Origin of the sequence: Corynebacterium sp. HMSC076G08 (genome assembly GCF_001811515.1) — a bacterium.
Classification (GTDB): Bacteria; Actinomycetota; Actinomycetes; order Mycobacteriales; family Mycobacteriaceae; genus Corynebacterium; species Corynebacterium hiratae.
In genome coordinates, this window is record NZ_KV805083.1 from 1 (window position 1) to 56,270 (window position 56,270).

Here is a 56,270-nt window from a genome sequence, read left to right on the forward strand (position 1 = left end):
ACGACACTGCTACCAAATAGCCGGTCGCAACAATACATGTCGTTCACGGTAAATAAGCGCTAAAAAATTGAATTATTTGAACTCTATTTACCGTGGGCGTAGTAACCCAAGGCTTAAGCCTTAACCCGTCGACTCGTTCCAAAAGAAAAGGCTGGTCAGAGTTTTCTGACCAGCCTAAATTTTGTCGGACTAACAGGATTTGAACCTGCGACCCCTACACCCCCAGTGTAGTGCGCTACCAAACTGCGCCATAGTCCGCCGCCGCACCATTAGGTGCAACTGCTACAGATTACACCAGCGGTATTCGCTTCGACAAATCCCAGTTCAACCTTTGTTTTAGCGGCAGCTAAAACTCTCCGGCGGAATAGACCCACTGCCCGTTTTGGCGGTGGAAAGAGGAGCGCTCTCGCTGCGAGCCCTTCGCGGCCCCCTTGTAAAAGGCTTCGAATTCAACGATGCCGGTCTGGTCCAAGGGGCCGCCGGCGACGGTGTCGATAATGTCGAGGCGGTAGAAGCGGATGCCGGTTTCGGCGAGGTCGAGACGTTCCGGGCGGGTTTCGGGGTCCCAGGTGCGCAGCAAATAATCCTCGTCGCCGGTGACGAAAGCGCTGAAACGCGAGCGCATCAGGGTCTCCGCTGAGGGGGCGGGTGTGCCGGCATGGTAGCGCGAGCAGCACTCGCCGAAGCTTAGGCCGGTACCGCAGGGACAGCGGGCGGCAGGGTCAAGTGGGTTAAGAACAACCATGGGCGGCTTATTCTGCAGTGGTTGCCACGGTGGTGGCGATGTCCACAGCGAGGAGGGAATCGATGGTGGTGGAAGCGGCGGCGTCGGCAAGCGCGCGTTGTTGATCGGCGCTCAGAAAGCCAGGAAGCGTCACCGTACGTGTGAAACGAGATTCGGATTCTTGGTTAACCCTGACAGATACCGCTTCGAGCACCTTCGCGTCGATTTTCTGCGCCTTGCCTGCTTCTTTGATGGCCTGAGTGCTTGCCGTAGCCACTGCGGACATAAGAAGGCCTTCCGCGGTGAAACCTTGGCCTTTGCCGCCGTTCTTTTTCGTGCGGTCAGCGCTCACCGATCGGTCATTGTGGCGCACGACGACGCCCATCCTGGTTCCAACTGCCGGAATTGCAAGCGCGGAGTCCTCAGCAACTGGGGTGGGAATGTTCTCCGGAACAATAAACTGCTCCGCCCAAGCCCCGATGAGGTCGGCGGCACGGGCTGCCGCGCCCTGCTTAGTCACCAGGTGATCGGCCTTATCCAAGGCGACGAGGGACTTGGGATAGCGCGTGGTCCGGAAAATATTTTGTGCGTTATCAATGCCCACCGTTTGATCAATGGGGGAGTGCAGCACCATGAGGGGCTTGCGCAGGCGCGGAAGATAGTCCTCCGGGTTGGTCTCAGCGAGGTCTTCGAGGAAGAGGCGCGAAATGGTCAGCGCCCGGCCGCCAAGGGTGACCTCGACTTCACCGTTGGCGTCGACCTCGCCGATCTTGTCGGCGTAGTGCAGCACGGAGTGTGCAGGATCGAAGGGGGCGCCGATGGTGGCCACAGCCTTGAGGGAGCGAATGTTGTTGGCCGCGGCCAGAGCGGCAGCCCCGCCCAGTGAATGGCCCATGAGTAGCTGTGGTGCGGAATAGTTGTGTGCTAGCCAGTCGGCAGCAGCCTGGATATCGGCAACATTCTGGCTAAAGCAGGTGTCCGCGAAATTTCCTTCGGATTGGCCTAGGCCAGGAAAGTCAAAGCGTAGGGTAGCGATGCCAAAGTTAGTCAGCTGCTTGCTCACACGAGCGGCGCCGGGGGTATGGCGCGAACCGGCAAAGCAGTGCGCGAAGATGGCGAAGGCTTGCGGAGGGGAGTCAGGGAAGTCGATGGTTCCGGCCATCGCGGTACCGGTGCTGGAGGGGAGCGACACGTTCACGGATTGCATGTCCGTAAGGATATAAGGGCGAACGCACGCTTGCGAACCGGGGTTGACTAGAGTCGATAGAAGACCTGTATGACGCACAAGGATGGAGGAGTGCTCATGGGCGCATTCGATTGGTTCTGGAAGGCAATGGGCGCGCAGTCCGAACGCAACAACAAGAAGTCGAAAGCCGTTGTGACGGCCGCAGATTCCGCGGTGGAGGATATCGCGAACCTGTCGGATGCTGACGTTGCCGCCACTGCGCGCGCTTGCGTGAAAGACGGGGGAATTGCAGATAAGTCTCGTTTCCTCGCGGCATTGGCCGTGGCGAGCGAACGCAAGCTTGGCATGCGCCCGTTTACTGTCCAGTCCCAAGCCGTTCTCCGCTTGCTTGAGGGTGATGTCATCCAGATGGCCACCGGTGAGGGAAAGACACTGGTGGGTGCCATGGCCGCGACTGGTTTCGCGCTCACCGGCAAGCGCGTGCACTTGGTGACGGTTAATAATTATCTAGCGGCGCGTGACGCCGAATGGATGCGCCCACTCGTGGAGTTCTTTGGACTCACGGTGGCTTCCGTGACGGAGAAAATGGGGCCGGAAGAGCGACGCGGGGCTTACCTTTCCGACATCATTTATGCGCCGGTTAATGAGCTCGGTTTCGATGTGCTGCGAGATAACCAGATCACCTCCCGGGAGCAGACGGTGCAGGCGCGCGCGGAGGTGGCGTTGGTGGATGAGGCCGACTCGGTGCTTGTCGACGAGGCCCTCGTCCCCCTCGTCCTCGCCGGAAATCGGCCCGGCGAGGAGTCCACGGGCCACATCACCAACGTGGTCTCCCGCTTGCGCGAGGAGCAGGACTATGTCATCGCGGAGGACGGCCGCACGGTGGCGCTCACCGATGATGGTGCGGCGCGAGTCGAGCGGGAGTTGGGCATTGACTCGCTGTATTCGGAGGAGAATATCGGCTCCGTACTGGTGAAGGTCAACTTGGCGCTACACGCGAAGGCGCTGCTCATCCGTGACATTCACTACATCATCACGGACGGAAAGCTGCAGCTTATCGACGCCTCCCGCGGCCGCGTGGCCGAGCTACAACGCTGGCCGGATGGACTCCAAGCAGCGGTGGAGGCCAAAGAAGGCCTGGAGGTATCAGAAGGTGGGCGCATCCTCGACACCATTACGCTGCAGGAGCTCATGCGTCGCTATCCCTTGGTCTGTGGCATGACGGGCACCGCGGTGGAGGCCACCGACCAGTTGCGACAGTTTTATGACCTGCACGTCTCGGTCATCGACCGCAACAAGGAACTGCAGCGCTTCGATGAAGCAGACCGCATCTACGCGTCTGTGGACGAAAAATCGCGCGCCATCGTCAACGAGATCGTTGCGATCAACAGCACGGGTCAGCCGGTCCTCGTTGGTACCCACGATGTCGCGGAGTCCGAGGACCTCGCTGCAGCTTTGCGTGAGCGCGGCATTACTGTCAACGTCCTCAACGCTAAAAACGATGAGGATGAGGCGCGCATCGTCGCGGAGGCAGGCGACGTGGGGCGCGTGACGGTGTCCACACAGATGGCGGGCCGCGGCACCGATATCAAGCTGGGCGGCGCGGACGAAGCTGACCGCGACGCGGTCGTCGAGAAGGGCGGTTTGGCAGTACTTGGCACCTCGCGGCACCGTTCCTCGCGATTGGATAATCAGTTGCGTGGCCGTGCTGGCCGCCAGGGAGATCCGGGAATGTCGCTCTTCTTCGTTTCCTTGGAGGACGACGTGGTCCAGCAGGGTGGGGAAGATGAGTCCCTGTCGGCTCGGCCAAATGTCGATGGCCTCATTGAATCCAAGCGAGTCCGAGACTTCATCGCACACTGTCAGCGGGTGACGGAAGGCCAGTTACTGGAAATTCACGCGCAGACGTGGAAGTACAACCAGCTGCTGGCGGATCAGCGCATCATTATCGATGAGCGCCGCGCCAAGCTGCTCGACACTGATCAAGCCTGGCAGGAGCTTGCTGAGCGAGCGCCCGAACGCGCCGCCGAGCTTAGCGACGTCCCCATGGAAGCCCGTGAGCGCGCTGCGCGCGAGATCATGCTCTACCACCTCGACTTAGCGTGGGCCGACCACTTGGAGCTGATGGATGACGTGCGTGAATCCATTCACTTGCGTGCCATTGCCCGTGAGACCCCCATCGATGAATACCACCGCATCGCGGTACGCGAATTCAAGGATTTGGCGCAGCGCGCGGTTGATGACGCCGTCGATACTTTTAAGACCGTGCTTATTGATGCCGATGGTGCGCACCTAGAGGATCATGGACTGTCCCGCCCGAGTGCCACCTGGACTTATATGGTTTCCGATAATCCATTGTCTGGCGGCGGAAATTCCGTGCTCAAAGGCATAGGAAACATTTTCCGTTAATGTATTTGTGGAGAGGCGACTCGCGCGCGCAGCGGAGTCGCTAATATGGAATGAGTCAACATCGATCCGACCCTTCGGAGGTAAAAATGAGCGAGAATACCGGAACGCCGGAACCGCAGGCAGAGACTACTTCTGTCTTCCGCGCTGATCTTCTTAAGGAGATGGAAAACGGCACCGCGGCGGGCTCCGACGCCTCCGTTGCTGGTGCTGAGAACCTGGCTGAAGGCCAGGCCCTGCTCGTCGTGAAGCGCGGCCCGAATGCTGGCGCGCGCTTCTTGCTTGATCAGCCGACCACCACCGCCGGCCGCCACCCGGAAGCGGACATCTTCCTCGATGACGTCACCGTCTCCCGCCGCCACGCAGAATTCCGCGCCAAGGATGGCCAGTTCGAGGTCGTGGACGTCGGATCGCTCAATGGCACCTACGTCAATCGCGAGCCGCGCAATGCGCAGGTACTGGAAGTAGGCGACGAAATCCAGATTGGTAAGTTCCGCCTCGTCTTCATCGCCCCTAAATAGGGCAGTACCCGTCAGCAAGGACGAAGCGGGGGTACGAGGGGAGCAGCCGGTCTTGCTTCCTCACTGTGCCTGCCCTTTGTCAAAGTGAATCCGCGTAGAAAGCAGTAGTAGTCCCATCGTGAGCGCTCAGAAGTCCACCGCAGCTGCAGCAACAGCATCTTCGGCGGCCAAGAAGACCAAGCAAAAGCCCATGTCTATTGGCGTAACGCTGAAGCACGTGCAGAAGCAGTTCCCGGACGTGACGGTGTCGAAGATTCGCTTTTTGGAATCTGAGGGTCTGATTACTCCGGAACGCACCGCGAAGGGCTACCGCCGCTACTACCAGAAGGATCTTGACCGTCTGCGCTACATTCTGACCGCGCAGCGCGATCACTACACGCCGCTCAAGGTTATTCGTGAGCAGCTGGAGGCGATGGATTCGGGGCAAGTAACCGCCATTGTCTCCTCCCAGGCTGAGGCACTGATCAGTGCCGAGCAGCTGCGAGCACCAGTGGTGACCAGGCTTACCGACGCCGACGTGGCCGACCAAGCCGGGACCACGCAAGAAAACATTGCGGAGCTGGTCTCGGTGGGGCTCATTAAGCCGGATCCGGCGGGATTCTTTGACACGGATGACGTGTCTATCGTGTCGGCGGCTGTCGCCTTAGAGTCCTTCGGCTTTGAGGCACGGCAATTGAAGTCGCTGCGCAATGCCGCCCGCCGGCAGGCAGACATGATTTCGCAGGTGGCTTCACCGGTGGCGCATTCGAAATCTGATACGGCCCCGCAGCAGGCAGAAGAGCTCTCGCAGCAGATGGCGGCGCTTGTTCTGTCCCTTCATGGAACGCTGGTCAAGACTGAGCTGCGGGACGAGTTCCGCCCGTAGCGGAATAGAGGGCTGCTCTGTCAATCGCCACGCGTGAGGAAAGTGTGGAAAAGTGGGTGCCATGACTGCAGAAGTATTGAAATTTTTAGGAATCCACCCCGTCGGCCCCGAGAATAACTTGTGCGCCCTCTTTTACTGGGAAGAGGCAGACCGGCACGTACCTGTGTGGGTCTCGCCTATTGATGGAGCCCGCGTTCTCCAGGTGCTGGAGCGCCATTACAACGCGCGGCCTAGTACCTATGAACTCCTGATTGCCTTCGCCGACCAGCTTGATGGGATCGAGCATATTTGTGTCTCCGAGTACCACAAGGGCGCTTTCATGGTCGACGTGGTCGACGGAACAGGTGAGGAGCACGACGCCCGCATCTGTGACGCCCTCGTCCTAGCAGATCACTACGGGGTGCCCATCCGGTTTGAGAAGGAGGTGCTCGAGGAGGTCGCTGTTTACATTAGCGATGAAGACCTTAAGGAGTACTACGGTCTCGAGCGCGAGGCTAAGTCCCCAGAGGCCTTCCCGGAGAAGAGGTCGCGCGATTTTCAAGAGATGGCGGCCCGGCAGAAAGCCCAGGAAGACGATGACTTTGAGCAGCTGATGCGTGATTCCGGCATTTCCGAAGAAGATTTGCTTGGGGGCGACTCGCCGGAAGATGAAGACTAAGGCCCGCGCATCCAGCTGAGCTTCGTACGTAGAAGGGTAGCGGTCGGCTCGGCATACTTGCCAGCACAACAGACTAAACACAGCGGCACCGTTTCTGGGTGCCGCTTTTCTTGTCATCAGCGATTTTTTTAATGACACGCGTGTGACTAATGATGACAAAGTGACCAAAGAAGTCTAAAGTTCTACTAGAGGTTCACGAAGGGCGACCCTTGACGTGGTCGCTGACGTGGCCTTTAATAGAAAAATAGAACTCCCCTCAAACATCACTGGAGTAATTACGTGAGCAGTAAAAACAACCGCACCGAGTCCCGCGCCCTGCCGCTCGATGACGCCGCAACGAACGGCTACGTCCAGGAATCCCTCTTCGACGTCGGACCGGACGAGGAGTTGGGCTACCGCGTGCCCATCGCGTGTCAGGTAGCCGGCATTACCTACCGTCAGCTGGATTACTGGGCACGCACCGACCTGGTCAAGCCCTCTATCCGCACCGCGCGTGGTTCTGGCTCCCAGCGTCTGTACTCTTTTAAGGACGTATTGGTGCTCAAGATTGTCAAGCGCCTTCTGGACACCGGTATTTCTCTGCAGAACATCCGCCTCGCCGTGGAATCCCTGCGGGATCGCGGCGTTAATGACTTGGCGGAGCTCACGCTTGTCTCCGACGGCACCACGGTCTATGAGTGCCGGTCCAACGATGAAGTCATCGACCTCCTCGCCGGAGGCCAAGGCGTATTCGGTATCGCCGTACCTGGCATCCTTAAGGAGCTCTCCGGCACCATCACGTCCTTCCCGGCCGAGCGCGTCGTGGAGGAAGAAGAGACTGACATCGTTATTGGCCTCGACGAGCTCGCTGCTCGCCGTAAGCGCAGGAGCTCTTAAACTCGCGCCACTCGCCGCCGCGTCTTTCCTGCACTGCTGCTCACGTCAGTGCCCTGGGGGAAAGATGCGGCGGCTTTCTGCGCTTTGGGAGCGCACGCCGCGGACTCGCTTTGCACGAGAGCCCGCGTCTAGCGTGCGCCGACTGCGGCCGAGATGGCCGTTGCATTGTCTTGGGCATCGGATGGATCTGCGACCGTGCTGTAGGAATCAGCCAGCTTTTCGAGTTCAGCATCCTTCTCGCCGTTACCCACGTGCACCACGCTCAAGCTCACTCCTTCGCCGCGGGCATTCTTTACGGCTTCGGCGAAGGCAGCATCATCCATATCTTGCTGCGTGCCGGTGGTTACGAGCAGAACGCGTGTGTCCTTGCCGCTTTCAGCCACCTGGTCGGTTGCGTTATCCAGTGCGGCTACCACAGCACTGCGGGTTTGCGGAATGCCACCCGTGCCAAACATACCTACGGCATAGGCAACGTTATCGGCATCCCCATACGACACGTTTTGGCGGTAACCCACGGTTGCCGAGGCGGAAAGAGGAGAGGAGTAGTTCCAAAGGCCCACCTGGCTTCCCTCCCTGCCGGCTGCCGACGCCGCCTCAGCCACACCCTGGCTTACCGCATCGAAATATGGCGTGAGGTTCTCGGACGTATCCAAGAGGAACAAAGTATTCGGCGCAACCTGTGCCTCTGCGGCCTTTTCCTCCGAGCTGGGGGCGGCCGACGTCGATTCGGTGTCCTTCGCCGTTTCCGACGACGCAGGCGCGGCCGAGGTTGTCGCCTCTGCAGTAGAGGTCTCCTCCGTCTTAGCTGTAGTTGATTCTGCCGCCACCGTTTCACCGGAATCGGAATCGTTTCCGCGGAAGAGGAAGAACCCTCCGATAACCAGCGCCAGCACCGCTAAAACGGCCACGATGATGACCCACGGTGCAAATGCGTAGTTATTCTTTCCATCCGAGTGCCGGGCCATCTCTTTCCTTCCGCGCTGGTTTCGCGGGGCGGCACAGCGCGCCCCGACGGGTCACATCAATGGTTCCTCATTGTAGCGGGCAGTGCGGCGCGAATTTGGGAGACAAGCCGCGCGCGGAGGGGCTCGGCGGCGTCGGCAAGCTCGCGTTGGCGACGCACGTACTCGGACTTTCCTTCCGCCGTTTCGATGGGGACGACCCCAAAGCCCCACTCTCGGCAATCGTAGGGTGACGCTTCCATATCAAGTGTGCGTGCTGCCACGGCTAGCCGGAAGGTGTCGAGGAACAACTCACCCGGCACCAATGGCCCCAATTTCCACGCCCATTTATACAAATCCATAGTCGCATGGACGCAGCCAGCCTGGTCGTTCTCCGGTTGCCCCTCGCGAGTCAGCACCGTGAGGTTGAGCGGGCGCGCGGGCTCAGTGAAGAAGCGGAAGGCATCGTAATGCGTGCACTTGATGCGGTGCCTATCGACGACCTCATTCGTCCCTTCCGCCCCTAACCGCAGCGGCAAGTCATGGCGAGGAGAATCGGTGTGGTAGACCATGGCCCATTCGTGCAGGCCAAAGCAATCGAATTGGGTGGGGTTATGCGTGGTCTTTTCTAGCAGATTCAGGATGTAACGAACGGTGCTACCGCGGCGTGCGAGGAAGGCCTCAGTGTCCACCGTGACGCCCTCATCAGTGCGGTGGTAGTAGTTCCACTGAGCATGTGGGACCTCGCCGGCCAGAGTCACACCGACGCCTGGGTGCCAACGCCGCAGGTGTGACGGGCGGACGGGGTAGTACTCGAAAAGGAAGTCGTAGACAGGGTGATACGAGCCCGGGTGGCGGTAGCGGGTGAGATACTCGTTGGCCGCCTCCTCGTGCATGGTCATCCGGGTTTGCCAGGTTTTAGGCTGGAGAATCATCTCTGACCTGCGTTGCCCCGTCGGCGGCGCTGGTTACGGCTACCCGATCGCCGCCGCGAAGGCTGCCGTTCGGACTGACTCTGTGGCTTCTTCTTTGATGGTTGCTGGTGTGGTGGGCCGAGCGGCTCGCCCTTGGGCTTGCGAGCTCCCGTCATCTGGGCAAGCTCGGGACTGCTGGCTGGGTTGGCGCGGTCACTGATGTCGAGGTCGGTGTGCGCAACCCCGGCCTTCGCGATGAGCTTTGCCACCTCATCGCGTTGCTCGTCGGTGACGAGCGTGACTACGGTGCCGGAGTCGCCTCCGCGTGCAGTACGGCCCGAGCGGTGCAGATAGGCCTTGTGTTCAGCTGGCGGATCGACGTGGACGACAAGGGAGACGTCGGCGATGTCGATACCGCGGGCAGCGATATCGGTGGCGACGAGTACCGGAACGCTGCCGTCTGCGAAGCCCTCGATGGCCTTGGTACGTGAGCCCTGGCCCTTATCGCCGTGCAAGGGCAGCGCGTTGATTCCGACGCGGCGCAGCTTTTTGGCCTGCCTGTCGACGCCATGCTTGGTTCGCATAAACATGATGGTCTTGCCCTTGCGTGCGCCGAGGCGAAGAACGACGTCATTGCGGGCCTCGCGGGTGCCGATGAAAATAAGGTGGTGTTCCATCGTATCGACGGCTGCCTCGACGGGGGCGGTGGAGTGGGTGACGGGATCGTGCATGAACTGGTTGACCAGCTTGTTGACTTCGCCGTCGAGGGTGGCGGAGAAGAGCAAACGTTGACCATCGACCGGCGTGAGCTTGAGCAGCTTGCGTACCTGGGGGAGGAAGCCCATGTCCGCCATCTGGTCCGCCTCGTCGAGGGCGGTGATAGTGACGTGGTCGAAGAAGAGCTTGCCCTGGTCGATGAGGTCCTGGGCGCGTCCCGGTGTGGCAACGAGCAGGTCAACCGGGCGGGCAAGCGAGCGAATGTGGTTGTTGATGTTGACACCCCCGACGACTGCCAGTACCCGCAGTCCCAATGCTGCCGCGGGTTCTTCTAAGCGCTGCTGGATCTGGGTTGCCAGCTCGCGCGTCGGTGCTAGGACCAGCCCGCGCGGGTGGGCCGGACGCGACACCCCGGACTCCGCCAATCGGGCCAGCATAGGGAGACCAAACGTAAAGGTCTTTCCCGAGCCTGTGGGGCCACGGCCGAGGACATCCTTGCCGGCGAGGGCGTCGGGAATAGCGGCTTCTTGGATAGGGAAGGGGGTCGTGATGCCCTGTTTGTCTAAGATACGAACAACATCGCGGGGGAGGCCGAGTTCGGCGAAAGTAGTCATCGGGTAAAAAGTCTAGTGCTCCGGCCTGCCAGACCGAAAAGCATTACAGCTACCGGTGGGGATTAGGCCTCGCATCCTGCATTTTTAGGGTTTGTGTGACGTGGTTCTCTGTTAAATTGAGCGACATGACGAATCCATTCGACAACTCTCAATCTCAGTCTCCTCCCCGCGGGTTTGGCCAGAACCCGCACCACGTCCAACCTGGGCACAACCAAGCGCCTCCCGGTTTTAATGGGCAAGGCCAAGGGATGCCGCAACCGCCACAGAAGAAGCCCGGTTCGAAGAAAGTGTTGTGGATTGTTCTAGCAATAATCCTCGGTCTTATTCTGGTTACAGGGCTCGCTCTTGTGGCGGCGTTTTCTGCTTTTAAGGACTTTGCCGCTGGATTGGAAGATGGGCCAGGAGAGGTCGCTGCCTCTGATGCCGGCTATTGGGAGCGCACGATTGACGTCGATGATGTTGACGCTATCCGAGAGTCCGAGGTGCCAGCGTCTGTTCCTACACCTCTGGCTGAGCTGACGTCCGAGTGTTACGAAGATACGTCCTATTTCGGTGAGTCAGCAGATCAGGGCTACGACGCGCAGTGGGTCCCGACGATTTCCTGCCTCTATGGGGCCGACGGTGAGTTTGTGGCTCAGTACACCGAGAATCAGGAAGCCATTCGCGACGCGGAGCGCGTGGGGCTGCAGGAATCCGTTGTGGATTACACATCCGCTCGCGGTTCCCAGATCGCAATTTTCGGACAGGATGAGGAATTCGTCATGGTGGAAGTGCTCGAGGGTCGTAACGCGGTCATCGAGTACGTGATGGGTGGTTACGACCCGGACGAGGTGGTGACCAATTACGGCGACCTTGCCAGCTATCTGGTACAAGCGGGGATCCTCGACGAGACGCCGGGGCCACCGCCGGTCGACGCCTAGTTATACGCCTATGCTTGACGATGTCCCCGTCCCACACTCACCATGAATCGCCGCTGTGCCCAATGGCCGGCCGTCGTTGTGCGGGATCGCCGATATCCCCGTCAGCATGTCTTGTCTGACGGGTTCTTCTATCGGGAGCACCTTTGTCGCAGGTTACCGGCGCTTTTTGTGTTTGGTGGCCGAGTGTTAGCTGCTGTCGGGTGGTGGGTCCGGTGGCTGGGCTGGCGCTGTGGCTGCTTTTTCGGCGTTGAGTCTGGCGACTGCTTCTTGGTATTCCGGCATCGCGGTAATCGGTGCACCCCACGGTGGGATGAAGCTAACCCCGGTATTGAGTCGGTACATGTAGCCACGCCCGGTGGGCCTTGAAGGGTCGTCGTCGTTGATGCCGTTGTGGTAGGCGCACAGGAAGGTGAGGTTTTTAATGTTGGTGTAGCCACCCGCCTGCCACGGCACTAAATGATGGACTTGGCAGTAGTCAGCTGGCTTATTACAGCCGGGTCTGGAGCAGGTGTGGAATTCCGCATGGAGGGTAAGGCGTTGGTTGAGGTTTGCTCCACGCGATAGCCGCCAGGTGTTGATGGGTCCTTCAACAGGGTGGACGATGGTGGCGTAGCCGATTTCGGCAAACTTGTGGGTTAAGAATTCAGCGCCGGTCATGCGCGCACCGTTGGTGAGGTTGAGCTCTATTTCATCACCCTCGCCGTTGATGATCTGGTCCAGCTCATTCAACGTGACGATGACTTGGGTGCGCACGGCAGGCTTGGTGCCGGTGGCTTGGGTGAAGAAGACGTCGTTGGCGGCTTGAAGCAGGTCGGTGTTGTTGGTGGATTCTAGGACTGCGCGCATGTTGGCAATCGTGGTGGCATCGTCAGTAATGGAGAGCGTGTTAGGGCCCTTCGGATCTGTAGGTGATGCGCACGCCTGGTTTGGCGGTTCTTTTGCGTGTGAGTTCTTTCAGCCGCGCGGTGGCAACGGTGGGGATGTGGTGTGCGGGTGTGGCGGCGAGTTTGGCGCGGAGGTTCCACGCATCCAGGGTTTTCTTGACTTTTGAAACGTAGGTTTCAATCAGTGTGAGGGTGCCCAGGCTGTGGCGTTGTTTGAGTGCTGCTTGGCGGGCTTTGCGTTGTTTGCCTGTAAAGCGGGTGGGGCCGAAGTACACCTGGTGCAGGCCAGCAAGCTCGGCAGCATCAAAGGCATCCGCGCCGAGCGCGCGGAGCTCATCGGGTGTGCCAGGTATGTTTTCCACCAGCGCAATCCCCGAGTTGCGAAGGCGGAGGTAGGTTTCGATATCCCCCATGGGCACGAAGATTAAACCAGCACCCGCAACCCTGCAACCGGAGGAACAAAACTCCTGGTTAGCGGGGTAGTGGGGCTGGTACGAGAAAAGCCCCTCAGGTGAGGGGCTTGGCAACTACATCTCGGTGAGTGAGCGGTCACCCGACCATTCGATGTGGAAGGTGCCCTCGCGGTCCACGCGCTTGAAGGTGTGGGCGCCGAAGAAATCGCGCTGGCCCTGAATCAAGGCCGCAGGGAGGCGCTCGGCGCGCAGGCTGTCGTAGTAGGACAAAGAAGAAGCAAACACGGGTACCGGCAGCCCCAGCTGGGTGGCAGCCACAACGACGCGACGCCACGGGTCAATCAGGTTTTCCAGCTCACCCTTGAAGTACGGGTCCAGAATGAGGGCCGGAAGGTCGGCGTTATTGTCATAAGCCTCACGGATACGGTCGAGGAACTTCGCGCGAATGATGCAGCCGCCACGCCAGATGGTGGCCAAGTCGCGCGGGTCGACGTTCCAGCCGAACTCGTCCGAACCAGCCTTGATCTCATCAAAGCCCTGAGAATAGGCAATGAGCTTTGCGGCATAGAGCGCACGGCGAACGTCCTCGACGAACTCCGCCTTGTTCACGTTGAGCTCGGTGATCGTACCGGAGGGCAGCTGCCCCTCTTGGGCGGCGGCGCGCTGCGCGGTGGCCGAGGAGAGCGCACGCGCGAACACGGATTCCGCAATGCCGGTGATGGGGACGCCAAGCTCGAGGCCGTTAATGGCAGTCCAGCGGCCGGTGCCCTTCTGGCCGGCGGCGTCCACGATGACGTCGACAAGCGGGGCACCAGTGTCAGGATCGGTTTGCGCCAGCACCTCGGCGGTGATCTCAATGAGGTAGGAGTCCAGGTCGCCGGCATTCCACTCGCGGAAGACCTCAGCGATTTCAGCCGGTTCCATGCCCGCGCCATAGCGAAGGAGCTGGTAGGCCTCGCCGATGACCTGCATGTCGGCGTACTCAATGCCGTTGTGCACCATCTTCACGAAGTGCCCCGCACCATCCGGGCCGATGTGAGTGACACACGGCGTGCCGTCCACCTCAGCAGCGATGGACTCCAGGATCGGCCCCAGAGTTTCCCAGGACTCGGCCGGACCGCCAGGCATGATGGATGGGCCGTTGAGCGCGCCCTCCTCGCCACCGGAGATACCCGCGCCGACGAAGTGACGGCCCTTAGCTGCGACCTCCTTCTCGCGGCGAATGGTGTCCGTGAACAAGGCATTGCCACCGTCGATGATGATGTCGCCCTCATCCATGGCCTCGGTGAGCTGGTTAATGACGGCGTCGGTAGCCGCGCCCGCCTGCACCATGATGATTGCCTTACGCGGGCGCTCCAGGGAGGCCACGAAGTCCTCAACGGTCTCGGAAGGGATGAAGGCTCCTTCATCGCCATGCTCGCTGATGAGCGCGCGCGTCTTCTCCGGGCTGCGGTTGTAGACCGCGACGGTATTTCCGTTGCGGGCAAAGTTGCGCGCGAGGTTGGAGCCCATGACGGCCAGGCCCACAACACCAATCTGAGCGAGATCTGTCTTTTCAGCAGTTTGAGTCATGTCAACCATCCTACGTCACCGAAATCCACTAACCTGGTGTGGCATGAAACACTCTGAAATCTTCGAAAAGCTCGTCGCAGTATCCCAAACACGGCCGCTTAACGCCGAGGAACTGCAGCTCATTAATTCTCACCCGCAGGGCCTAGCCGGGCTCATCGGTTTGCGTTTCACGCGCATTTCCGCTGATGAGATTCGCTCCGAGGTTGACGTTGTTCCGGATCACCACCAGCCCTGGGGCGTGGCGAATGGAGGGCTTTTCTGCACGATTACGGAGTCCACCGCATCTGTGGGCAGCCTGATCCTTGCGGGCAAGCCGGTTGTGGGCGTGAACAACAACACAGATTTCCTCAAGCCCGTTGCCGAAGGCACCGTCACGGCTGTCGCTACGCCGCTGTACAAGGGCCGCCGCACGCAGCTGTGGGAAGTGAAAATCAGCCAGGGCGATGTACTCCTCGCTGCTTCCACGTTGCGCACCATGGTGGTGCAATAATCCCTACAACCAGTTGTTGCGCCGGAACCACCACCACATTCCGGCCACCACCAAGATCATGAGGCCAATTGCCCCGTAATAGCCCCATGCGAAATGCAGCTCCGGCATGATGTCGAAGTTCATTCCATAGATACCTGCTACAAGTGTTGGCGCTGCCCACATGCCAACCACCGCGGAGATCGTGCGCATGTCGGAGTTCTGCTGCATGCTGATCTTGGCCACGGAGGCGTCGATAAGCGAGGTCAAGCGCTCATCGAACCCCGACACGTGGTCCTGGACCACCAGCTGGTGGTCGTTGACGTCGCGGATATAGGAGCGAATCGTCTTCGGAATGAGATCCTTGTGGTCCGCTACCATCGCCCGCAACGCTGGGGAAAGCGGCACGATCGCGTGCTTCATCTCCAAGATTTCGCGCTTGAACATGTAGATACGGTCGATGTTGGGCAGCGAATTCGGAGTGAAGATTTCTTCTTCTAATTCGTCGACCTCGATGGCGATGAGGCGGCAAATCTCCGAATAGCGGTCCACCATCATGTCCAGGATCTTCCACGCCAGCGAAATAGGACCCTGCTCGACGAGGTCTTGCTCATCCTGGATCACATAGGCGAGATTGGGCAGCTTGGCGGAGTGGCGCACCGTGATAATGAACGTGGCACCAATGATCATCTGGATTTCACCAGTGGAGATAATTTGGCGCTTATCGGCGACCTCGTCGTGGTCGCGGTAGTTCACCGACCGTGCCACCACGAAGAGCTGGTCGTCGTAGCGCTCCAGCTTGGGACGCTGGTGCGCCTGGACGACGTCCTCGACGATGAGCTCATGGATGCGGAATTCAGCCGCTACCTTCGTCATCTGCGATTCGAGCGGCTCGTGCAGGCCTACCCACACGAAGCCGCGGCCGTATTCTTCCACGGTTTGCAGCGCGCTGTGCGGGGTAAACTCACCCGGCAGCGCCTCGCCGTCGATGAACACTCGGCAGTGCTCAATGGCACGCTCGACAGGCACGGAAAAACTCGGCGTATTATTGTCCGAAGTGTTTTTCTTGCGTGGCTTGAATGGTGACGGTACAGATGGCATCGTGTCTCAGCCTCCTTCGCTTCGTATAGGCGTTTTATCAGAGCGGCTAAATCTTACACCTCTAAAGGCCTATACTCGTTGTCATGCCTACCTGGAAAGAAGTAACTGCTGCGAACCCCGCCCATTCCCACAACTTTGCACGGAAATGGAAGACGCTGCGGGCCCAGGGTAAGGATATCGACGGGGAGGCCCGGCTTATCGACGCTATGAGTGAACGCCACTCCCGCGTCCTCGACGCCGGCTGCGGTTCCGGACGGCTCGGCGGCGAGTTGGCCAAGCGCGGGCATACCGTAGTGGGCGTGGACGTCGACCCGATTTTGATTGAGCACGCGGTGAATGATTATCCGGAGGCCCGCTGGGAGGTAGGTGACCTTTCGGAAGAGGAAATCCCGGAGGGCAACTTCGACATCGCCGTGGCTGCGGGCAACGTCATGACTTTTATCGCCAACGAAGGGCGCGAGGCGGCCTTGCGCAACGTGTTTAACGCGCTTCGCCCCGGCGGCCGCTTCGTCGTCGGTTTCGGCGAGGGCCGCGGCTGGGGCTTTGAGGAGTTCCTCGAACTGGCCCGCGCGGTGGGCTACCGAGTCGATTTCATTTTCTCCTCGTGGGACATGAAGGTCTTTAAAGAGAACTCCACCTTCATGGTGGCCGTGCTTACTCGTCCAGGTGCCGATCTGCTGGGCTAACTTTGTTTCTCCGCAGCCAGGCGCCGGAGCCGGTGGCCGTGGTCAACGGGCCCGTGTCCGTGTCCGACGTGAAGCGCATCGGCATGCTCAATCGCCTCGTGGAGCCACTCGGTGGCCCAAACCAGTGCTTCGTCGAGGGATTCGCCCGCGCCCAAACGCGCCGCTAGGGCTGAGGACAGCGAGCAGCCCGTGCCGTGCGTGTTCTTCGTATCAATCCGCGGGCAGGGCACGCGCGTGATATCGCCGGAAGGACTTACGGTCGCGTTATCGGCCTCGGCACCATCGAGGTGACCGCCCTTGACTACGACCCACGTGTCATTCTCGCGGGCCCAGGTGGTTGCGACAGAGAGAGCGTCATCAAAGGTGCGCGGTTCTGCTACGCCCGCGAGGACAGCGAGTTCCGGCAGGTTGGGTGTGACCACGGTCGCGCGGCGCGCCAGCTCCCGTACGGCGCGCTCCGCTTCCGGCTCGAGCAGGCGGTCACCGCTGGAGGCGACCATGACCGGATCACAGACCACCGGCACTCCCGCGGGGAGGGAAGCGATGAAGTCGCTCACCGTTTCGGTGATAGCGACGGATCCCAGCATGCCGATCTTGACGGCGTCGATAGTCACGTCGTCCTTGACGCTTGCCAGCTGCTCACGCAGAAAATCCACCGGTGGGGTGTGGATAGCCCGTACGCCCTGCGTATTCTGCGCCACCAGGGCGGTCACCACGGCCATGCCGTAGGCCCCTGCCGCCTCAAAGGATTTGAGGTCGGCGTGAATTCCCGCCCCTCCCGTTGGGTCGGTGCCAGCGATGCTGAGGACGCGGGGCAGCGCAGGTTGGCGCACTGTTTTCTCCTTAATCTAGGCTTTTCTTCCGTCTACCGTACATGGGCAAAGAAAAAGGAGAGAGGATAATTCCTCTCTCCTTTTTAAGACGCGTAAGACCTAGTGGAGGTCGCGGTCAATCACGTTGCGAGCAACGCGCTGCTGCTGGGTGATCTCCAGGTTGCCGCGGTCGCGCGAGAAGGCGTTGAGAATCCAGTGCAGCGCCACGAGGGTACGGCTGCGGAAGCCAACGATGTAGAAGATGTGCAGTCCGAGCCAGGAGATCCAGGCCGGGAAGCCAGCGAACTCGGTCTTGCCCAACTTGACCACTGCGTTGAAGCGGGAAATGACGGCCATGGAGCCCTTGTCGAAGTACTCAAACGGCTCGGCCTCGTTAGCGGTGGACTCCTCATCAATCTTGGCCTCGATGAGCTTGCCCACGTGGTTGCCGCCCTGGATGGCCACCTGGGCCACACCCGGAAGGCGGTTGAGGGAAATCATGTCGCCGACGATGTAGACGTTCTTGTACTCACCAACCGTGAGGTCCTCGTTTACGGAGACGCGGCCGGCCCGGTCTGCCTCCACGCCTGCCTGGTCGGCAATAAGCTTGCCCAGCGGGGAAGCGGCGACACCTGCAGACCAGATCTTGGTCGCAGCCTCGATGGTGACCTGTTCCTCGGTCTTCATGTTCTTGTAGGTGACGGCGTCAGCGGTGACGTCGGTAACCATGGCGTTGAGGCGCACGTCAACGCCCAGCTTCTCCAGGGTGCGCTGAGCCTTGCGGCCGAGGCGCTTGCCAAACGGAGGAAGCACCTGCGGCGCACCATCCAGGAGGTAAATCTTGGCGGAGGAGGAACCAAAGTTGGAGTAGGTGCCAGCGAAGGTGCGCTGGGCCAGCTCGGCGATCTGGCCGGTGAGCTCAACGCCAGTCGGGCCAGCGCCGACGATGACGAAGGTCAGTAGCTTTTCACGCTTGGCAGGATCCTCTTCCAACTCAGCCTTCTCGAAGGCGGAGATGATGCGGGAGCGGATCTCCAGGGCGTCGTCAAGCGTCTTCATGCCCGGCGCGTGCTCGGCAAAGTGGTCGTTGCCGAAGTAGGACTGGCCAGCGCCGGCGGCGACGATGAGGGAGTCGTAGCCGTAGGTGCGAACAGCGCCGTCAAGTTCTGCGGAGACGGTCTGTTCCTTGATATTGATGTCAGTGACTTCGCCGTTGACGAAGTTGACGTTGTCCTGATGGCGCAGGAGCTGACGCGTGGACGGGGCGATTTCGCCGGCGGAAATGACGCCGGTGGCTACCTGGTAGAGCATCGGCTGGAAGAGGTGGTGGTTCTTCTTGTCGATGAGGGTGATCTCAACATCCGCGTCCTTGAGCTTCTTGACGGCGTTGATGCCGCCGAAGCCGGCACCGATAACAACGACGTGGTGGCGGCCGTTACTAGGGCGGTGGGGAGTTTGCGCCATGGTGATTGAATACCTTCCTGAAGAAAGCTTGATTATTTTACCCGAGTCAGTCTAAACCTTTCTAGCGGTACATGCATACTTTATGGGTTATTAACTGGCTTTTTGGGCCGCGCCTCCACCTCTTCGTGGCCCGCTGGTTTTACTCTAAGTAAATACGTGTGTGCGATGAGGAAGGCTGGCTAGAGCGTGTATTCCCACTTGGCATCGATTGACGCTGCGACGTGGCCCGGCGTAGCAACCGTGCCCTCACCGCGTTTGCTGCGCTTTACGGGCGGCCGGACTGAAGCGGAGTTTGCGCAGGCCTGCGCCAAAGCAGGGGTGGAGCTGGAAGGCGAGGAGCCGGATCTGGCTGTGCTTCACGACGCCCTCTTTTCCCGCATCGCCGATTCGGGCTGGCTGGGCCTGGCTGAGTCTTATATGGCAGGGGAGTGGACGACGCCCGATTCCGATCGCTTGGTCAAGGTTCTCCTGCGGCTGTTGGGGGTGGGGTATCGGCCGAAAGCGAAGGAACTGGCGGTCGAGGCGTCGAGCCCCGGCGAGCTGCCCCTCGACGTGGTGAAGCTGTACGCGGGTGACTCCTTGAGCCATTCGGGCGGAATTTTCGCTAGCGGCGTTCCCACCACGGTGCGCGAGGCGGTCCGCAGCTATAGCGCACGGGTGGGGAGCAAGGAACCCAAGGAGCACTTCGTCGATGTGACGAGCGTGACCGAGCCGACGCATACGGACCGCGAGGACTTGGGTGATGCACAGCGCCGCGCTGCACAGTGGCTTCTCGATGCCACCCGCACGGGCGCCGGCACACATCTTCTGGTGTACCCGGCGACTGGTCTGCAGGTAGCAGTACAAGCCGTTGCCCGGCGCGCCACAGTTGACGTCCTTACAGGCGACACAGAGCAGCAGGCGCTGTTCGACGAACAACTGCTTCTCGAAGGCGCCGCCGACTCTGTCCATGTGCAGGGCATCGAAACGGCGTTGCCCAATCCGAAGAAGTGGCGCGGGCGCTATGACGCGATTGTCAGCGTAGAGAAGTTAGAGACGCTATCGCCCCCCGAGCGCCGCCGCTACGTGCAGATGCTGGATCGCTCGCTGGTCAGCGGTGGGCGTGTGGCTGTGGCCTCGTTGTTCGCCACCGACGCGTTGACCCCGGCCGCTCGGTCCGCGATTCAGGTTTTGCGCGCCTATATTTGGCCCGGATTGGACTATCCGACGATCGAGGAGACACACCGACTCTTCGATAGGCGTTCCAACCTGCGCATCATCGCTCAGACCCACACCGGAAGCCACTACCTGGAAACGCTTCGCTACCAGCGCAGTTTCTTCGATGGGCGGCGACGCGAAGCGGCGGCAGCGGGCTTCGACCAGGTTTTCCGCCGCCTCTGGACCTTCCAGTTCGCTCTCCGCGAGGCGCTGTTCACCTTAGGAATGCTGGATGCCGTGCACGTGGTGGCGACGCACCGCAACCGCGGAGGCCGCCGTTAGCGGTCTACACTGGGCGGCGCCAGAAGCACAACCACTTTGCGGCCCGGAGGGAAAGAACATGGCAGACCGCACAGGAATTATCGCGCACCGAGGGTATAACGGATGGTTCCCGGAGAATACGTACCGTGCCTTCGAGGAGGCTCTCAAGCTTGAGGTGGCCGGTGTGGAGTGCGACGTCAACCTGACCAAGGACGGGGAGGTAGTGGTTATCCACGACCAGACTGTGGATAGGACGTCGGACGGCACAGGCTCTGTCGGTGACATGACACTGGAGGAGCTGCGCACACTCAACTTTGGTACCGACGAGGATCCCCAACGCATTCTGCTTCTCGACGAACTGGTGGACCTCATCGAGTCATACCCCGGAAAGCAGCTGCTCATCGAGACGAAGCACCCGTCTCCTTTCGGGGCGCGACTCGAAGAGTCGGTGGCCGAAGTCCTACGCAACCGACATCTCGATGCCGATCCACGGTTCAGTCTGATTTCCTTTAACCCTGAAGCAATTGCGCGATTTCGAAACCTATTGCCATCCCTGCGCTCCTTTCTTCTTTTGGAACCGGATGCGGGACTACCAGATTCCCTCGAGGGCGCTTCGGGCTTCGGGCCTTCCATTCGCCAGGCGCGGTTGGACGCTGACTTCTTTGCAGACGTCGACAGTCACTCCTACGTATGGACGGTGAACTTACCGAAGGACATGGAGTGGTGCCGTAACAATGGGATAGAGCTCATGGCAACGGACTTGCCAGAGCTAGCACTCGACGTTGTGCGCTCGGCGAGTTAGCGCCAAGCTACGCCCGTGGCCGTTGTGTTCATCCCCGAAAAGGTCTAGCTGGAAAGATGGTGGCGCTTTCTTGCCCGGGAGTTTCTATGGAGTTCTTTCTCCCGTGCTTTGTGTGACGTACCCCACGCACAGGGAGGGCTTTTGGGGGCTAGGCTCCTGGAATTTTCTTTTTGTTTATTCAATCAAAACGTTGAGTAAACCTTCTGTTTACTGCCTTGGTCTAGTTTCTTCTGCATGGCAAAAACCATCCCCGCGAGCGGGCGAACGGCTGCGATCCCTCCTGTTAACGAGAAGCCGATCGTCTCCGAGGAGTACGCGCGCCACCCACGCAAGCGAAAGCTTGACTGGCGCCAGATCGGCCTAGCGGCATTGCTGATTGGCCCGAACCTTCTACTTCTCATTCTTTTCACCTATCGACCACTGGTCGATAACATCCGCATCTCTTTCTTTAACTGGAATATTTCATCGCCGACGATGACTTTTGTCGGTCTGCAGAACTACATCGACTGGTTCCAGGCGCCAGATACTGGACGCGTGGTGTTCAACACTGTCGTCTTCACCTTCTTCGCGGTGGTCGGTTCGATGGTTCTGGGGCTAGCGCTGGCATTGCTTCTGGATCAGAAACTGTTTGGCCGTGCGGCTGTGCGCTCAATGGTTTTCGCGCCCTATGTCATCGCTGGCGCGGCGATTGGCGTTGCCTTTCAGTTCGTCTTCGATCCTAACTACGGGCTCATTCAATACTTTTTGGGTCTTATCGGGGTCGATGTGCCGAACTTCTACCAGCAGCAGAACTGGGCACTGTTCATGATTACGGTGACCTACGTGTGGAAGAACGTGGGCTACGTTTTCGTCATCTATCTTGCTGCCCTGCAGGGGCGCCGCCGCGATCTCGATGAGGCCTCTGAGATTGACGGCACTCCGGCCGTGCGACATTTCTTCCGCGTGGTCCTGCCACAGCTTCGCGGTACCACGTTTTTCCTGTTAATCACTGTGCTGCTCAATTCCTTCCAGGTCTTCGACATCATCAACGCGATGACCGGCGGTGGACCGTTTGGTTACGGAACCTCCACGATGGTTTTCCAGGTGTACCAAGAGACGTTCATCAACAACCGTGCCGGCTATGGCGCTGCCGTGGCCACCATCATGTTCCTCGTCGTGCTTGTCATTACGGTGCTGCAGATCAAGTTGCAGGAAAGGATGGATAAGTAAATGTCCGAAAAACGCGCGATTCCGGCTTCTATCAAGGTAGGGCTCCCGCAAGCGAAAGGAGAGCTGCCGCCGGTTCCTGGTTCGCAGTCCCTCGCAGCACCAGTCATCACCGAGGCCCAGCGCAAGCGTAAAGGTGAGCCGGTTGATCACGGTCATCCAGCAACGAAGGTCGTCGGCTACATTGCCTTGGTACTGACAGTGCTGATGATTATGGTGCCGCTGTACTTCATCTTCATCACCAGTTTTAAGTCTTTCCAGGATGTGTATTCGGATCCGATTTCCTTCTGGCCTAATCCTTTTAAGGCAGAAAACTATTCCTATGTCTGGCAGACTTCTGGCTTTTCGAGCTACCTGAGAAACTCCATCATCATCACGCTGATTCTCACGGTGGTGGAGGTAGTCCTCGGAGTGCTGACTGCCTATGCCTTCGCATTCATTCGCTTCCCCGGCCGAAATCTGCTTTTCTTGCTTATCATCGCCTCGCTGATGGTGCCCAACCAGATCACCATTATTTCCAATTACTCGTTGGTTGCGTCATGGGGTTGGAGAGACACCTACGCCGGAGTCATCATCCCGTTGGCGGGCGTGGCGTTCGGTGCCTTCCTCATGCGCAATCACTTCCAATCATTGCCCCCGGAGATTCTCGAGGCCGCGCGCATGGACGGGGCAGGATTCTTCACAACCTTGTTCCGAGTGGTCCTGCCCATGTCGTGGCCAACGCTGTCCGCGTTCGTCCTGATCACCGTGGTCAATGAGTGGAACCAATACCTGTGGCCTTTCCTGATTACGGATACACCGGCTGCAGCCACCCTTCCGGTGGGCCTAACCCGCTTGCAGGACGCGGAAGGCGTGACCAACTGGGCGCCGGTGATGGCCGGCACAGTGCTGACAACCCTGCCCATGATCATCATCTTCCTCATACTCCAGAAGCCGATGATTAAGGGCCTGACTGCTGGAGCAGTCAAGGGCTAGCCTGCCTGCTATCCCGACGCCCAACTCGAACAAGTCCCCTGAACTCTTCACTTCTCAAGGAGAACCTCCCCATGTCTCGTAAGATTTCTACTCGTATCGTTGCCGCCTGCGCGGCACTTCTCACCACAGCGTCCTTGACCGCCTGTGCAGGTGGTTCGACCACCGCAGGGAACGACTCAAAGGACGGCGGAGACGCCAACACCATCACCTTCTGGTCCAACCACCCGGGTTCTTCCCGTGACATAGAGCAAGAGCTCATTGATGAGTTCGAGAAGGAGAACCCAGATCTGAAGGTCGAACTGGTTACCGCAGGTTCCAACTACGAGGAAGTTGCACAGCGCTTCAACGCTGCCCTCGCAGGTGGCGACCTTCCCGACGTCCTCGTTGCTTCTGACGTCACGTGGTTCAACTTCGCGCTGAATGAGGCCACGACGCCGCTCGATGAGCTGTGGGAGATGAACGACATTGACTATGAGGGCTACGTCGACACCCTGCGCGAAGACTACAACTACAAGGACAAGCACTACGGCGTTCCGTACTCCCGCTCCACGAACCTGATGTACTGGAACACCGATGACCTCAAGGCAGCTGGACTTCCTACCGACCGTGGCCCGAAGGACTGGGAAGAGTTCGACGAGTGGGCCACCAAGATCAAGGACAAGCTCGACAAGCCGGCCGTCACCGTTCCGGATGGATCCAACTACCTCGACTGGTACTTCCAGGGCATGATTTGGGCCTTCGGTGGCTCTTACTCTGATGAGTGGGAACCGAACTTTACGTCGAAGGAGTCCATCGAGGCTGGCAAGTTCTTGCAGGACCAGGTCAAGGCCGGTCACATCGAAATCTCCACTGACCCGACCGTAGCCTTCGGCTCTGGCAAGGCCTCTGGACTGCTGGAGTCCACTGGTTCTCTGGGCGGGCTGAAGGAGACGGCGACGATTCCATTCATCACGACCTACCTGCCAGGCCCTGGTCCTTCGGCAGCCACCGGTGGTGCTGGTCTGGCCGTGCCGGCTGGAATTTCTGACGAGCGCAAGGCTAACGCGGTCAAGTTCATTGACTTCCTGACGAACACCGAGAACACGATCAAGTTCTCCCAGAAGACGGGCTACATGCCGGTGCGCAAGGACGCCCTGGATGATCCGGAGGAGAAGAAGTTCTTGGAGGAGAACCCGAACGCCCAGACGGCAATCGAGCAGCTCAACGAGAACACCAAGCCGCAGGATTACGCTCGTGTCTTCGTGCCGGGCGGCGGACAGCGCATCGGTGGCGTTCTTGACCGCATCACTGTGGGCAATGAGGATGTGGAGTCCGCATTCGGCGACCTGCAGAAGGAGACGCAGAGCGTTATCGACCGCGACATCACCCCGAAGCTCAAGTAACACTTCGGATCGTTTGAAAGGACACCATGGCTACTGTTGAATTCCGTCAGGCTTCCAGGATTTATGACCCGAAGAAGCCACCGGCGGTCAGCCGCATTAACCTCGATATCAAGGACGGCGAGTTTCTAGTACTCGTCGGACCGTCTGGTTGCGGCAAATCCACGACATTGCGCATGCTCGCTGGCCTTGAGCCAATCGACGAAGGCCAGATCTTCATCGACGGGGCCGACGTTACCGAGACCCGCTCGCGGGACCGCGATGTAGCCATGGTGTTCCAGTCCTATGCGCTGTACCCCAACATGACAGCACGTCAGAATATGGCGTTTGCATTGCAAAATGCCAAGGTGGATAAGGCAACCATCGAAGAGCGCGTGAGCTTCGCTGCGAAAATGCTGGAGCTGGAGGACCTTATCGATCGCAAGCCCTCCGCAATGTCGGGTGGCCAGCGCCAGCGTGTGGCCATGGGGCGCGCTATCGTGCGCCAGCCCAAGGTCTTTCTCATGGATGAGCCCCTCTCCAATCTGGATGCGAAGCTCCGCGTATCCACGCGTGCGCAGATCCTTCAACTGCAGCGCGAGCTCAACACCACCACGGTCTATGTCACCCACGACCAAACTGAGGCAATGACCATGGGGGATCGCGTGTGTGTCCTCAAACAAGGCATTATTCAGCAAGTCGCCCCGCCTAAAACACTGTACGAGAACCCCGGTAACTCCTTCGTCGCGACGTTCATCGGTTCGCCGGCTATGACTCTCATCGACAACGTCCCCTTCGTTGACGGTCGCGTTGTCAGCGGCAAAGACCAGGCGCTGGACTACTACATGCCACAGGAACAGGCCGCGAAGGTGGGAGCGGATCACGTCCTCGTTGGTGTGCGCCCAGAGAATTGGGAAATCATCGGCGTCAACCAACCAGGTGAAGAGTATGGGATACCGGTTAGGGTCGATATTGTGGAGCACTTAGGCTCCGAGCTGTACGTCTATGGTGGCCGCGAAGAGTCGGCCAATGACGGGACCGTGGTCCGCGGTGACCGCATCACGGTGAAGGTGCCGCGCGGCATTGACGTGCACCAAGGCGACACGATCTACCTGCGCCCGATGAAGGGCGGGTGCGTGTTTTTCGCCCCGGACACCGAAATCAATTACGACTATCTCTAACCCGATCTGTTGCGCCGGTGGCAGAGCTCCCGCTGAGGAGTATTGCCACCGGCGCGTTGCTTATGGAGTGACGACCGGACGGGAGGCCCGCTCCAACAGCACTGCGATTGATTCATAGGTCCGCCCGGAGATCATCTCCAGGCCCATCTCGCAGGTGCGGTTATCGGAGACGAAGGCGTCGAAGTGCTCCGCGTCGAGTGAAGCACGCTCCTCGCGCGTGGCGGACTCGACGAGCTCCGGGTGCAGCATGACGCGGTCACCGGCGGAGCCACAGCACATCGCGCCCTCTGGGACTTTGGCAGAACCGCAGAGGTTCGCCAGGTCAACCAGGGCCTGGCTCATGCCCATGTGGTCAGTCGAGCAAGTTGGGTGGACTGCGATGGAGCCCATGTTTTTCACGATGGGCAGGTGCGGGGCGATTTCATCACGGAGCCATTCCACGACATCGAGGATGCGCAGATCCTCCCAAAGCTTGCGGTCGGCAGGGGAGAGCACCTCAGGAACCGAATCGAGCAACCCGTGGGTGCAGCTGGCTGCATCAACCACGATGGGCAGCTGGCCGTGCTCCGACCAGTGCCAGAGGTCGCGCACAATCTTTTGAGCTTGGTACTCAAACCCTTCCTTGTAGCCCTTGGAGGACCACGGTGTGCCACAGCAATCGCCGGCGACATCCTCGGGGATCCACACCGGCTGGCCAGCCCGGCGTCCGAGTTCCACGATGGCGCGCGGGAGGTCGACCGAATCCTTAGCCGCACCGGCTGGGCGGCCGAAGATGCGGTTGATGCAGGCAGGGAAGTAGAGCGCGCCAGCGCCCTCGCGCGGGGTTTCCGGCAGACGCGATGCGGCCTGCGGAAGCGGCCCCGGGACGGTGGGCAGCAAGTCGGGTGCTACCACGTTACGTGCCATGTTGGCGCCCAGCTCGAGGGGCTTGTGGGGAATCTTGTTGGCGGAGATGATGCCAGCGCGGGCAAGCTTTTCCACCAACTCCCAACGCTGTGCCGTCGTCAGTGCCACCTTCTCGCGGGCCGGGGTGGCCTGCTGGGCGCGCAGCTGCTTCATCACTGCGCCGGTGTCGATGCTAATCGGGCAGGGGATAGAGCAGGTGCCGTCGGCGGCGCACATGTCGACGGCGTCGTACTGATACTCCTTCTGCAGCTGCGCCAAGACCTCTGAGCCTTCTTCCTGCCGGGCCATCTCGCGGCGCAGCACGATGCGCTGGCGCGGGGTCACCGTGGCGTGGCGGGAGGGGCAGACAGGCTCACAGAAACCGCATTCCACACACGGGTTGATCTCTTCCTCGACCTTGGGGAAGGACTTGAAGTTTCGCAGGTGGATGGTCTGGTCCCGGGTGAGCTTCACGTTCGGCGCCAGGATGCCCTTGGGATCGATCATGTTCTTGACTTCCCAGAACAGCTCGAAGGCCTCCGTGCCCCACTCGTGCTCCAGGAAGGGGGCCATGTTCACGCCGGTACCGTGCTCGGCCTTCATCGAGCCCTGGTATTTGTCAATGACCAGCTCGGCCAAATCATCCAAGAACGCGGCATAGGATTCGCGCTCCTCCTCAACGTCGAAGCGCGGGGTAAAGAAGAAGTGCAGGTTGCCAAAAGCAGCGTGGCCCATGACCGACTCCGGGTAGCCGTACTTGGCCTGCAAGTCCAACAGGTCCGCTGCGGCCTCACCGACCTGGGAAGGCGGGAAGCAGACATCCTCGGTGATGTAGGCCGTGCCGTTCGGGCGGTCTGCGCCCAGCAGGCCGTACAGGCCGTTGCGCAGCTCCCACGCGCCGCGCATGCCTTCCGCGGTGGTGAGGAACTCGAGGGGGCGCAGTAGTGGGGCGTCGGCAAGCACGGTGCGCAGGCGATCCATGGCCTTGTCCAGATCTGCCTCGTCGCTGCCGCCGACCTCGACGAGGAGTGCGGCGGCGTCATCGTCGAGGTTGCGCCAGGACTCGGGGGCGTGGGAGTAGTGCTCGGCCGAGCGGCGCATGACCGGGGCAACCAGAAGCTCGCAGGCTTCCGCGCCGGTTTCCATGATGGGGTGCACGTAGTTTGCGGCATCGCGGAGGTTGGGCAGCTCGACCCAGGTCGTGGCCTTTACGCGCGGAAGCTTCACCGTGCGGATAACGGATTCCGTGATAGCACCGAAGATGCCCTCGGAGCCGATGAGGAGGCGCTTGAGAATGTGCACGGGCTCGTCTTCATCGAGGAAGGCGTCGATGCGCAGGCCATTGGTGTTGCGAATAGAGAACTTAGTGCGCAGGAACTTCACCATCTCGGTGTTGGCGCGCAGCTTATCGCGGAAGGCCAGCAGATCGGCGTGGAGCTTCGGCTCCTGCTTGCGGAAGGCCTCGTCTCCACGGGACGTATCCACGATGGTGCCGGAAGGCAAGACGAAGATCAGCTCTTCGATGCTGTGGTAGCTATCGCGTTCCAAGGAGCAGCGCATGCCGCCGGAGTTATCGGCCAGCACGCCACCGATGGTGCACACGGACGTGGAACCCGGGTCCGGCCCCAGCATGAAGCCATGGCGGGAGAGTACTGCCTGGGCATCGCCCAAGATGACGCCGGGGCGCGACCACAGCTTGCGGCCTTCCTCGCGCACTTCCATGCCGCCGAAGTGGGTTTTGACATCGACGAGGATGTCATCTCCCATGGCCTGGCCGTTCAGGGACGTTCCTGCTGCGCGGAAGGTCATATGGCGACCGTGAGAATCGCAGTACTTCATGAGCGCAGCGAGGTCCGCGGCGTTGCGCGGGGAGACCACGATGTTCGGGATGGAGCGGTAGGGACCGGCATCAGAGGAAAAGCGCACGAGATCGCTGAGACGTCCGTGCACGTTTTCTGCGCCGACGATGGCTTCCATGTCCGCAACCAGCTCGGCGGGGGAGCCGTGGCGGTAGCGCTCGGAAACGGCGTCGGCCTGGCTGGTAGCGCCGGCCGGGCGTGAGAAACGAGAGGAATCGGGGCTTAGTAGCTTGGACATATTTCTAATCTATCGCTTGACAGTAAATCTCGACCAAACCGGGTACGTGAGGTTCATCATATGGGATACTCAATTCATATAGTGAGACACATTTTGGAAAGGAAACACTATGACGAACCCGCGCACAGAAGGGGAGACCGGCGAGAAACTCGCCGTCTACATATTCCCCATCGTTATTGTTGCCTGCGCCATTGTCGCCTTTTTGAGCCCCAGCACCTTCGAGCCGGTGGGGCAGTACACCTCGCAATTGCTCATGGTCATCATGTTTTCCATGGGGCTTACCCTGACGATTCCGGACCTGGCCCTGGTGGCGAAGCGCCCATTGCCCATCTTCTTGGGCGTTATCTGTCAATTTGCCATCATGCCGACGAGCGCCGTGCTCGTGGCTAAACTGCTAGGGCTTTCCGACGCCGCCACCGTCGGCCTCATCCTTCTCGGGTCTGTGCCCGGCGGTACTGCCTCCAATGTGATGGCCTACCTGGCCAAGGGCGATGTGGCGCTGTCGGTGGCGATGACCTCGGTATCCACGCTGGTCTCGCCGATCATGACGCCGTTGCTCATGCTGTGGTTGGCAGGGCAGACCGCGGAGGTCAATGGTGCTGGCATGATGTGGTCGCTGGTACAGACCGTCCTCATACCGGTAGGCCTGGGTCTGCTGCTGCGCGTGATTGCAAGCAAGGCGGTAGACAAGGTGCTGCCGGCTTTGCCGTGGGTGGCCATCGCTGGCATCGGCGGCGTTGTCATGGCGGTGGTGTCAAAATCCCAGGACAAGTTGGTCACCGTTGGTCTCGTCGTGTTTGTCGGCGTGGCTATCCAGAACCTTATCGGATTTCTCTTTGGCTACTACATGGCGAAGCTAGCCCGCCAGCGCGAGGCAGCGGCGCGCACCACGGCCATTGAAGTAGCAACCCAGAACTCGGGGCTTGCCTCGGCATTGGCGTTGCAGTTCTTTACCCCGGAGGCTGCGCTGCCGGGTGTGGTCGCCGCGGTGTGGGCCAACGTCACTGGTGCAGTCTTCTCCGCCATCGTGCGCCGCAAGCCCATCGACGACGAGGTGGAATCCAGTAAAACTGCCGTTTCTGTGTAGCAGGTTGCCCATCCGGGCAACTAGCTCTGCATAGGTGGTTGGCACATGTTTGCCGGCCATCTGCTTTCCATTTGTGCAGACCTGGAAGTGCAGACTCGCTGTTCGTCGCAAAGCACTGCCTGGGCGCTTGACGACACCCACCTGCAGGTCTGCACTTCCAGATCTGTACTTTTGGAAGCAACGGGGGCGCGGTCCCCATGGTGCGAACCCCATACGGTGCGAGGTGAAGCGCCAATGTGGGGTTGCACCGCAACAAAAATCTCCCCGCCCCTCGGTGAGCACCACCGAAAGGAGACGGGGAGAAGCTTGTGTCTGAAGGCCTAAACCTGGGAAAGATCCTGGTCCTTCAGCTCCTGCATCATGAGGATAGCGATGAGGGAGATGAAGCAGACGATGATGAGGTAATAGCCCACGTAGCTCACGTTAAAGGCGCTGACCAGCCACGTAGCGATGAACGGTGCCACGGCGGCGCCGAGGATGGAGGAGACGTTGTACGCGATGCCGGAACCGGTGTAGCGGACGTTAGTGGGGAAGAGCTCCGGCAAGACAGCCGACATGGGGCCGAAGATGAGGCCCATGATGAACATGCCGACGAGCAAGAAGCCGAGGACCGAGTTGCGGTCAGCGTGTTCGATGCCGAGGAAGAAGGGGAAGCTGAAACCGAAGGTAATCATGATGAGTGAGGTCACGACCAGGATCGGCTTGCGGCCATACCTATCCGACAGCATGGAAGATACGGGAATGCCGATGATGAACATGAAGATGGAGATCAGCTGGATCTCCAGGAATTCCAGGTAGGGGATTCCCAAACCCAGCCCCTGGGATTTATCGCCGATACCGTAGGAGAGAATCCAGGTGGTGACTAGGTAGAACAGCGTGTAACAGGAGACCATGACGAAGGTACCGATGATCATCGGCTTCCAGGCAGTGCGGAAAGCCTCCACCATGGGGGTCTTGACCTTCTTGCCTTCGTCTACTGCCTGCTGGAAGACAGGTGTTTCCTCCAGGCGCAGGCGGACGTAGAGGCCAATGAGGACCATGACAGCGGAGGCGAGGAAGGGCAAGCGCCAGCCCCATTCCATGAAGGTGCCGGTCGTGTCGCCGCGGGAGTAATCCATGGTCGCAACCAGAGTCAGGAAGAAGCCATTGGCGAGCAAGAACCCGAAAGGTGCGCCGAACTGCGGCCACATGGCGGCGGAAGCGCGCTTGCCTTCCTCGGCGGTCTCGGAAGCCAGCAAAGCTGCACCGGACCATTCGCCGCCCAAGCCCAAACCCTGGCAGAAGCGCATCAGGGCCAACAGGGCAGGCGCGATGATGCCCGCGGTCTGGTACGTGGGGAGGACGCCGATGATGAAGGTAGCAATGCCCATCGTCAGGAGTGCACCCACGAGGGTGGCCTTGCGGCCGATGCGATCGCCAAAGTGTCCAAAGAGCACTGAGCCCAGTGGCCGGGCAATGAAGGCCAGGCCGAAGGTGGCAAAGGACTGGAGCAGGGCAACGGTGGGGTCCTCGGTCTTCGGGAAGAAGAGGAAAGGAAAGACGGCTACGGCTGCCGTGGCATAAATATAGAAGTCATAGAACTCGATGGTCGTACCAATGGTCGATGCCACGGCCACACGCACGCGGTCACGTTTTGTGAGCTGCTGTGCTGGGGCCGCTGTCTTTGGCGGCGTGGTGCTGACGGCGGTCATGTGGGAAGCGCCCTCCTTGATAATTTCAATAGAGTGATTGATTATGTGGGAAACATTACCGTCCCATAGATTGAAATCCAACTCTCACCACATGATAAATTTGCGAGAACTGGGAAGAGGTTGACATGTTGTGGTGCTGTGGCCGTGACTATTGGGCGGGGAGGGTGCGCAAATACAATCTGACATAATGTACATTATCGGACAACAACTTATGCTGCGGGAAGATATGACTTAGCATCTCCCGTCTCTGGGCTCGCATGGATCTGTACTCAGGCCTTGACGGTGTGCCCTCGCTGAGCCATGGGTGCCGGCGGAGTTATGCGTGCGTTGCGCGTACTCGACAGGCCCTTGATGCTTTGCTCCGAGTTGCCTGTCCCGTCCGCATCGCCGTTCCGAAAAGTTCGAGCCTTCAGCTTATTTGGCGACTTCTTGGTTTGCTGCCTTCCAGACGGCTTTCCTGTGTGCCATGCGTTGTCTGAGGGTCGCTATGCGTGCGGGTGGGATATTTGTGATGGCGCCTTTGGATCTGGACTGATCTGCATCTCCCCAGCCGCCTTAGGGGCAACCCCTTTTAAGCCACTATATAGTCACTGTTACGTAATTGTGCAGCATTTAGGGAGCTCATCGGAAAGCTGTTTTAGCGCCGTTGGTAAGCCATCACCAGCTGCACGACGGTGAGAGCTACAAGCACTACAGAAAACGCTGCCAGAAGTTTCGTCCCCTGAAACCAGATGAAAATGCCGAATCCTGCGAGCACTACGAGACGCACCCACAGGACAGGAATAAGATGCCGATAATTCATGACTAACCGTGCGCGCTACTTCTCGAGGGTAACGCGAACGTTAACGTCGCCGACCTCGGAGATCTTTGCGGCGATCATCTCCGGGGCTTCGAGGCCGAAATCGAGGCGATTTATCGGAATATCGCCGCCCAAGATAATGGTGTCACCATCGCGGACCACCTGGAAGTCCTGCGTCACGCTCTTGGTCTCGCCGTGGATGGTCAGGTCACCAGTCAGTGGGACGGTGACCAGTGAGCCGTCGTCAGGCACGGCGGAGACATCTGCTGGCTCGGTCAACGTGAAGGTCGACTCTGGGTACTTCGTTACCTCAAAGAGCTTCGACTTCATGTTCTGATCGCGCACCTTCTTGTCCGTGGTCAGGCTCGCCATGTCCACGGTGATGCTGGCTTCCTCAACGACCCCGTCCTTGATGGTTGCCTGGCCGGTGACATGCTTGGTGGAGCCAGACGTCGTGCGCTTATCCGCCGGCAGGATCTCGTCGATGGTAAACCCGGCTGAGGTGTAGTTATAGGCCGAACCTTGCACCACGTGCCATTCGCCATCAACATCTGTCGTTGCGGCATGGACCTTATCCGCGTTGATCGGCTCGGTCTTCACACCGCGGCCCATGATCACCGAAAACGCCAACGGTCCCAGGGCCAGTGCCGACGAGGCCAGAATCAGAACCACGAAGATACTGACAACCAGTTTGCGGTTACCTAATACGGATTTCATGTACTATCTCAATTCCTCAAGCTTACGAGCCAGTGCGACCAGTTCGGCACACAGCTGTTCCATCTCTTCAGCACTGGCGCTTTCCGACGCCGCCGTGGCCACGTCCTCGGCACAGCACCGGAGCTCAAAGAGACCGTCGCGGAGACGGTCCGCCTTGTCTGGAGTTAGGATGACAGCGTCCACGGGAATGGATGTCCCGACCACGTTGTGGCGCTGCTCGTATGCTCGTTGCTTGCACGAGGGCGAACAGAACTTGCGTGGCCTTCCCCGCCCGCCTTGTGCGATCTCTTTGCCGCACCACTGGCAGGTTGCCGTCCGGTGCCTCGAGGGCTTGCCGGGCTGCGGATCCTGTGTACCAATCACCTCACTCACCTTAGCCCATTAACCCGAGGGTGGGAACAAAGGCCGTGGGCCATTCGTTATAATGATAGAACTTTGGGTGATATAGGTCGACCCTGATCCCTTCCCTCAACGCTTGAAAAGGATGATGTTGCATGGCAGATCGCGTACTCCGTGGCAGCCGCATGGGCGCAGTGAGCTACGAAACCGACCGCGACCACGACTTGGCCCCGCGCCAGATGGTGAAATACCGCACCGAGGACGGCGACATCTACGAGGTGCCCTTCGCCGATGACGCGGAAATCCCCGAGGAGTGGATGTGCAAGAACGGTAAGCTCGGCACCCTTGTTGAGGGCGAGGGCGTTGAGTCCAAGCCGGTGAAGCCGCCGCGGACCCACTGGGATATGCTGCGCGAGCGCCGCTCCATTGAGGAGCTGGATGAACTGCTGACTGAACGCATCGAAAGCCTGCGTTCGCGTCGTCGGGCGGCAGCCCGCCTGCTCAAGGAGCAGAAGGAACAGGAAGAAAACGAAGGCTAAAAAGTCCGCCGCGCGCCGGTCCCACGGTCAAGGGGTAGTAGCTCCACAGAAGTGGAAGCCACTACCCTATTTGTCGTTTTGGGCCCTAAAGGCGAACGTCGCGCTAAGCACTGGCGGCTTCGTGCGGCGCTGAATTAAGTTCCGGCCACTGGAGAACCAGCTCGGCGAGATAGACCGCCAGGGCAGGTCCCAATACCGCGAGGAAGAACACATAGCCTCCCCACTGCGCCGGGAAAAAGAGCGGGAACAGCAACAAGAGTGCTGCCGGGGATACCGCCACTAGAGTACGCGGTAGGTGCGCTACCGCCTTCGTCATGGCGGCCGTGCACCGCTGGCTAAAACTCAGCCCCGGGGCATCGAGGTGGAAGAACCACACGCTGATGCAGCCCAGCACGAGGAGCCCAGAAACCAGCGCGGCACGCAGAACGACGCCCATTGTCCCGAAACCGGCCTTCGCGATGATGGCGAATTCATAGGCAGCTAAGGCGCCCAGTGCCAGGCAGATAAGCCACCAGGCGGTATTTGTTCCGGGGCGGGTCAAAAGGCCCCGAACGAAGGCCGCGCCGCGGCGTGAACCTTCTTCGCGGACCATCTGTCCGGTCACCGCGTGGGCGGTGCGCAGAGACATTCCCCCAGTCACCACGGGAAAGCACGTGATAACGAGGAGAACGTTGACGATGACAAGGTCAGCGAAAAGGCTCAGGGCGGCGTAGAACTTCGATTCGGGGCCGAGCAAGCGATTCATGGTTCTTTAACCTATCGCACTTGATTAGCCCTTCACGGCACCGGCCGCCACACCTTCGATGATGTGCTTCTGCGTGGAGAAGTAGAAGATGACGATGGGGATGATGGCGAGGACCAGCATGGCCATCATGGCACCCATGTCGCGGTTACCGTTGGAGCCGACGAAGGACTGGATGACCACCGGGATGGTCTTGTACCGAGTCGACAGACCAATGACCAAGTACGGCAGTAGGTAGTCGTTCCAAACCCACATGGCGTTGAGAATGGCCACGGTAATGGCCGTCGGCTTGAGCATGGGCCAGACGACGCGGAAGTAGTTTTGTAGCGGACCGCAGCCGTCGATCATCGCGGCTTCCTCGACATCCAAGGGGATCGACTTGACGAAGCCCGCAAACATAAACACCGACAGACCAGAACCGAATCCGAGGTAGAGCACCACGATGCCGATCGGGTTGTTGAGGTGGAGCATGTCTGCAATCTTGACCGTCGGGAACATGACCATCTGGAACGGGATAATCATGGACACCACGAAGAGGTAGTACAGAAGGTTTGTCCACCACGTCTTGACGCGCGTGATGTAGTAGGCGGTCATCGCGGAGAAGAACACGATGACGATGACGGACAGAATCGTGATGACGAAAGACCACAGGGTGGCTTCCAAGAAGCCCTGCTTGGTCAAGCCCACCATGAAGTTCTCGAAGCCGACCCAGGTTTCACCGATGGGAAGAGAGAAAGGATCGGAGGAGATAGCAAACTTGGACTTAAAGGAGTTAATGAAGATGAAGAGGATCGGCCCAAGGAAGACGATGGTGAAGAACACCAAGATGGCGTAGACCACGAACTTGGCGCCGCCAGACATCCGGGTCTTATTGTCCGAGGGAAGCTGGTGATCCTTCTTCTTCGAGGCCGGGACGGCCTGCGCTGAAGTGCTGGTAGTCATGACTTATGCCTCGATTTCCTTGGAGCGGGTCGCGCGCAGCTGGAAGTACGCGATGACGACCACGACGACGACGAAGATGACGGCCTTGGCCTGACCCACGCCCTCGACGTTCATACGGTTGAACAGCGTGTTAACGATGTTGAGCGCGACCATCTCAGTTTGTCCGCCGGGCGCGCCGTTGGTGAGCGCAAGGTTCTGGTCGAAGAGCTTGAACGAGTTCGACAAAGTCAGGAAGAGGCAGATAGTGATGGACGGCATGACCATCGGGATGGTGACATGGCGAAGCATCTCCCACTTGTTGACGCCGTCGAGCTCGGCTGCCTCGATGAGCTCAGGTGGGACATTCTGTAAGCCAGCGATGTAAATAATCATCATGTAGCCGATGAGCTGCCAGTTAAGCAGCATGATGAGGCCGGCGTAGCCGAACTTCCAGTCCGCGCTGATGGTCGTGGCATAGTGCGAGAGCACGGCGTTGATCATGGTCTGCCAGGTATAGCCCAGCACGATGCCGCCGATGAGGTTCGGCATAAAGAAGACCGTGCGGAAAAAGTTGGTTCCGCGGAGTTTGCGGGTCAGCATCCACGCCAAGAGGAAGGCGAAGACGTTGACGGTGATCACAGAAACGATGACCACGAGGACGGTGAAACCGAAGGCCGAGATGAAACCTTCGCGTTGGGAGAAAGCTTTGGCGTAGTTGTCGATGCCAACCCACTTGGCGTTGGTGATGGTGGTGAACTTCGTAAAAGAGAGGAAGAATCCCACGATGAACGGCACCAAGAAGGCAATCATGAATGCCAGAAGGGTGGGCAAGACAAAGACTGGGAAGTACTTCTTCAGCGTTGCTTGCATGGTGGTGAAACCTTAATTTCAAGTGGTGCCACACGCTTCCTAGCGGGAAGGCGTGTGGCGAGGGGGTGGGAACTTAAGGCCTAGCCCCAGTTGGATTCCTTCTCGGCAGCCCAGTTGTCCTTGAACTGCTTGACGACGTCCTCCCACTTCAGGGTGCCGGAGGCGTACTGCGACAGGGCCTGGCCGAAGTCATCCTTGAACTGCTGGGACGGGAAGTACTGGAAGTTCCACGGGTAGGTGGTCAGATCCTTGTTAGCGATAGCTTCCGCGACCTGCTCAGCGAGGGGATCATTCGGGGTGTCCTCGGCGGTGTAGCTTTCGAACGGTGCGATGAAGCCGAGGTCCTTAACCACGTGCTCCTTGCCAGTCTCGGAGGTAAACAACCAGTCCACGAAGTCCTTGGTGGCCTTCTGGTCGACTTCGGAGGCCTCAGAGTTCACACCCAAGTAGTTCTCGGTACCGACGTTGATGCCGTAGTTTTCTTCGTCCGGCAGGCCCATGTACATCGGCAGGAACTTGATCTTGTCTTCCTTGACCACGTTTCCAGAGGTCTCAGCGATCTGGGACCATGCCCAGTTACCGTTCTGGACCATGGCGGCCTTGCCCTGCGCAAACTCAGCCATGGAGTCAGACACGGTCTTGGAGGGGGCCAGGGTCTTCGCCACGGTGGAATTATCCAGGTAGAGGTCGAAGAGGTTCTTGAATTCCTTGTTGTAGGAGAAGTCGATTTCGTTGGTGTCCTCGACATTCTTGTCCTGGTACTCCTGCCAGATAGGAGCATTAGCCAGGTGAGTCTGCCAACGCCAGTCTTCGCCGGAAGTCAGCGAGGTGGAGGCGAAGGCGCCCTCGATGCCAAGCTCATCCTTCTTGGCCTGCATGTCCTCGGCGACTTCCTTGAGCTTCTGGTAGCTCTTGATTTCGTCGGTGGACTTGATCTTCGCGCCGGAGGTGGCGATGTACTTGTCGAAGATCTCGTCGTTGTAGATGATGCCGAAGCCCTCGACGGCGAACGGAACGCCACGTACCTCGCCATCTTCGGTGGTCAGCGGCGGAATATCGTCGGTGAGCTGCTTGGCTACCTCGGTATCCGACATATCTGCCATGTAGTCCTGCCAGGTGATGAAGCCAGCTGGGCCATTGACCTGGAAGAGAGTCGGGGCTTCGTCCTTGCCAATTTCTGCCTTGAGGGTCTGCTCATAGGAGCCGGAGGCGGCAGTGACGACCTTGACCTTGACGCCGGTCTCTTCAGTGTAGGCCTTTGCGATCTCCTGGTATGCGGCGTCCTGTTCGGGCTTGAAGTTCAGGAAGTATACATCGCCTTCCTCGTCGGTAGAGCCGGAGCACGCGACGAGACTTGCGGCGGCGAGCATGGAAGCCATGCTGATGGATGCGATGCGAGTAAGACGCTTCATGAGGTCCTCATCTTTCTTGATGAAAAGCGGGATGATGAGCCGAGATGGATACCCGGCCCGTATTCGGTTGTGTCTGGGATTCCTTCCGTGACGAAGGATTGTTCCCAGCGCCACCAAGTGCTTCATAGCGGATCGCAATCCAACTATGAACTGGTTAGCCTGTCTCCTACCTTAGTGAGGTATTCCACATAATCAAAAGAAAACGGACCTAAAACGCCCGATTGTGACCATATCCATATTCGGGCACGAAATCCTTCCCCATTTAAGGGGCAATCGGGCTTAAAACATACAAATCCATATAATAATCAGCTGAGAGCCGCGTTTTCGATCTGTGGTTTTGGAGGCCACTGGGGCACGCAGGCGGTTATGACAAGTCTCCCTTTGCGGGCTGTGCGTGGAGAAGCCGCGCCTCGTCTCGGCGGGCGGGCAGCACAGACTCAAGGTAGGATGCCGTCGCCTCCGGAAGGGACACGTCCTCTCCCCTCTCTTGGGCAAGGAACCAACGGTGGTCCACGATTTCGTGAAAAATCTGCGCGGGTTCGAGCTTCTGCAACATCTCTACGGGGACAGCGGCGATAGTCGGCTCGTACTCTTGCGTCATCCACAGGTGCGCGGCCTGGGTAAGCCCCACGTGGGGCCCACATTCGACGGCTTGGTAGGCCTGGATGGAACCCAAGAGGCGCTGGGCTTGGTGCTCCTCGACGCTTAATCCCGTCAAACTCAATAACTGCGCGCGGTAGTGGCCGGGATCGACCACCACTGGGCGAATCCGCACCACGTGTTTCGAATCGTCCTTCGTGACCTTGAGCTCGCCTACATCGAAACCCAGCTGATTAAGGCGGTCAATCCGCTCGGAGACGCGCCAATACTCGCTGGCGTCCACGGATTCTTCGGCGGTTAGTTCCGTCCACAGCTCGAGGTAAGAGCTCTCAACCAGGCTGCCTAGGGCGATGACATCGATGGAGGAATCCAAGCATTCTCCTGCTTGCAGGTCCATGAGTTCACCGATGATGTTGACGCGGGCGATGTCGACGTCGTAAAGCCTGCGTGATTCGGAGAGATTGGGCTGGAACTCCCCCGTTTCGGCGTCGACAAGATAGGCCGAATAGGTCTCGGCGTCCCGCCGGAAGAGGGTGTTCGACAGCGATACATCGCCCCAATAGAAGTTCAGCAGATGCATGCGCACGAGTAGCACTGACAGGGCCCGGATTAGCTTTTCCGCCTCGACTACCGTGAGGTGTCGCGAGAAGATCTCGCGGTACGGTAGGGAAAACTCCAGGTGCTCAGTGACCAGCGCCGCGGTGAGCTCCCCGTAGCTCTCTTTGGCTGGGTGTCGGCCGGTAATCACGGCAACAGGGCGCACACTGGGTGCGCCAAGACGCTGCAGTTCGCGCAGCATTTTGTATTCGTGGTGGGCGGTACGCGCGCCGATTTCCTTGACCGCGACGATGCCGCGGTTAATCCCCACGAAACGCACGATGTGCCGGGAAATACCCCTAGGAAGGGCCGCGATGAGTTCAGCGGGCCACTGTTCCAGGGGCGTATCCCACGGCAGCGTCAGAAGTGCCGACGCGTACGTCGAGGAGGTGATACTCATAGACTCTTTCACGTCGAGTCACTCCACCTTCGTAGCTGAATTAATCCTGGCTCTATGCCTATCCGTGCTGCTTGGCTCGCAGTAGCCGGGCACGGGCTACGGCAGGCGCTTTCCAGTCGAGGCTGAGAAGTTGTGCTGGCCGCCTTCGACGATGCGTGCATAGAAAACGCTGCCCGGGGCGGGTGCGGTGTTCGGTGCGGAACGAACGACGATCTGACCGGATTCGGGGACATCCTCGCTCGAGGAGCCGAGGTCACCTTCGCCCACCAGCTTGCCGTAGAGGAAGGAATCAGAGCCAAGTTCCTCTACGAAGTCGAGCTTGATGGGAATGGAGTGGTCGGTGGATTCGCCCTCCGGGATGATCTCTAGGGCCTCCGGGCGGAAACCGATGGTGATGCGATCATTGTCTTCCGGGGTCATGGCCGCGATGGTTTCCGGGGACAGCTTGATGCGGGCGTGCCCCGAGGTAGCGTCACCATCCTTGACCGTAAAGGTACCGAGGTTCATGGCCGGGGAACCGATGAAGCCGGCGACGAAGACGTTGGCTGGGCGGTCGTAGAGCTCGCGGGGTGCGCCGACCTGCTGCAGGTAGCCGTCCTTGAGTACCGCGATGCGGTCACCCATGGTCAGTGCCTCGGTTTGGTCGTGGGTGACGTAGACGGTGGTGACCCCGAGCTTGCGCTGCAAAGCCGCGATCTGGGTACGCGTCTGCACACGCAGCTTGGCGTCGAGGTTGGACAGTGGCTCATCCATGAGGAAGACCTGGGGATTACGAACGATGGCGCGGCCCATGGCTACGCGCTGGCGCTGACCACCGGACAGGGCCTTCGGCTTGCGCTCCAAGAATTCGGTCAGGCCCAAGGTAGCGGCGGCTTCATCGACGCGCTTGTTGATCTCGTCCTGGGATTTGCCTGCGATCTTTAGCGCAAAACCCATGTTCTCGCGCACGGTCATGTGCGGGTAGAGAGCATAGTTCTGGAAGACCATAGCGATGTCTCGGTCACGCGGTGCGACGTGGGTGACGTCCTTGTCGCCGATGAAGATGGCACCGTCCGTGACGTTTTCCAAGCCGGCCAGCATGCGCAGCGTGGTGGATTTACCACAGCCGGATGGGCCGACCAAGACGAGGAACTCGCCGTCAGCGATTTCCAGGTTGAACTTCTTGACGGTGGGTTCTGTAGCTCCTGGATAGGTTAGGGATGCATCTTTGAACGTTACGGTTGCCATAGCAAACTCTCCTCCATCGGCAGGTACGTGCCGAACGATCCGTAGTGTGAGAATGAAGTGAAACAAGTCACTGTGCACCGAGTAAAGTGCCACTTACGACATTAGCACCGATGGTGGTTACTACCACAAAAGCCCGAAAGCCATGACGGGCCTTCGGGCTTGCGGTGAGGAAAGCAGTTTTAGCGGTTGAGTGTGCCCTTCACCAAGTTGGATACCTCGGAGACAAAGTCGGACACAGCAGTCTTAGCGTTGCTGAACTTGGATCCAAGCTCCATGTCCTTTACCGTGCGTGAGGTGATCTTGGATACCTCAGAGGTAAAGTCGCTGACCTGCTCGGAGCGGTGCGCAACGCCCCACTTGGTGACCTCCAGCAGGGAATCCTTGACAAAAGAGCCGTCAAGCTTCGACTCACCCAGCTCTCGCTCGGTAAAGGTGATCGGTACCTCGCGGACATCGAAGCCATCTTTGATGGCGCGGAAGGCAACGTCAACCTGGAAAATGTAGCCGGCGTTAGAGAGCTCCTCGAAGTCTAGGTGCTCGAGTAGCTCGCGACGGAAGGCGCGGTAACCGGCGGTCATGTCGTTGATGCCGGCGCCCAAGGCGACCGAGATGTACTTGTTGCCCAGGCGAGAAAGCAGCTCGCGGTTGGCTGGCCAATTGACGGTCTCGCCGCCCGGAACATAGCGAGAGCCGATGACCAAGTCGGCACCCTTGTCAATTTCCTCCAACAGCAGGTGCAGCTGCTCCGGTGCGTGGGAGCCGTCAGCATCCATCTCGCACAGCACCTGGTAGTCCTTCTCCAGGCCCCACTTGAAACCGGCGATGTACGCGCCGAGAAGTCCGCCCTTGCCCTCACGGTGGAGAACGTGCAGGTGGGAGTCATCAGCGGCCAGCTTATCCGCCGCGTCACCGGTGCCGTCCGGGGAGTTATCGTCCACAATCAGGATGTGAACCTCCGGCGTTGCCTTGCGCACACGCCCGGTAATGAGCGGTAGGTTCTCAATCTCGTTGTAAGTAGGGATGATGACCAGGGTAGATTCGCGGGTCGAGCTCACTAGTTCCTTGCTCCTTTAGATTTCTTTTTCAGGCGCGCTGCGTCGTCCGGACAAGCGGGTGGAATAGATCGCATACAGCGCACAGACCGTTCCAATAATAGCCATGAGCCATTGCAGGAGCGAACCATAACGCACCGCAAATGTACGCCCTTCTCGCAGCGGAAGCTCTTCTTCGAGATATGCCGGTTCAAAGATACCGCTGGCCTGGCTCACTGAGCCATCCGGGTGGACGATGGCAGAGACCCCAGACGTAGCCGCCACAACGACGGCCCGATCCGCCTCGATCGCGCGCAAGCGGCTCATGGCCAACTGCTGGTAGGTCATGTCGGAGTCACTAAAGGTGGCATTGTTCGTCGGTGTCGTGAGGATCTGCGCCCCATTGTTGATGGCGGTTCGGAACGCCTGGTCAAAGCTGATCTCATAACACGTGGCAACGCCCACTGCGGTCCCAGCCATGGTGACCACGCCCGGACCGTCACCGGGCTTCATGTCGCCTGCCAGGTCCACCAGGTCGGTGATCTTCCTAAAGAAATCGCGCATCGGCATCGTCTCACCAAAAGGCTGCAGGTACTTCTTGTGGTGGTACTCCCCTGCCGAGCCATCCGGGTTAAACACCTGCATGGTGTTCCGTGCGCCAACCTCATCCTGGGTCAGCGTTCCGACGAGGATTGGTGCATCGATGTCGTGGGCGGCGCCGTCGATAAGCTCTCGGGCGTCCTCATTCGCAAAAGGGTTGATATCGGAGGAGTTCTCCGGCCAAATGACGATGTCTGGCTCAGCGCCATCCTGGGCTGCCTGCTCAGTGACCCGGACGTGGTTATCCAGCACCGCGCGGCGTTGGGCGGCAAAGTCAAGGCCCAGCCGTGGAACGTTTCCTTGCACTGCGGCGACCGTCACCGTGCCTGTTGTGCGGCCTGGGCGGTCCACGCTCTGTGCCGCCAATAATCCGGCAAGCATCGGCACGGCCAAGAACGCACATGCCAGGCGCGGTGAGCGGGCAAGCCCCACCATGCCCGCGCCTACGCAGACTACCGCGCAGGTAATGAGTGCCGGCCCGCCCCACGAGGCGAGATTGGCGAGTGGGCCCTCTATTTGCCCCCAAGCGAGGCGCACCCACGCAAAACCGCCAAAGGGCACTGAGGAGCGCAGCATTTCTACCGCCACGTAGAAGAACGGGAAGAGAGCGAAACCGTAGTTTAAGCGCAGCAGCGCCGCCCCGCCGATACCAAGGAGGATGCTGTACAGAGACAGGAATAAAGCGAGCGCAATATAGGGCATGTTGCCCACTAACTCACCAATCCATGGCAGCGTGAACAAGTACAACACCGCGCTATGTACACAAGCGACGAGGGCCGCCCACCCCAGACCGAGGGGTTTTCTCCACGGTGAGAGCGCTGCCACGAGCATCGCCATGCCGATTATGCCGGCGGCCCACCAGCCGCGTGGCTCAACGGCAAGGTAGGTCACCGCGCCCGACGCAGCAGCGAGAGCGAGCCGGGCCACAAGTACCAGCACTACTTCTTTCCGTCCTCAAAGTCTTCGGGCTTGACGTGTTGGGTCCACGTGCGGATTTCATCTTCATCCAAGACCTCATGCGACTGGCCAGTTTGATCCATGCCCCCCATTCCATCACCGCTGGCGCCTGCGTCAAAGGTGCCGAAGGAACCATAGGAATCGCGGTGCTGGGCCATGGGTGAGGCTTCGTACACGCGCACGCCCATGTTTTCGATCTTCCGGAACATCGATGCCGCAAGTAGCGTGCGGATGATGGACCGCGTGGGCGCAAAGATAAGCAGTGCTCCGAAGACCGTGGAGACAAATCCGGGCAGTGACAGCAGGATTCCGCCCACCATGGTCAGGCCAACGTTGCCTGCCGTCTTGCCCGGGGTGGGATCCTCCATGACGTACACACCGTCATCGGTTTGACGGATGCGGCTGACCATCATGCGGCGGACTTCCCAGCTGGCGATAGTCATGCCGAAGAGCATGGTCAGCGCCAAGGCAAGCAGCGCCCACAGCACACCAATCCACTCGGCAACGGCCCAAAAGGCCATAGTTTCTAGGAGGATGTACGCGATGAAGAGAACAAACGGCATGTCGCCCACCATACTTGCTGGGCTTGGCGCTTCGCAGGAGACCCTCCCGGAGCGACTAGACTGTCCCACCATGTCCCTCCCTGAGTCGAAGCATCCCGAATCCGCTACCTTGCGCTTCCATCCCGCCGGCGGCGTTGTCACCCCCGAGCAGTGGCTCGCTCTGGGCCAGGCCGCCAGAGAACATGGCGATGGCAATGTGTACCTAGAGCAGCACAGCGTCATCGGCCTGCGAGGCGTCGCCAATGCGCAGGTGCTTGGCGACGTCCCCCTGCCCACCACCGCCGCTCACGTGCTGGCCTCTCCCCTCTCGCTGCGCGCCCGTCAGGTAGCGCAGCGGATCGCGGAAGCCTTAGCCGACGTCGATCAGGATGCCCCTGCGATAGCCCGTGCCGCGCTTTTTGGTGTGGATAGCGGTGCTGGTGATCTCCTCACACACGGGGTGTCGGCTGGCCTTCAGCTCTCTGGTGATGAGGCGGAACACGATGAAGATACCGTCGCCGCACGCCTGATCCGCGACGGCGAGCCCACCGGGCCGCTGCTGGGGCTTGCGGATGCCATTTCCCAACTCGTGGACTTTGCGGAAAAGGTCTCTGCAGAGCACCTGCAGGACCTAGAACGTGTCTCGGATGCGGCAGGTTCAGCCCCCACTTCGCCTGCGCTGCCCATCGGCTGGCTGACTGAGCACACGAAGCCCGGCCGCGTCGATCTGGGCGCGGGCCTGCAGGATGGCGTGCTGCCCGGAGAATACGCTGGGCTTATCGCCCAGCTGGGCGTTTCCATCTCGGTAACCCCCTGGCGCGGATTGGTCATCCACGATCTAGCCGAGGGAGATGCTGACGTTGTGTTGCGCGTCCTTGCACCGCGCGGATTCATCTTCGATGCGAATTCTCCTGCCCTCGGGCACCGCTAGCGCGGCATGTGCCGCCAGATGGGACGCGGTACCAGCTTCATCACCCACGCTAAGAGCTGAAGAGGCCGTGGAATCCATAGCGTGCGGGAAGCCGGCCGCGAACCTGCCGAGGACTCAATGGCCTTGACCACCGCTTGGGCCACAACGTCAGGGGTAACGGACAAGGGCGCGGGTGTCATGCCTTTAGTCATCGAACCAATGACGAAGCCGGGGCGCGCGGTGATCAGCGCTAGGCCGCTGCCCTGCAATCGATCCGCTAAGCCTTGGCAGAAGGCATCCAGGCCCGCCTTGGTCGAGCCATAGACATAGTTGGCCCGGCGGGCCCGCCACCCAGCGATGGAGGAAAAGGCCACGATGTGCCCTCTCGTCATGACGTCGGCAAGCACGGTGAGCATGGATACCTGCGCTGCATAGTCCACCAGCGCTATGTCGAAGGCGTGGGCTTCGTCGTGCTCCGCGCGCTCCTGATCGCCCAGAATTCCGAAGGCGACGACGGCCGTGGTGATCTCTGCCCCTGCAAGTGCTGCAGCTTGTTCGATGACCGCGCGGTGGGAGGAAACTTCCGCGGCGTCGAAGGACAGCGTGTGAACGGAGGTGGCCCCGCTGCTCAGGAGTTCGGAGTGCAGCCTGTCCATACCGTGTTCGCCCCGCGCGGCGAGAACCACTGGGCGACCCTCACACAGCCGACGTGCAAGCTCCCCACCGATATCGCTGCGCCCGCCAAGGATCAGTAGCGCGCCAGTGTCTCCCATTAGCGCAACCCCCTCGGTGCCTGGTTCAGGGACTCATAGCCGGACTCGGTGGTCACCACGATGTCTTCAAGACGCATGCCCCACTTGCCCGGCACGTAGATACCCGGCTCGATCGAGAAGGCCATGGACTCGGCAAGCTCCAGCTCGTTTCCTTCCATGATGAAGGGCTCCTCGTGCGTCGACAAGCCAATGCCGTGTCCGGTCCGGTGCGTGAAGAACTCACCCCAACCGGCGTCTTCGATCACGCTGCGCGTGGCGCGGTCGATCTCCTGGGCGGTTGTGCCCGGGCGCGCAGCAGCTCGGCCGGCAGCCTGGGCCTTCTCTAGGACCGCGTAAGCCTCGCGAAACTCTGCCGGCGCGGCAGCAGGATCGGCGCCAACGACGTAGGTGCGGGTGCAGTCGGAATGATAGCCCGAGGGCAGCGTACCGCCAATATCCACCACCACGGGATCGCCGGCGGCGAGTACTCGGTCCCCAAAGTCATAGTGTGGATTGGCTCCATTCGGACCGGAGCCCACGATGATGAAATCCACCTCGCGGTGCTCGCGCAGAATGAGCTCCCGCACATCTGCGGCTACGTCGGCCTCGGTGCGCCCCGGCTGCAGGAGGCGCGGCACCTCGGCGTGGACAGCGTCGATAGCCGCCGCTGCAGCGCGTAGCTCTGCCACCTCATCTGGATCCTTGCGGGTAAAAAGCTCGGCGAGGGCCTCGGTGGCCAGAACATACTTTGCGGGGTGCTGTTCCTTCGCAGTACTAGCTTCGAGGTTGCCAATTGCGGACTGAAAGCGCAGCACGTGATCGGCGGTGAGTGAGGATCCCAAGGCAACGGTGGTAGGGCGCGCACCTTCCAAGGCCAGCGCATAGGGATCCTGCCCATCGCTCCATCCCACCAGCTGGGTCGCAACGCCCTGAAGCGACTCAATGTCGGTGCTGGGGGCGACGATTACCGGTTCGGCATCGGGACGGATAACCAAGCAGGTCAGGCGCTCGTGGGAGGAGACCCACGAACCGGTGAGGTACGCGAATTCGGCACCTGTACCCACTAACAGGATGTCGATGCCTTTAGCAGCTGCGATAGCGCGGGAACGGCTCAGTCGGGACGCATAATCAGTCATGACAGTTAGCCTACCGCCCGCCTTTGTCCAGTTAAGCTGGGAGGCGTGAATTCCTATCCCGCTGCCGTCAAGCTCCGGACTCGCTCAAGCTATTGCTCGGGAGTGCTCATCGATGCGTCCTTAAGACCCCGCTCCCAACAGGCAACCCGGTTGGTTCTGACCTGCGCGCACTTCTTCCGCGACGGCCTTGATAAGGGGGATCACTACAGGGTGAGTGGCGGGTTCAACCGGCGCGTGGCCGCCGTGCGCACGATTGATGGGACCGACATGGCGCTGTGCTTGCTCGACCGGCCGGCCCCGCCCCGGGACCTTCCTGGGCTGGCAGAAAGCACCCCGCCATTCCGCGCCCCAGTCACCACCTGGGGATATGGCGGAAAAGCTCGCCGTGCCCAACAGCGCAGCGGGCTTTTTCTCCTTCCCTTCTTCCGCACCTGGTCCATTGACTTCCGCACCACCGTCTCCCCCGCCGGTTTAGTCTTCAACACGATTCCGGCAGTCAAAGGTGACTCGGGCGGTCCAGCTTTAGTCGATGACGCTGTCATCGGTACGCAAGCCCTCATCCTTAACCCGCTGGGGCGCAACCTCAAGCTCGCCACCGTGGCGCTCGTTTCGCCCCACCGCCAAGTAATCGGTGCGGCAGCCACGGCGCTGCTTCGCGGTGGCACCGAAGACTAGGCGCTAAGCCTAGGCGCCGATGGCGACGACGCCGCGCTGGATCGCGTCGATGGCGCGCCGGGCATTGCGACGAATCTCGTCCTCGTAGCCCGTCTTCGCCACCTGCTGGAGCAGGTCAATGACCTGGCGGCACCAGCGGACAAAGTCACCGGGGGTTAGCTCTGCACCAGACTCGTTAGCCGCGCCCATGCAATAGGCCAGCGGCGCGCCCGCCGTCCACTGGTGGATAGCTAGCGCGAAAGAAGGCTCCGGCTCCCTCGTTTGCGGCAGGTTATGGCGTTTCTCATCGGCGACGAGCTCGCTATAAATGCGCCATGTAGCGTCCATGGCGTTAGCCATTGCGTCGGTAGCCGCACCGGGTTCCCCGCGAGTGGTCTTGCGGTTTTCAAAGACACAGAGGGAGGCCACACCGGCCAGCTCCGCCGGGTCGAGGTCGTTCCAGATACCGCGCTTGAGGCATTGCGCCACCAGTAGGTCCGACTCGGAGTGGATTTTGGCCAGACGCTCGCCCTCATCCGTGATGACCGGCTCGCGGTTTTCGCCGTAACCATCAAACTCCACGTAGTCCATCTCCGCCAGAAGATCCACGATGCGCTCGAAGGTGCGGCCAAGAGTATCCGTGGCGCGCTCGACCTTATCCTCAAGCCTGGCTAGCTCGCGTTCGCGGCGCGCCAGCTTCTGCGCCACCCCGGCCAGCTGCTCGCGGTCGGTCGCGGGCCAAAGGTGCACCGGATGTTCGCGGAGGGCATCGCGCAACTGCGCGATCTTCTTGTTGGGGCGATTACGCGGCTCAGTGCGCATCTTCTTCGGACGCTTGTAGTAGTCGCGCTTGAAGGACTCCTGGACAAATCGGGTATGGCGGCGCGGGTTCTTCTGCGCTGCGCGCGGGAGCTTCATGTGCCCAACGACGATCGGCGGATTATCGATACCGGCGGAATCGATGCGTCCAGACCATCCCGTTTCAGTGGTTACCCAGGGGCGTGGATCGGCAGTCTGGTTGGCCGGGGTAATAACGACAGCCAGCGTTGGCCGTTTCTTGGTTGCGATGGCGATGACTTCACCCACCTGCAAGCGAGCCAGTACTGCGGCAACTTCCTTGTTTCTCTCCTCCTTCTTGAAGGCCCGCGCTGACTTCTCCTCCTCGGTCAGCGCTCGGCGCAGACGCATATAGTCCATGAGAATCTCAGCGGGGTCTTCGCCATCGGTGGCAGGCGGAGCCAAGTTAACTACGGCCTGCTCCAACTGTGCGCGTAGTTCGCGGACGCGGTGCTCAGCGCGCTCAATCTCTCGGGTTTCCTCCACAACGGATCCATCCGCCTGGAACTGGGCGAAAGACTTTTCTAGCAAACGCAGCGAGTCATCAAAGCCAAGCATGCCCAGCAGGTTGATAGCCATGTTGTAGCCGGGCTCGAAAGTGGAAATGAGCGGATAGGTACGAGTTGAGGCAAGCCCCGCCACCGCGGTGGGATCCATAGCGGGTGCCCACTGCACGACGGCATTGCCCAAGGTATCGATGCCTCGCCTACCGGCGCGGCCGGTGAGCTGTGTGTACTGGCCCGGTGTCAGATCCACGTGTGCCTCGCCGTTAAATTTCACCAGCTTTTCCAACACCACGGTGCGCGCCGGCATGTTTATTCCTAGGGCTAGCGTTTCGGTGGCGAAGACTGCCCGCACGAGGCCCTTGACGAACAGTTCCTCCACGATGTGCCTAAAGGCCGGAAGCATGCCCGCGTGGTGGGCAGCAAAGCCCCGCGAGAGCGCTTCGCGCCAACGTTTGAAATCAAGGACCTTGAGGTCTTCTTCCGGAATGCCTTCCACGCCCTTATCGACGATGGCCTTGATCTCAACAGCCTCCTCCTGGGAGGTCAGCACCATGCGGGAGCGCAAGCACTGATACAGAGCACCGTCGCAGCCCGCGCGGGAGAAGATGAAGGTAATTGCCGGCAGCATCTCCATTGATTGCAGCTCTTTGAGAACCTCCGGGCGGCCAAGCGGACGGTAACGGTCCTGCGCACGAGGCGCGCCGCTGCGCCGATCACTGTGCCGGTCGCCGCGCCCGCCGCCTTTGTGACGGGCGCGGGCGCGGAAGCTCGCACGGTTCTGGGCATAGTCTGCGCGGCCATTATCGGTATCGCCGGCCTCCAGACGTTGGATACGACGTGCGAGCTCAGTGTTTACCTGGCCGCCTGAGTCGGGTTCAAAGAGCGGATAGATTTTGCGGCCGACCATCATCCACTGGTCCAGCGGTACGGGGCGCTTGTCGGTGACAATGACCTTGGTGTCACCACGCACGGTGGTCAGCCACCGGCCGAACTCCTCGGAGTTGGATACGGTTGCGGACAAACCAATGATGGAGACGTGCTCCTCCAGGTTGAGGATGACCTCTTCCCACACTGCGCCGCGCGAAGCATCCGCAAGAAAGTGGATCTCATCCATGACCACATGGGTCAAGCGATCCAATGCACCTGAGCCCGCGTAAATCATGTTGCGCAAAACCTCAGTGGTCATCACGAGGATGTCCGCGGAGGAGTTAATGGAGACATCACCGGTCAGCAGCCCGACCGCATCCTCACCATGCGCGTCAACTAGGTCGTGGTACTTCTGGTTACTCAGCGCCTTGATGGGTGTGGTGTAGAAACAGCGGGTCCCTTGGCGCAGCGCCAAGGACACGGCGAACTCACCCACCACGGTTTTACCCGCGCCGGTGGGCGCACAGACCAGAACACCGTGGCCAGCTTCGACGGCTTGGCATCCTTGGATCTGGAATTCATCCAGTGAGTACGGAAGCGCTTGGGTGAACTCGTCCAGATGCGTCAGTGTCATAAGTCCCCAGGGTACCTGTCAGGGACGGCGTACTAGTGCGCCGGTCCCCGGCGCCAAGCAGAACGATTGAACAAGTTCGCTAAGAAGGCTGACGAGGTTAGAGAACGTCGTCGAAGAAGCCGCTCTGCGGGGGCTGAGTATTCGTCTGTTGAGGCTGCGGTACCCGAGCGTCAGGAGTCGAAGCCGGGGCGACAGGCCCGGAAGATACCGGCCGCGACGACGCAGAAACGCTCGTGGATGCAGACACCGGAGTCGGTGCGCCAATGGCACCCGGACCTTCATCCAGCGACGAGGCAGTTTCATCGTCCAAGTCCATCCAGTCTGGGCGCTGGCGCTTCTGGCGCTTGTCGTTGATGCGGCAGAACTGGAAAGCTATCTCCACAAGAACCACGAGAGCACCGGCCAAAACCAACATTGAGAAGGGTTCTTGGCCCGGTGTAACAACCGCGGCGAAAATCATGATGACGACAATGATGATGCGGCGCTTATCTTTGACGTGGTCATATTCCAAAACACCAATCAGATTAAGGCAAACCACGAGTAGTGGGATCTCAAAGCTCACGCCAAAGATGAGGAGCAACGCCAGCAGGAAGTAGAAGTAACGCTCACCCGTGAGCGCTGCGGTCTGGTACTCCGAGCCCATGCCCATGAGGAACTCCAGACCCACGGAAAGGATGACGTAGGCGAGAACCGCGCCGAGCACGAAGAGCAGGACCGCAGTCGAGACAAACAAAAAGGTAAAGCGGCGTTCGTTCTTGTGCAGGCCGGGCACGATGAAGGCCCATATCTGGTAGAGCCAGACCGGTGAGGACAGCACAGTGCCGGCTAACGCGCCAACCTTGAGTCGGAGCATCAGCATTTCGAAGGGGCTGGTTGCGAGCAGACGGCATTCGCCGTCCGCGGAGAAGGAAACACGGCTCTCTTCAGGGAGTGAGCAATAGGGACCGCGCAAAATCTCGCCTAGCGGTGACATGCCAAACGGGGCGTGTTGGTACCAGATGAATCCGATGATGGCACCCACAGCGAGGGCGAGAAGGGAAATGACGATGCGTCGGCGCAGCTCCTGGAGGTGCTGAACTAAGGTCATCTCCCCCGTTGGGTTCTTGGGCTTGCGGCGTAGCTTTGAGCTCCATTTTTGCTTCGGCGCGTTAGAAGCAGGATTCGACGGTGTACTCGCGGTACTCAAAGCAAGACCTCCACAGAAAAGCCCACGACGGCAGGCGAGGCCTCAGCACGCCGAGGGACTCGGAGTGTGGTCTGCCTGCCGGGAAAGATTATTAGTTCTGGTTTCCGTCAGCCGGCTTGGAAGTGCGCGGCTGCATCTCCGGGCTGTTCCAGAAGTCCTCGTCGGACTGCTTGGAGCCCGCGATCTGGCCCTGCTGCTCAGAGGTGTTGTTCTCCTCTTTCATCTCCTTGACTTCGGACTTGAAGATGCGCATAGACCGGCCCATGGAGCGAGCCAGCTCCGGCAGCTTCTTAGCGCCGAACAACAGCACGATCACGAGAACAACAAGGCCGATTTCCAAAGGTCCCACGGTCATTGAGGGTGCCCCTTCTTTCTTGGTCGATGAAGCGTGTTTGTTCACACAGCGCGACGCTGAGCGACGTGCACGCGGGAGAGCTCTTAGTCTGGCAGTTGAGTATAACGCTCCAGTGCTCGTTTTCTATGCTCCGAAATGGCGTCAACGAGCTTCTGCGGCCCCACAACCCGCATGCGATCAGCTTGGCCGAGCGCGAAACGGCTAAACCACGCCTCCGAGCCGACCGGCATCGTTGCAGCTATGAGGCCATTTTCTAGGGTCTCGCCAAGGGTGATGTCGTAGTGTTCCGCTAGCCAGGTGAATTCTTGGTGAATCTCCAGCTCGGCGGTGAGAGTGTGATCTAGACCAAACGGGGAGTCCGGGTCGAAATCCAGCTCCCGCACATGTGGTGTCGCGGAAGCGTCGAGCACTTCGACATCACTCATCCGGTCAAGGCGGAACGTGCGGTGCTCCCCCACCGACTCGTCCCAGGCCACCAAATAGGGTTCGCCGTCCACGATAAAGATGCGGGCCGGATGCACGGTACGCTCACTCGTCCGGTTGGAGGACATACTCCAGTAGGTAAAACGCACTTGCCGGCGCTTGTCGACGGCCCCCGCTAACGCCGCTTGCACCTCAGACTCTTCGGGATCGGTCGTGGCCAGGGAGTCATAGATGGCGGCTGTCTTTTCATCCATGATCTCGCGCAGCTTCGCGGCGGCAGAGTGGACCGCGGAGACGTCGACAAGCCCCGGCATTGCCTCAAGGGACTCGAGCGTCAGCAACAATGCGCCGGCCTCAGTTGGGGTCAGGCGCAATGCCTGGGTCAGGCCCTGGTCGTTGTAGATCTCGATGCCATCGCGGTAGCTAAAGCTTAAGTCGATAAGGTCCTCGGTATTGCGGCCCACACCGGAGCAGAAGAGACGGTCGATAGCATCCTTAAGCTCAGCAGGGGTCATCCCTAAATCCTCGGCAGCCTCCATCGGAGTCAGCCCCGGGTGGTTACGCAGGTAAGGGATGAGGTTGAGGGAGCGAACAAGGGACTGCAGCTTGCGGGGTTGATCAACCATGGCGGGCCTCCTCGCCAGACGCTGATGATGGGTCATCACCGACACTTAGGAGTGCGATGATGTCGGCACGAACCTCGGGTGGCTCGATAACCACGACATCTGGTGCATAGCCAGCAGCGGTGCGCACCAACCAATCGTGGTGTACGTTGGTGAGTTCTAGAAGTCCATCCTCGCGCCTGCGTCCGGCGTCGACAAGCTCGGCGGCCTGCCCCTCGGGAACCTCGAGGACTGCATTTACCGTTTCGCCCCGCTCCAGCGCCTCTACAACGAGATCCTGCAGTGGTGCAGTGGGCTCGAGGTGCGTGGCCGCAGCGCGCGAGCGCCTGACGTTGTCCACGCGGGTAGCGCGAAAAGTTCGGGGAGCCTCGCGGTCCACATCCCAACCGACGAGATAAACACGATCCCGGTGGTTGACCAGCCCCCAGGGATCCATATGGCGGCGAACCGCCTCGGCAGAGGGCGTGGCGTAGTAATCGAAGGAAATGCGCAGCCCAGCACGCACTGCGGTGATGACTCCAGTGACGAGCTCTGGGCTCAACCTGGTCATGTCGTTGACTGCGGTGTACACCGGCGCTCCGCTCAAGTCGCGGGAGGCGCCTGAGGCTGCGATCTTGGTCCACGCGGAGAGACTGAAATCGCTTAAGCCTCCCGGAGTGCCGATGCCGCCGGCTACGCCGAGAACCATGGCCTCCTCCGGCGTGAAATCGACGGGAGGTAGCTGGTAGTTTTCGGGATCGAGCCGGTACAGCGAACCTTCCGCGCCGCTGCTGTGTACTACTGGCACACCGGCGCGCTGCAGGGTCACGATGTCGCGGGAAAGCTGCTTGTGAAAGGCTTCATCGCTGCGTGACTGGTAGCCCTCGACGTGGCTGCGGATCCACGCCGCGCTGCGGTCCGGAACCCCGCCTTGGTGCGCTGCCCCATGCAGGGCAAAGGTGAGGTTGGTGAGCCTTTCGATAGCGCGGTCTCTGACCGGCGTCCGGGCTGCAGTGCGATCTACTGAAGGCATAGTGGCAGGTTCCTTGATCAGCTCTACGGCTCTACGAGCCTGGGTGCGAACGCATGTAGTCTAACAACCCATCTAGGCGCGGGTCCTCGGACACAAAGGGGTCGGAGAACTCCTCGGTCATCGGTTCAGGCCGGTTGACCTTCATCCGCGTCCAATCCACCGTTACCGCGGCATCGAGCTCGCGGGCAACAGCGAGAAACTCCCCGCGCAGCTTGGCACGGGTGGTCTGCGGGGCGGTGTCGACTGCGGCGTTGATTGCAGCATCGTCGATCCAGCGTTTCACCATGCCGCGCTGCTCCAATACGCTGTAGAGGCCGCGACCTGGACGGATGTCATGGTAGGTCAGGTCAATCTGTGCCAGCTTGGGGTGCGACCAATCCCCGCCCAGGCGCTCGCGGTAGCGGTTCAGCAGGCTGCGCTTGATGACCCAATCGATCTCGCGGTCAACGCCGGAGAAATCCTGAGTGTCAATGGCCTGGAGGGTGCGCTTCCACAAGTCCACGACCCGGGCCAACTCAACCGTCGGAGTGCCTGCGTCCTCGCGGTGATCCAGCCAGCGCTCGGCAGCGGTACAGAGCTCCTGCTGCACGGCGAGCGCGGTGGTGCTGCCGCCTCCCTCAAGCGGAAGCTCGGTGCGGCCGGTGGGGTCGAGCGCGATGGCCCTAATGTGTTTAATTGGCTCGAGTACCGAGAATGCCGGCACCTCAAAACCGGCTTCCAGCATCTCCAGCATGAGCAGCGTGGATCCAACTTTGAGGGCCATCGTGGGTTCGGCCATGTTGGAGTCGCCAACGATAACGTGCATGCGGCGGAAACGCTTGGAATCACCATGCGGTTCGTCGCGAGTATTGATGATGGGGCGCGAGCGAGTCGTCGCAGAGGACACACCTTCCCACACCTGGTCGGCACGTTGGGAGAGCACGAAACGCGCGGGTTCCTCTCCCTTGGCAGGTCTAACCATCCCTGCGCCACAGATGAGCTGGCGGGTGATCATGAACGGCAGCAGAGCTTTGCCGAGGTCCTTGAGCACCACGTGGCGGCCGATGAGGTAGTTCTCGTGGCAGCCGTAGGAATTGCCGGCCGAGTCCACATTGTTTTTGAACAAGTAGACAGCGCGCTTCTCCCCCTCCGCCGCCAGTGTTTCCTCCGCCTGCACGGCCATGCGATTGACCACAGCATCGCCGGCGCGCTCATAGGCAATGAGCTGGGTTAAGCTATCGCACTCCGCGGTAGCGATCTCCGGGTGGGAACCCACGTCGAGGTAGAGGCGGGAGGCGTTGGGACTAAAGATATTGGAGGAAGAGTACTTCGACACGATGGGCCGAAAAAGCACGCGGGCGATCTCATCCGGGGACATCACCCGCTGTCCATCGCTTGCGCTCGCTGTAATGCCGTACTCGGTTTCGATGCCCATAATCCGCCGTGCATAAACGGGGGCGCTATCGGAGGGCTGCTCCACCTTTATTCGCCGCCCTTTTGGACGTAGGAGCGCACGAACTCCTCGGCGTTGGACTCCAAAAGGCCGTCAATCTCATCGAGGAGGTCATCGGTACCCGCGCTGTTGATGCTGACTTGTCCGGCGTCGAACTCCGGAGTGTCGCCTCCTTGACCGTTGCCGCCACCGGCGTTGATCTGAGACTGCTGTCCGCTCATTCTTAAGAGCTCCTTTCGCGAGTGGAAAATGCTGCGCTAATACAGTGTAGGGTACTCGATTCGCACCCCGAGCTGGCGCAAACTATTAACGAAGTCGGCGGCGCTGTCCGCAGATTCCAGCAGAGCGCCCACCTCGTCCTGCCCGAGTCTTTTTGTGTCGTCGAGTGCCACGCAGGCAGTACCAGAGTTGGCTCCCTCGGCCTCACCGATGCGGAAGGTCAGCGACTGCCAGGACGCCGCCAAGACATCCTCCCCGAACTTTCGGGTGGCGTGGCCGCGCAGGTAGGCGCGGGTATCCGCGGGCGGCGTTTCCGCTGCAGCAGCAATCTCTTCCTCGCTGACCAAGGTACGCATCTGCCCCTTGCGCACGAGCGCATGGTAGAGGGACTTTGCCGGATCGATGTCGGTGTACTGCAGATCGATCAGCGCCAGCTTCGGATCATCGGCCGCCACGCCGCGGTCCAGGTAGCCCTTAATCAAGCGGTATTTTGCTACCCAATCCAGCAGGTGGGCGGCCTTGAGCGGGTTGTCGGCCAGAAGCTCGACAACCTCGTCCCAGACGGTGAGTACCTTTTCATCCGCTTCGGAGGCGGCGGTAACCCTTTCCCGGTAGATGGCCAAGATGTCGAGGGCGGTGAGGCGGCGGCCGTCGTGAAGCTTAAGCTGATGGGTCAAGGTAAGGTCGCGGCTCACCCGCTGCACCTCCTCCACCGGTTCCATAAGGCGCATGTCACTAAAGTCCACGCCGCTCTCGATGGCATCGAGTACTAGCGAGGTCATGCCTAGCTTGAGCAGCGTCGAGGTGTGGGACATCGTGGCGTCACCGATGATGACGTGCAGGCGGCCGAAGTCCTCGGCCACCGCGTGTGGCTCGTCGCGGGTGTTAATGATGCCGCGGTTGAGGGTGGTTTCTAGGGAGATTTCCTGCTCGATGTAGTCCGCGCGCTGC

The 56,270-nt window shown here is 60.0% G+C and carries 51 protein-coding genes, 1 tRNA gene and 1 pseudogene (1 of these 53 running past the window's edge); 18 read left to right on the top strand and 35 right to left on the bottom strand.

What is annotated here, in order from left to right; translation table 11 throughout:
- Nucleotides 1-184: 184 nt before the first annotated feature.
- From HMPREF2806_RS11385 to HMPREF2806_RS11395, 3 genes are all read right to left on the bottom strand, one after another.
- A tRNA-Pro gene (locus HMPREF2806_RS11385) sits at nt 185-258 on the bottom strand.
- Nucleotides 259-346: 88 nt separating this feature from the next.
- Entirely contained in the window at nt 347-745 is a 399-nt protein-coding gene (locus HMPREF2806_RS11390; protein WP_070512787.1) for a YchJ family protein, read from the bottom strand.
- Between the two features lie 7 nt (nt 746-752).
- A complete protein-coding gene (locus tag HMPREF2806_RS11395; protein ID WP_049154981.1) occupies nt 753-1,931 on the bottom strand; it encodes a bifunctional alpha/beta hydrolase/OsmC family protein in 1,179 nt (392 codons plus the stop codon).
- A 96-nt stretch (nt 1,932-2,027) separates the two neighbouring features.
- Here HMPREF2806_RS11395 and secA2 point away from each other — a divergent pair, with 96 nt between their 5' ends.
- The 5 genes from secA2 to HMPREF2806_RS11420 all read left to right on the top strand — a co-directional run bounded on the left by secA2 (nt 2,028) and on the right by HMPREF2806_RS11420 (nt 7,236).
- Nucleotides 2,028-4,319, top strand: coding sequence for an accessory Sec system translocase SecA2 (gene secA2, locus HMPREF2806_RS11400; protein ID WP_070517803.1), 2,292 nt, complete (start codon nt 2,028-2,030; stop codon nt 4,317-4,319).
- An 86-nt stretch (nt 4,320-4,405) separates the two neighbouring features.
- A complete protein-coding gene (gene odhI / locus HMPREF2806_RS11405; RefSeq protein ID WP_010186533.1) occupies nt 4,406-4,837 on the top strand; it encodes an oxoglutarate dehydrogenase inhibitor Odhl in 432 nt (143 codons plus the stop codon).
- A 118-nt stretch (nt 4,838-4,955) separates the two neighbouring features.
- The gene (locus HMPREF2806_RS11410) at nt 4,956-5,702 is read left to right on the top strand and encodes a transcriptional regulator FtsR (RefSeq protein ID WP_046649387.1); all 747 of its coding nucleotides are present in this window, start codon (nt 4,956-4,958) and stop codon (nt 5,700-5,702) included.
- A 61-nt stretch (nt 5,703-5,763) separates the two neighbouring features.
- Nucleotides 5,764-6,360, top strand: a complete 597-nt coding sequence (locus tag HMPREF2806_RS11415) for a bifunctional nuclease domain-containing protein (RefSeq protein WP_070512780.1) — start codon at nt 5,764-5,766, stop codon at nt 6,358-6,360.
- 315 nt (nt 6,361-6,675) lie between these two features.
- Nucleotides 6,676-7,236, top strand: a complete 561-nt coding sequence (locus HMPREF2806_RS11420; protein ID WP_175973241.1) for a MerR family transcriptional regulator — start codon at nt 6,676-6,678, stop codon at nt 7,234-7,236.
- A gap of 128 nt (nt 7,237-7,364) precedes the next feature.
- Here HMPREF2806_RS11420 and HMPREF2806_RS11425 read toward each other — a convergent pair whose 3' ends face one another.
- Genes HMPREF2806_RS11425 through HMPREF2806_RS11435 form a run of 3 tightly spaced genes read right to left on the bottom strand, consistent with a single transcriptional unit; the run spans nt 7,365 to nt 10,422 of the window.
- The gene (locus HMPREF2806_RS11425; RefSeq protein WP_070517779.1) at nt 7,365-8,201 is read right to left on the bottom strand and encodes a VWA domain-containing protein; all 837 of its coding nucleotides are present in this window, start codon (nt 8,199-8,201) and stop codon (nt 7,365-7,367) included.
- A 56-nt stretch (nt 8,202-8,257) separates the two neighbouring features.
- A complete protein-coding gene (locus HMPREF2806_RS11430; RefSeq protein WP_070517780.1) occupies nt 8,258-9,112 on the bottom strand; it encodes a 3-methyladenine DNA glycosylase in 855 nt (284 codons plus the stop codon).
- Nucleotides 9,109-10,422: a DEAD/DEAH box helicase gene (locus HMPREF2806_RS11435; RefSeq protein WP_070512768.1), complete on the bottom strand. Its 1,314-nt coding sequence runs from the start codon at nt 10,420-10,422 to the stop codon at nt 9,109-9,111. Before HMPREF2806_RS11435 ends, HMPREF2806_RS11430 begins: the two co-directional genes overlap by 4 nt.
- 125 nt (nt 10,423-10,547) lie before the next feature.
- On the opposite strand from HMPREF2806_RS11435, the gene HMPREF2806_RS11440 reads away from it, so the two are divergent.
- Complete coding sequence (locus HMPREF2806_RS11440; RefSeq protein ID WP_232745451.1) at nt 10,548-11,342, top strand: hypothetical protein; 795 nt, start codon at nt 10,548-10,550, stop codon at nt 11,340-11,342.
- 186 nt (nt 11,343-11,528) lie between these two features.
- On the opposite strand, the gene HMPREF2806_RS13925 is transcribed toward HMPREF2806_RS11440, so the two are convergent.
- The 3 genes from HMPREF2806_RS13925 to gndA all read right to left on the bottom strand — a co-directional run bounded on the left by HMPREF2806_RS13925 (nt 11,529) and on the right by gndA (nt 14,211).
- Nucleotides 11,529-12,188, bottom strand: a complete 660-nt coding sequence (locus HMPREF2806_RS13925; protein ID WP_232745453.1) for an HNH endonuclease signature motif containing protein — start codon at nt 12,186-12,188, stop codon at nt 11,529-11,531.
- 40 nt (nt 12,189-12,228) lie between these two features.
- Nucleotides 12,229-12,639 (bottom strand): hypothetical protein, encoded by a 411-nt coding sequence (locus HMPREF2806_RS13930; protein WP_232745454.1) that lies wholly within the window; start codon nt 12,637-12,639, stop codon nt 12,229-12,231.
- A gap of 114 nt (nt 12,640-12,753) precedes the next feature.
- Entirely contained in the window at nt 12,754-14,211 is a 1,458-nt protein-coding gene (gene gndA / locus HMPREF2806_RS11450; RefSeq protein WP_070517781.1) for an NADP-dependent phosphogluconate dehydrogenase, read from the bottom strand.
- A 43-nt stretch (nt 14,212-14,254) separates the two neighbouring features.
- On the opposite strand from gndA, the gene HMPREF2806_RS11455 reads away from it, so the two are divergent.
- Complete coding sequence (locus HMPREF2806_RS11455) at nt 14,255-14,701, top strand: PaaI family thioesterase (protein ID WP_070517782.1); 447 nt, start codon at nt 14,255-14,257, stop codon at nt 14,699-14,701.
- 3 nt (nt 14,702-14,704) lie between these two features.
- On the opposite strand, the gene corA is transcribed toward HMPREF2806_RS11455, so the two are convergent.
- Entirely contained in the window at nt 14,705-15,778 is a 1,074-nt protein-coding gene (gene corA / locus HMPREF2806_RS11460; RefSeq protein WP_070512755.1) for a magnesium/cobalt transporter CorA, read from the bottom strand.
- An 83-nt stretch (nt 15,779-15,861) separates the two neighbouring features.
- On the opposite strand from corA, the gene HMPREF2806_RS11465 reads away from it, so the two are divergent.
- Complete coding sequence (locus HMPREF2806_RS11465) at nt 15,862-16,464, top strand: class I SAM-dependent methyltransferase (RefSeq protein WP_049154651.1); 603 nt, start codon at nt 15,862-15,864, stop codon at nt 16,462-16,464.
- 17 nt (nt 16,465-16,481) lie between these two features.
- Here the strand turns inward: HMPREF2806_RS11465 and thiD are convergent.
- Together thiD and HMPREF2806_RS11475 are read right to left on the bottom strand one after the other, a co-directional pair.
- Nucleotides 16,482-17,297, bottom strand: a pseudogene (thiD, locus tag HMPREF2806_RS11470) (bifunctional hydroxymethylpyrimidine kinase/phosphomethylpyrimidine kinase); the annotation flags it as partial.
- Between the two features lie 99 nt (nt 17,298-17,396).
- Nucleotides 17,397-18,740 carry an NAD(P)/FAD-dependent oxidoreductase gene (locus tag HMPREF2806_RS11475; RefSeq protein ID WP_070512750.1) on the bottom strand — a complete coding sequence of 448 codons (1,344 nt, stop codon included), beginning with the start codon at nt 18,738-18,740 and terminating at the stop codon, nt 17,397-17,399.
- 186 nt (nt 18,741-18,926) lie between these two features.
- On the opposite strand from HMPREF2806_RS11475, the gene HMPREF2806_RS11480 reads away from it, so the two are divergent.
- From HMPREF2806_RS11480 to HMPREF2806_RS11505, 6 genes are all read left to right on the top strand, one after another.
- Complete coding sequence (locus HMPREF2806_RS11480) at nt 18,927-20,219, top strand: class I SAM-dependent methyltransferase (RefSeq protein WP_070512747.1); 1,293 nt, start codon at nt 18,927-18,929, stop codon at nt 20,217-20,219.
- Nucleotides 20,220-20,277: 58 nt separating this feature from the next.
- On the top strand, nt 20,278-21,000 hold the full coding sequence (locus HMPREF2806_RS11485; protein ID WP_070512744.1) for a glycerophosphodiester phosphodiesterase: 723 nt from the start codon (nt 20,278-20,280) through the stop codon (nt 20,998-21,000).
- A 234-nt stretch (nt 21,001-21,234) separates the two neighbouring features.
- On the top strand, nt 21,235-22,209 hold the full coding sequence (locus HMPREF2806_RS11490) for a carbohydrate ABC transporter permease (RefSeq protein WP_046649375.1): 975 nt from the start codon (nt 21,235-21,237) through the stop codon (nt 22,207-22,209).
- Nucleotides 22,210-23,181: a carbohydrate ABC transporter permease gene (locus tag HMPREF2806_RS11495; RefSeq protein WP_046649374.1), complete on the top strand. Its 972-nt coding sequence runs from the start codon at nt 22,210-22,212 to the stop codon at nt 23,179-23,181.
- 71 nt (nt 23,182-23,252) lie between these two features.
- Complete coding sequence (locus tag HMPREF2806_RS11500) at nt 23,253-24,563, top strand: ABC transporter substrate-binding protein (protein WP_070512741.1); 1,311 nt, start codon at nt 23,253-23,255, stop codon at nt 24,561-24,563.
- Nucleotides 24,564-24,589: 26 nt separating this feature from the next.
- Nucleotides 24,590-25,720 (top strand): ABC transporter ATP-binding protein, encoded by a 1,131-nt coding sequence (locus HMPREF2806_RS11505; protein WP_049154656.1) that lies wholly within the window; start codon nt 24,590-24,592, stop codon nt 25,718-25,720.
- Between the two features lie 60 nt (nt 25,721-25,780).
- Here HMPREF2806_RS11505 and HMPREF2806_RS11510 read toward each other — a convergent pair whose 3' ends face one another.
- Nucleotides 25,781-28,702, bottom strand: a complete 2,922-nt coding sequence (locus HMPREF2806_RS11510) for an FAD-binding and (Fe-S)-binding domain-containing protein (RefSeq protein WP_070517784.1) — start codon at nt 28,700-28,702, stop codon at nt 25,781-25,783.
- Nucleotides 28,703-28,811: 109 nt separating this feature from the next.
- Here HMPREF2806_RS11510 and HMPREF2806_RS11515 point away from each other — a divergent pair, with 109 nt between their 5' ends.
- Nucleotides 28,812-29,789: a bile acid:sodium symporter family protein gene (locus tag HMPREF2806_RS11515; protein ID WP_070517785.1), complete on the top strand. Its 978-nt coding sequence runs from the start codon at nt 28,812-28,814 to the stop codon at nt 29,787-29,789.
- Between the two features lie 320 nt (nt 29,790-30,109).
- Here HMPREF2806_RS11515 and HMPREF2806_RS11520 read toward each other — a convergent pair whose 3' ends face one another.
- The 3 genes from HMPREF2806_RS11520 to HMPREF2806_RS13935 form a co-directional block, all read right to left on the bottom strand.
- The gene (locus HMPREF2806_RS11520; protein ID WP_049154659.1) at nt 30,110-31,480 is read right to left on the bottom strand and encodes an MFS transporter; all 1,371 of its coding nucleotides are present in this window, start codon (nt 31,478-31,480) and stop codon (nt 30,110-30,112) included.
- Between the two features lie 817 nt (nt 31,481-32,297).
- The gene (locus HMPREF2806_RS11525) at nt 32,298-32,996 is read right to left on the bottom strand and encodes a YceI family protein (protein ID WP_070517786.1); all 699 of its coding nucleotides are present in this window, start codon (nt 32,994-32,996) and stop codon (nt 32,298-32,300) included.
- Nucleotides 32,997-32,999: 3 nt separating this feature from the next.
- The gene (locus HMPREF2806_RS13935; protein ID WP_046649171.1) at nt 33,000-33,359 is read right to left on the bottom strand and encodes a hypothetical protein; all 360 of its coding nucleotides are present in this window, start codon (nt 33,357-33,359) and stop codon (nt 33,000-33,002) included.
- A 131-nt stretch (nt 33,360-33,490) separates the two neighbouring features.
- Between HMPREF2806_RS13935 and HMPREF2806_RS11535 the strand changes: the two genes are divergently transcribed.
- Nucleotides 33,491-33,874: an RNA polymerase-binding protein RbpA gene (locus tag HMPREF2806_RS11535; protein WP_046649170.1), complete on the top strand. Its 384-nt coding sequence runs from the start codon at nt 33,491-33,493 to the stop codon at nt 33,872-33,874.
- A gap of 103 nt (nt 33,875-33,977) precedes the next feature.
- Here HMPREF2806_RS11535 and musI read toward each other — a convergent pair whose 3' ends face one another.
- The 9 genes from musI to HMPREF2806_RS11580 all read right to left on the bottom strand — a co-directional run bounded on the left by musI (nt 33,978) and on the right by HMPREF2806_RS11580 (nt 43,794).
- Nucleotides 33,978-34,619: an ABC transport system MusEFGK2I component MusI gene (musI, locus tag HMPREF2806_RS11540; protein WP_070517787.1), complete on the bottom strand. Its 642-nt coding sequence runs from the start codon at nt 34,617-34,619 to the stop codon at nt 33,978-33,980.
- Nucleotides 34,620-34,643: 24 nt separating this feature from the next.
- Entirely contained in the window at nt 34,644-35,558 is a 915-nt protein-coding gene (locus HMPREF2806_RS11545) for a carbohydrate ABC transporter permease (protein WP_049154663.1), read from the bottom strand.
- A 3-nt stretch (nt 35,559-35,561) separates the two neighbouring features.
- Nucleotides 35,562-36,407, bottom strand: a complete 846-nt coding sequence (locus HMPREF2806_RS11550; RefSeq protein WP_046649167.1) for a carbohydrate ABC transporter permease — start codon at nt 36,405-36,407, stop codon at nt 35,562-35,564.
- An 80-nt stretch (nt 36,408-36,487) separates the two neighbouring features.
- Nucleotides 36,488-37,819, bottom strand: a complete 1,332-nt coding sequence (locus HMPREF2806_RS11555) for an ABC transporter substrate-binding protein (RefSeq protein ID WP_070517788.1) — start codon at nt 37,817-37,819, stop codon at nt 36,488-36,490.
- Between the two features lie 364 nt (nt 37,820-38,183).
- Nucleotides 38,184-39,428, bottom strand: a complete 1,245-nt coding sequence (locus HMPREF2806_RS11560) for a DUF4032 domain-containing protein (protein ID WP_070517789.1) — start codon at nt 39,426-39,428, stop codon at nt 38,184-38,186.
- 84 nt (nt 39,429-39,512) lie between these two features.
- Nucleotides 39,513-40,643 (bottom strand): ABC transporter ATP-binding protein, encoded by a 1,131-nt coding sequence (locus HMPREF2806_RS11565; RefSeq protein WP_049157728.1) that lies wholly within the window; start codon nt 40,641-40,643, stop codon nt 39,513-39,515.
- A 179-nt stretch (nt 40,644-40,822) separates the two neighbouring features.
- Nucleotides 40,823-41,698, bottom strand: a complete 876-nt coding sequence (locus HMPREF2806_RS11570; RefSeq protein WP_070517790.1) for a polyprenol monophosphomannose synthase — start codon at nt 41,696-41,698, stop codon at nt 40,823-40,825.
- 15 nt (nt 41,699-41,713) lie between these two features.
- Nucleotides 41,714-43,213, bottom strand: coding sequence for an apolipoprotein N-acyltransferase (gene lnt, locus HMPREF2806_RS11575; protein ID WP_070517791.1), 1,500 nt, complete (start codon nt 43,211-43,213; stop codon nt 41,714-41,716).
- Nucleotides 43,213-43,794 carry an FxsA family protein gene (locus tag HMPREF2806_RS11580; RefSeq protein ID WP_070511899.1) on the bottom strand — a complete coding sequence of 194 codons (582 nt, stop codon included), beginning with the start codon at nt 43,792-43,794 and terminating at the stop codon, nt 43,213-43,215. The genes lnt and HMPREF2806_RS11580 overlap by 1 nt, the downstream gene beginning before the upstream one ends.
- Before the next feature lie 70 nt (nt 43,795-43,864).
- On the opposite strand from HMPREF2806_RS11580, the gene HMPREF2806_RS11585 reads away from it, so the two are divergent.
- The gene (locus HMPREF2806_RS11585) at nt 43,865-44,704 is read left to right on the top strand and encodes a cobalamin biosynthesis protein (protein WP_049157720.1); all 840 of its coding nucleotides are present in this window, start codon (nt 43,865-43,867) and stop codon (nt 44,702-44,704) included.
- Here HMPREF2806_RS11585 and HMPREF2806_RS11590 read toward each other — a convergent pair.
- Both HMPREF2806_RS11590 and HMPREF2806_RS11595 read right to left on the bottom strand, forming a co-directional pair.
- Nucleotides 44,701-45,456 (bottom strand): SDR family oxidoreductase, encoded by a 756-nt coding sequence (locus HMPREF2806_RS11590; RefSeq protein ID WP_049157718.1) that lies wholly within the window; start codon nt 45,454-45,456, stop codon nt 44,701-44,703. The genes HMPREF2806_RS11585 and HMPREF2806_RS11590 overlap by 4 nt on opposite strands.
- Complete coding sequence (locus HMPREF2806_RS11595) at nt 45,456-46,571, bottom strand: M24 family metallopeptidase (protein ID WP_049157716.1); 1,116 nt, start codon at nt 46,569-46,571, stop codon at nt 45,456-45,458. Before HMPREF2806_RS11595 ends, HMPREF2806_RS11590 begins: the two co-directional genes overlap by 1 nt.
- Nucleotides 46,572-46,616: 45 nt before the next feature.
- Here HMPREF2806_RS11595 and HMPREF2806_RS11600 point away from each other — a divergent pair, with 45 nt between their 5' ends.
- Nucleotides 46,617-47,246 carry a trypsin-like peptidase domain-containing protein gene (locus HMPREF2806_RS11600; protein ID WP_232745455.1) on the top strand — a complete coding sequence of 210 codons (630 nt, stop codon included), beginning with the start codon at nt 46,617-46,619 and terminating at the stop codon, nt 47,244-47,246.
- Between the two features lie 9 nt (nt 47,247-47,255).
- Here the strand turns inward: HMPREF2806_RS11600 and HMPREF2806_RS11605 are convergent, their stop codons facing one another.
- The 8 genes from HMPREF2806_RS11605 to dop all read right to left on the bottom strand — a co-directional run.
- A complete protein-coding gene (locus HMPREF2806_RS11605; RefSeq protein ID WP_049157711.1) occupies nt 47,256-50,069 on the bottom strand; it encodes a DEAD/DEAH box helicase in 2,814 nt (937 codons plus the stop codon).
- Between the two features lie 97 nt (nt 50,070-50,166).
- Nucleotides 50,167-51,156, bottom strand: a complete 990-nt coding sequence (gene tatC, locus HMPREF2806_RS11610) for a twin-arginine translocase subunit TatC (protein WP_070511880.1) — start codon at nt 51,154-51,156, stop codon at nt 50,167-50,169.
- Nucleotides 51,157-51,346: 190 nt separating this feature from the next.
- A complete protein-coding gene (gene tatA, locus HMPREF2806_RS11615) occupies nt 51,347-51,610 on the bottom strand; it encodes a Sec-independent protein translocase subunit TatA (RefSeq protein WP_046649155.1) in 264 nt (87 codons plus the stop codon).
- Between the two features lie 83 nt (nt 51,611-51,693).
- On the bottom strand, nt 51,694-52,659 hold the full coding sequence (locus HMPREF2806_RS11620; protein WP_070517792.1) for a helix-turn-helix transcriptional regulator: 966 nt from the start codon (nt 52,657-52,659) through the stop codon (nt 51,694-51,696).
- Nucleotides 52,652-53,668 carry a helix-turn-helix transcriptional regulator gene (locus HMPREF2806_RS11625; protein WP_049157706.1) on the bottom strand — a complete coding sequence of 339 codons (1,017 nt, stop codon included), beginning with the start codon at nt 53,666-53,668 and terminating at the stop codon, nt 52,652-52,654. Before HMPREF2806_RS11625 ends, HMPREF2806_RS11620 begins: the two co-directional genes overlap by 8 nt.
- 31 nt (nt 53,669-53,699) lie before the next feature.
- Nucleotides 53,700-55,082 carry a Pup--protein ligase gene (pafA, locus tag HMPREF2806_RS11630; RefSeq protein ID WP_049157703.1) on the bottom strand — a complete coding sequence of 461 codons (1,383 nt, stop codon included), beginning with the start codon at nt 55,080-55,082 and terminating at the stop codon, nt 53,700-53,702.
- 47 nt (nt 55,083-55,129) lie between these two features.
- Nucleotides 55,130-55,321 (bottom strand): ubiquitin-like protein Pup, encoded by a 192-nt coding sequence (locus HMPREF2806_RS11635; RefSeq protein ID WP_010186632.1) that lies wholly within the window; start codon nt 55,319-55,321, stop codon nt 55,130-55,132.
- 36 nt (nt 55,322-55,357) lie between these two features.
- A protein-coding gene (gene dop / locus HMPREF2806_RS11640; protein WP_070517793.1) for a depupylase/deamidase Dop crosses the window boundary here: on the bottom strand, nt 55,358-56,270 show its 3' portion. It continues 632 nt past the right edge of the window; the window shows 913 of its 1,545 coding nt (coding positions 633-1,545); its start codon lies off the right edge, out of view; its stop codon occupies nt 55,358-55,360.

Bases quoted from the DNA above. Each gene is read 5' to 3' on its own strand.
- HMPREF2806_RS11515 (WP_070517785.1), top strand. From the start codon at position 28,812: ATGACGAACCCGCGCACAGAAGGGGAGACCGGCGAGAAACTCGCCGTC.
- HMPREF2806_RS11435 (WP_070512768.1), bottom strand. From the start codon at position 10,422: ATGACTACTTTCGCCGAACTCGGCCTCCCCCGCGATGTTGTTCGTATC.
- HMPREF2806_RS11625 (WP_049157706.1), bottom strand. From the start codon at position 53,668: ATGCCTTCAGTAGATCGCACTGCAGCCCGGACGCCGGTCAGAGACCGC.
- HMPREF2806_RS11505 (WP_049154656.1), top strand. From the start codon at position 24,590: ATGGCTACTGTTGAATTCCGTCAGGCTTCCAGGATTTATGACCCGAAG.
- HMPREF2806_RS11465 (WP_049154651.1), top strand. From the start codon at position 15,862: ATGCCTACCTGGAAAGAAGTAACTGCTGCGAACCCCGCCCATTCCCAC.
- HMPREF2806_RS11520 (WP_049154659.1), bottom strand. From the start codon at position 31,480: ATGACCGCCGTCAGCACCACGCCGCCAAAGACAGCGGCCCCAGCACAG.
- odhI (WP_010186533.1), top strand. From the start codon at position 4,406: ATGAGCGAGAATACCGGAACGCCGGAACCGCAGGCAGAGACTACTTCT.
- HMPREF2806_RS11545 (WP_049154663.1), bottom strand. From the start codon at position 35,558: ATGACTACCAGCACTTCAGCGCAGGCCGTCCCGGCCTCGAAGAAGAAG.
- HMPREF2806_RS11430 (WP_070517780.1), bottom strand. From the start codon at position 9,112: ATGATTCTCCAGCCTAAAACCTGGCAAACCCGGATGACCATGCACGAG.
- HMPREF2806_RS11635 (WP_010186632.1), bottom strand. From the start codon at position 55,321: ATGAGCGGACAGCAGTCTCAGATCAACGCCGGTGGCGGCAACGGTCAA.
- HMPREF2806_RS11495 (WP_046649374.1), top strand. From the start codon at position 22,210: ATGTCCGAAAAACGCGCGATTCCGGCTTCTATCAAGGTAGGGCTCCCG.
- HMPREF2806_RS11510 (WP_070517784.1), bottom strand. From the start codon at position 28,702: ATGTCCAAGCTACTAAGCCCCGATTCCTCTCGTTTCTCACGCCCGGCC.
- HMPREF2806_RS11440 (WP_232745451.1), top strand. From the start codon at position 10,548: ATGACGAATCCATTCGACAACTCTCAATCTCAGTCTCCTCCCCGCGGG.
- HMPREF2806_RS11605 (WP_049157711.1), bottom strand. From the start codon at position 50,069: ATGACACTGACGCATCTGGACGAGTTCACCCAAGCGCTTCCGTACTCA.
- HMPREF2806_RS11425 (WP_070517779.1), bottom strand. From the start codon at position 8,201: ATGGCCCGGCACTCGGATGGAAAGAATAACTACGCATTTGCACCGTGG.
- HMPREF2806_RS11395 (WP_049154981.1), bottom strand. From the start codon at position 1,931: ATGCAATCCGTGAACGTGTCGCTCCCCTCCAGCACCGGTACCGCGATG.
- HMPREF2806_RS11390 (WP_070512787.1), bottom strand. From the start codon at position 745: ATGGTTGTTCTTAACCCACTTGACCCTGCCGCCCGCTGTCCCTGCGGT.
- corA (WP_070512755.1), bottom strand. From the start codon at position 15,778: ATGCCATCTGTACCGTCACCATTCAAGCCACGCAAGAAAAACACTTCG.
- HMPREF2806_RS13930 (WP_232745454.1), bottom strand. From the start codon at position 12,639: ATGGGGGATATCGAAACCTACCTCCGCCTTCGCAACTCGGGGATTGCG.
- HMPREF2806_RS13925 (WP_232745453.1), bottom strand. From the start codon at position 12,188: ATGCGCGCAGTCCTAGAATCCACCAACAACACCGACCTGCTTCAAGCC.
- secA2 (WP_070517803.1), top strand. From the start codon at position 2,028: ATGGGCGCATTCGATTGGTTCTGGAAGGCAATGGGCGCGCAGTCCGAA.
- HMPREF2806_RS11580 (WP_070511899.1), bottom strand. From the start codon at position 43,794: ATGCCGTTTGTTCTCTTCATCGCGTACATCCTCCTAGAAACTATGGCC.
- HMPREF2806_RS11590 (WP_049157718.1), bottom strand. From the start codon at position 45,456: ATGGGAGACACTGGCGCGCTACTGATCCTTGGCGGGCGCAGCGATATC.
- HMPREF2806_RS11565 (WP_049157728.1), bottom strand. From the start codon at position 40,643: ATGGCAACCGTAACGTTCAAAGATGCATCCCTAACCTATCCAGGAGCT.
- HMPREF2806_RS11535 (WP_046649170.1), top strand. From the start codon at position 33,491: ATGGCAGATCGCGTACTCCGTGGCAGCCGCATGGGCGCAGTGAGCTAC.
- gndA (WP_070517781.1), bottom strand. From the start codon at position 14,211: ATGACTCAAACTGCTGAAAAGACAGATCTCGCTCAGATTGGTGTTGTG.
- HMPREF2806_RS11550 (WP_046649167.1), bottom strand. From the start codon at position 36,407: ATGCAAGCAACGCTGAAGAAGTACTTCCCAGTCTTTGTCTTGCCCACC.
- HMPREF2806_RS11475 (WP_070512750.1), bottom strand. From the start codon at position 18,740: ATGGCGCAAACTCCCCACCGCCCTAGTAACGGCCGCCACCACGTCGTT.
- HMPREF2806_RS11585 (WP_049157720.1), top strand. From the start codon at position 43,865: ATGTCCCTCCCTGAGTCGAAGCATCCCGAATCCGCTACCTTGCGCTTC.
- HMPREF2806_RS11455 (WP_070517782.1), top strand. From the start codon at position 14,255: ATGAAACACTCTGAAATCTTCGAAAAGCTCGTCGCAGTATCCCAAACA.
- HMPREF2806_RS11525 (WP_070517786.1), bottom strand. From the start codon at position 32,996: ATGAAATCCGTATTAGGTAACCGCAAACTGGTTGTCAGTATCTTCGTG.
- tatC (WP_070511880.1), bottom strand. From the start codon at position 51,156: ATGACCTTAGTTCAGCACCTCCAGGAGCTGCGCCGACGCATCGTCATT.
- HMPREF2806_RS11620 (WP_070517792.1), bottom strand. From the start codon at position 52,659: ATGGTTGATCAACCCCGCAAGCTGCAGTCCCTTGTTCGCTCCCTCAAC.
- HMPREF2806_RS11555 (WP_070517788.1), bottom strand. From the start codon at position 37,819: ATGAAGCGTCTTACTCGCATCGCATCCATCAGCATGGCTTCCATGCTC.
- HMPREF2806_RS11415 (WP_070512780.1), top strand. From the start codon at position 5,764: ATGACTGCAGAAGTATTGAAATTTTTAGGAATCCACCCCGTCGGCCCC.
- HMPREF2806_RS11595 (WP_049157716.1), bottom strand. From the start codon at position 46,571: ATGACTGATTATGCGTCCCGACTGAGCCGTTCCCGCGCTATCGCAGCT.
- pafA (WP_049157703.1), bottom strand. From the start codon at position 55,082: ATGGGCATCGAAACCGAGTACGGCATTACAGCGAGCGCAAGCGATGGA.
- tatA (WP_046649155.1), bottom strand. From the start codon at position 51,610: ATGACCGTGGGACCTTTGGAAATCGGCCTTGTTGTTCTCGTGATCGTG.
- HMPREF2806_RS11500 (WP_070512741.1), top strand. From the start codon at position 23,253: ATGTCTCGTAAGATTTCTACTCGTATCGTTGCCGCCTGCGCGGCACTT.
- HMPREF2806_RS11485 (WP_070512744.1), top strand. From the start codon at position 20,278: ATGGCAGACCGCACAGGAATTATCGCGCACCGAGGGTATAACGGATGG.
- HMPREF2806_RS11490 (WP_046649375.1), top strand. From the start codon at position 21,235: ATGGCAAAAACCATCCCCGCGAGCGGGCGAACGGCTGCGATCCCTCCT.
- musI (WP_070517787.1), bottom strand. From the start codon at position 34,619: ATGAATCGCTTGCTCGGCCCCGAATCGAAGTTCTACGCCGCCCTGAGC.